The 43554-nt window shown below is 68.8% G+C and carries 16 protein-coding genes; 6 read left to right on the top strand and 10 right to left on the bottom strand.

What is annotated here, in order from left to right:
- From TY25_RS00450 to TY25_RS41340, 4 genes are all read right to left on the bottom strand, one after another.
- Positions 1-13833, bottom strand: a 13833-nt coding sequence (locus TY25_RS00450) for a non-ribosomal peptide synthetase (RefSeq protein WP_052382707.1), incomplete at its 3' end; no start/stop codon positions are given.
- A gap of 23 nt (positions 13834-13856) precedes the next feature.
- Positions 13857-15191, bottom strand: a complete 1335-nt coding sequence (locus tag TY25_RS00445; RefSeq protein ID WP_052382706.1) for a MupA/Atu3671 family FMN-dependent luciferase-like monooxygenase — start codon at positions 15189-15191, stop codon at positions 13857-13859.
- Positions 15188-15529 (bottom strand): hypothetical protein, encoded by a 342-nt coding sequence (locus TY25_RS41345; RefSeq protein WP_439650342.1) that lies wholly within the window; start codon positions 15527-15529, stop codon positions 15188-15190. Before TY25_RS41345 ends, TY25_RS00445 begins: the two co-directional genes overlap by 4 nt.
- On the bottom strand, positions 15414-16886 hold the full coding sequence (locus tag TY25_RS41340) for an AMP-binding protein (protein ID WP_081868591.1): 1473 nt from the start codon (positions 16884-16886) through the stop codon (positions 15414-15416). Before TY25_RS41340 ends, TY25_RS41345 begins: the two co-directional genes overlap by 116 nt.
- 703 nt (positions 16887-17589) lie before the next feature.
- Here TY25_RS41340 and TY25_RS43555 point away from each other — a divergent pair.
- The 3 genes from TY25_RS43555 (at position 17590) to TY25_RS00430 (ending at position 21856) form a co-directional block, all read left to right on the top strand.
- Complete coding sequence (locus TY25_RS43555) at positions 17590-18330, top strand: class I tRNA ligase family protein (protein WP_052382703.1); 741 nt, start codon at positions 17590-17592, stop codon at positions 18328-18330.
- Positions 18285-18974, top strand: coding sequence for a class I tRNA ligase family protein (locus TY25_RS43550; RefSeq protein ID WP_052382702.1), 690 nt, complete (start codon positions 18285-18287; stop codon positions 18972-18974). Before TY25_RS43555 ends, TY25_RS43550 begins: the two co-directional genes overlap by 46 nt.
- A 176-nt stretch (positions 18975-19150) precedes the next feature.
- Positions 19151-21856, top strand: coding sequence for an ATP-binding protein (locus tag TY25_RS00430; RefSeq protein ID WP_146153961.1), 2706 nt, complete (start codon positions 19151-19153; stop codon positions 21854-21856).
- A gap of 18 nt (positions 21857-21874) precedes the next feature.
- On the opposite strand, the gene TY25_RS00425 is transcribed toward TY25_RS00430, so the two are convergent.
- The gene (locus TY25_RS00425) at positions 21875-22831 is read right to left on the bottom strand and encodes a GlxA family transcriptional regulator (protein WP_042253263.1); all 957 of its coding nucleotides are present in this window, start codon (positions 22829-22831) and stop codon (positions 21875-21877) included.
- 93 nt (positions 22832-22924) lie between these two features.
- Between TY25_RS00425 and TY25_RS00420 the strand changes: the two genes are divergently transcribed.
- Entirely contained in the window at positions 22925-23536 is a 612-nt protein-coding gene (locus TY25_RS00420; protein ID WP_042253262.1) for an HD domain-containing protein, read from the top strand.
- Here TY25_RS00420 and TY25_RS00415 read toward each other — a convergent pair.
- Positions 23523-24236 carry a class I SAM-dependent methyltransferase gene (locus tag TY25_RS00415; protein WP_226887314.1) on the bottom strand — a complete coding sequence of 238 codons (714 nt, stop codon included), beginning with the start codon at positions 24234-24236 and terminating at the stop codon, positions 23523-23525. The genes TY25_RS00420 and TY25_RS00415 overlap by 14 nt on opposite strands.
- A gap of 238 nt (positions 24237-24474) precedes the next feature.
- Entirely contained in the window at positions 24475-25344 is an 870-nt protein-coding gene (locus TY25_RS00410; RefSeq protein ID WP_052382708.1) for an SGNH/GDSL hydrolase family protein, read from the bottom strand.
- Positions 25345-25477: 133 nt separating this feature from the next.
- On the opposite strand from TY25_RS00410, the gene TY25_RS00405 reads away from it, so the two are divergent.
- Positions 25478-26011, top strand: a complete 534-nt coding sequence (locus TY25_RS00405) for a QsdR family transcriptional regulator (RefSeq protein ID WP_042253260.1) — start codon at positions 25478-25480, stop codon at positions 26009-26011.
- Between the two features lie 14 nt (positions 26012-26025).
- On the opposite strand, the gene TY25_RS00400 is transcribed toward TY25_RS00405, so the two are convergent.
- The gene (locus TY25_RS00400; protein ID WP_042253259.1) at positions 26026-26619 is read right to left on the bottom strand and encodes a CGNR zinc finger domain-containing protein; all 594 of its coding nucleotides are present in this window, start codon (positions 26617-26619) and stop codon (positions 26026-26028) included.
- 110 nt (positions 26620-26729) lie between these two features.
- Between TY25_RS00400 and TY25_RS00395 the strand changes: the two genes are divergently transcribed.
- Positions 26730-27620, top strand: coding sequence for an alpha/beta fold hydrolase (locus TY25_RS00395; protein WP_042253258.1), 891 nt, complete (start codon positions 26730-26732; stop codon positions 27618-27620).
- 261 nt (positions 27621-27881) lie between these two features.
- Here the strand turns inward: TY25_RS00395 and TY25_RS00390 are convergent, their stop codons facing one another.
- Both TY25_RS00390 and TY25_RS00385 read right to left on the bottom strand, forming a co-directional pair.
- Positions 27882-35321, bottom strand: coding sequence for a non-ribosomal peptide synthetase (locus TY25_RS00390; RefSeq protein ID WP_042253257.1), 7440 nt, complete (start codon positions 35319-35321; stop codon positions 27882-27884).
- Positions 35318-43462, bottom strand: a complete 8145-nt coding sequence (locus tag TY25_RS00385) for a non-ribosomal peptide synthetase (protein ID WP_236639077.1) — start codon at positions 43460-43462, stop codon at positions 35318-35320. Before TY25_RS00385 ends, TY25_RS00390 begins: the two co-directional genes overlap by 4 nt.
- Positions 43463-43554 lie beyond the last annotated feature (92 nt).

The raw sequence follows: 43554 nt of genomic DNA, 5'->3' as shown, positions 1-43554 counted from the left end.
AGCGGTCGCGGGNGCCCGGTAAGTCGTGGTGGCCCACTGCGGTTCCGGCAATGCGCGCCGATCGACCTTTCCGCTCGTGGTCAGCGGCAGTTCGGCCAGCACGGTGACGACGTCGGGGACCATGGTAGGACGGGAGTTTGTGCGCCGCGGCCGCGCGCAAAGCGGCCGGATCAGGCCGATGCCCTGTCGCGGGGTGACGTAGGCGGCCAACCGCACGGTTCCACCGTGCTCACTCTGGGTGACCACGGCACGTTCGACTTCATCGAATCCAGCCAGCACGGTTTCGATTTCGCCGAGTTCCAGGCGCTGGCCGCGCAGCTTGATCTGATTATCGGCCCGACCGACGACGATCAAGGCCCCGTCGTCGGCGCCATTCGGCAACCACCGCACCAGATCTCCGGTGCGGTACATCCGCGATCCGGTCGGGCCGAACGGATCCGCCACGAACGCCGCAGACGTCGCGCCGGCCCGGTCGAGATATCCGCGGGCGACGCCGGGCCCGGCGACGTACAGCTCGCCGACCACGCCCGGCGGCACCAGGTTCAGCCAGGCGTCGAGAACCGCCACCCGGAAACCCGGAATCGGTCCGCCCACCGAAACCTGATCACCGGCAGTCAATTCCGTGCCGGAGACCCACACCGTGGCCTCACTGGGTCCGTACAGGTTGTGCACGCTGCGGATGCCCGCGGCATCGGTGCGCGACCAGCGTTGCACCAGCGCGGGTGGACAGGCTTCGGCCCCGGTCAACAGGACACGAAGATCGTCCAGCCCGGCCGCCTCGATCGAGAGCGCGACCATCGGCGACAGGAAGCAGTGGGTGATGCGTTGCGCGCGCAGCAATGCCGCCAGCGGTGGCCCCGCGACGACGTCGTCGGGAGCGATGACCAACGCAGCGCCGACCGGTACCGCGAGCAGCAGCTCGAAGATCGCCGCGTCGAAAGTGCGCGCGGCGACGGCCAATACCCGGGAGTCGGGCGTCATCCGATGATCTCGATGCGTCGCCGCCACGATCGCGGACAACCCCGCGTGGGTGACCGCAACGCCTTTCGGAGTGCCTGTCGAACCCGAGGTGTAGACGATGTAGGCGGTGTTGTCCAGCCGCACCACGGCGAGCCGATCCTCGTCACGAATCGGGGTGGCAGGTTGTGCCGACAGATCCAGCCGGTCGAGGTCGAGCACGGCGGTCCCGGGCACTTCCCACTCCCCGGTTGTCACCGTGGCACTTTCCCCACTCGTGAGCACCACCACCGCCGCACAGTCAGCAAGGATGCCGCGATTGCGCTCTCGCGGCTGTGCCGGGTCGAGCGAGACGAAGGCGGCACCCGTTCGCACCACCGCCCACACCGCCCGCATCCAGTCCGCGGATCGCGGGATGGCTATGGCCACAACGGTTTCCGGACCGGTGCCGTAGTCGATCAGCAACCGCGCGCACCGGTTCGACCACTCGTCGAGATCCCGGTACGTCCACTCTCGTACCGCGTCCACGACCGCGGGTCGCGTCGGATATTCGGCCGCGGCGCGCGCGAGCACACCGGGCAAGGTATTCGACGCAGCGCAGGTACCGCCATCGGCCCACTGGCGCAACAGCATTCGCTCTTCAGACGCGAGCAGATCCAGGTCGCGCAGGCGGGCCGTCGGATCAGCTGCCACCGCACGCATGGTGCGCTGGAAGCGACCCGCGAAAGCGGCGATGGTCGAGTGATCGAACAGGTCCAGCGCGTACCCGATGGTGATGGGCACACCGCCGTCCACGTCACCGGTTGTGCCGGAGGGGAAGTCGGCGACCGTGATGGTGAGATCGAACCGTTCGACTCCGATATCGAGACTCGGCAGGGGCTCGACATCGAGCCCGGGCAATTGCGCCGAAGCCGGGTCCAGGTCGAGGTTCTGGAAGGCCAGCATCACCTGGAACAACGGATGATGGGCCTGACTGCGGGGCGGGTCGAGGGCCTCGACGACGCGCTCGAACGGGATATCGGCGTGCGCGAACGCAGCCAAGTCGACCTGACGGCACTGGTCGAGCAGGTCGGTGAACGAGCCTGCCTGATCGACCCGGGTACGCAGGACGAGGGTGTTGACGAACATGCCGACCAATCCGTCCAACGCGGACGCGCCACGGCCCGCGATCGGCGTCCCCACCGCCACGTCGGTGCTGCCCGACAGGCGGGTCAGCAGCACCGCCAGCGCGGCGTGCACCACCATGAACACCGTCACCTGATGGGCTCGCGCCACCGCCGCCAATCCGGCTACCGTCGCGGCGTCCAGCGTGCACGAACAACTACCGCCGCGTTGCGAGGCCACCACCGGCCGGGGCCGGTCGGCGGGCAACTCCAATCGCTGCGGCAGGTCCGCCAAATGACCTGTCCAGTAAGCGAGTTGGCGCGCACTCACGCTGTCCGGGTCGGACTCCGCACCGAGCGACGCGCGTTGCCACAGCGTGTAGTCGGCGTACTGCACCGGCAATGGCGAGTATTCGGGTGCCCGCCCGGCGCGGCGCGCGGTGTACGCCAGCGACAGATCGCGCACCAGCGGCGCGATCGACCACCCGTCGGCGATGATGTGATGCAGCACCACGACCAGCATGTGATCGTCGGACGCGCTGCGCAGCAGTATCATTCGCCACGGCGGCCGTGCGGATACCTCGAAACCCCGACGCACGATGCTCGTGACGCGCTCGGCGAGTCCGAGCGGATCGACTGTCTCCGTGGGCAATCCCGCGACACCCTCGAACGGCAGAATCTGCTGGCACGGTATGCCCTGTTCGTCGGGAAACACCGTGCGCAGGCTCTCGTGCCGGGCCACCACGTCACCGACCGCGGCCGACAGCGCCGCGACGTCCAGCTGACCGCGCAGCCGCAACACCATCGCGACGTTGTACGCGGGTGAATCCGGTTCGAATCGGTTGATGAACCACATCCGCGACTGGGCGAACGACAACGGTATTCGGGCAGGCCGGTCCCGCGGCAGCAACACCGGGCCCGGCTGCGCCGCGCCCGCAGCGGAGCGAGCAGCCAAAACAGCTGCCAGCCGGGCAGCGGTCGGCGCGTCGAACACGTCGCGCACTTCGACCGTCAGGTCCGTCGCCGCCGCCACACGTGCCGCGACGCGCGTCGCCGAGAGCGAATGCCCGCCCAGCGCGAAGAAGTCGTCGTCGGCACCGACCCGGTCGGCGCCGAGCACTTCCGCGAAGACCGCGACGACGATCTCCTCGGTCGGCGTCGAGGGGGCACGATAGGCCGAGGTGGCCAGCTGCGGCGCGGGCAGCGCACGGCGGTCCACCTTGCCGTTCGGCGTCAACGGGAACTCGTCCAGCACCACGATGGCCGCGGGCACCATGAACTCCGGCAGGCGCGCCGCGCTGAATTCCCGGATCTCGGCCACCAGGTCGGTGACCCCCGGATCGTTGGCGTAGGTACTCAACGCGGCCAACGGCTCGGTGCTCGAATAGATCTCGTCGAGCGCCGCGGTTTCGTCGGTACCGTGCATCAGCACCGCGTCCATCCGGCCGGATACCGGGGACCACGTGACGGCCGCCGTGAAGCCCAGTTCCGTGGCGAGCGTGCGGATCTCGTGCGGCAGCACGCCGGTGGTGGTGCTGCCCAGATCGAGATCGGCGACCAGCTCGTGCTCGGCCGCGCTGTCGAGGACGCGCGTGATCGCGTCGTCCACCGCGGTACCGCCCTGCGGTATGCCGACGACCCGCACACTCGCGGGACGCTCGGCCACCAGATGCGCGCGCAGCGCCGCCAGATCACCGAATTCGGACCAGGCCCGCTGCGGCACCTCGGCGACCGACCGCACCTGTGCCGGGGATTTGCGCAGGACCACGTCGTAGCGATATCGCGTCAGCTCGTTGTCGACCGGTGCGTACTTCAATTCGATATCCACCGCGGCCACCGCGGGGATCCGGTCCCGCATTGCGAGGAAGAACTCGGGGGCCACCAGCAATTCCTGCTCGGCCAGCAGCGCGCGCCGAGCCCGCTCGCGTACGGCCGCCACGGTGTCCGCGGCGTCGCTACGGGCCAGCTGTGTGCCGGTCGCGAATTGCCGCAGCAGCGTCAGATTGCGGATATCACCGAGGAACAACGCACCACCGGGCACCAGCAAACCCATGGCCTTTTCGATCACGTCGATCAGGTACCCGGCGTTCGGAAAATACTGCGCTACCGAGTTCACCACCACCACGTCGAATCGGTCCACCGGCAGGTCCGCGACGTCGTCGGCGGACTGCACCCGCAAGCGCACCCGATCCGCCCAGTCGACCGCCGATTCGGCCAATCGCGCCCGAAGATTGCCGATGGTCGCCGCCGAGAAGTCGGTGCACCAGTATTCGGCGCACTGTGCCGCCAATCGCGACATCAGCAAACCCGACCCGACGCCGATTTCCAGCACGCGCACCGGACGCAAACCGAGAATCCGGGTCACGACCGCGTCCCGCCATTCCCGCATCTGTGCCACGGGAATCGGCTGCCCGGTGTAACTGCTGTTCCAGCCACCGAAATCCGCGTCCAACGCCAGCGGCTCGGCCACCGCGTTCTCGGTGTCGAGGTAGCTTTCCTTGCCTGCGTACAGGTTGTCGTAGACCTGTCGCCAATGGTCGATCAGCTCGGTGGCCCGGTCGTCGTTGTCGGAAACCGCCGTTTCACGGTCGAGCACGACGTAGGCGACCATTTGTTTGTCGACGGTGTCTTCGGTTGGGGCGGAGGCGATATCGCGCGCGATCACCACCGCGCGTGAGACCGCCGGGTGGGCCACCAATGCCGCCTCTACCTCGCCGGGTTCGATCCGGTATCCGCGCACCTTGACCTGGTCGTCGGCGCGACCCGCGAACTCGAGTACCCCGCGACGGGTCCACCGCACCACATCGCCGGTGCGGTACATCCGCTCGGCGACACCGAACGGGCAAGCCGCGAACCGCTGCGCGGTCAACCCGAGCCGGCCCGCATACCCGCGCGCCAATTGCGTTCCGGCGACGTACAATTCGCCCGCTACGCCGACCGGGACCGGACGCAGTCGCGAATCCAGAACGAACACCCGCACATTCGGCACCGGCGCACCGATCGGTACGCGCTCGTCGGCGCTCCACCGGTGCGCGGCACGGATCTCATGGGTCGACACGCACACCGTGTTCTCGGTCGGCCCGTACGCGTTGGCGATGTCGATGCCCGGCCAGCGCTCCCGGAATCGCGCTACCGCAGCCGGACTCAGCGCGTCGCCGCCCGTGACGACCTGACGCACCGGACCGGCATCGAGTTCGGCTCCCGCGGTCGCGAGCAACTCGAACAGGGCCGTGGTCACGAACATCGTCGTGACGCGATGGCGGCCGACCGTGCGCATCAGCGCGGGGAGATCGAGCCGGTCGGGTGGCGCGATGACGATCGTCGACCCGGCCAGCAACGCGGGCCACAACTCGTACGCCGACGCGTCGAACGCCATAGACGAGTGCAACAGCACCCGATCGCCCGGACCGCCGGGCCATCCGTACAGCGCCATGTTGACGACGGCCCGATGGTCGACCACCACGCCCTTCGGCCGGCCTGTCGAACCCGATGTGTAGATCACATACGCACCGTCACCGCCCGACAACGAGGGCAGCGCGGCCGTGGCCCCGAATGCCTCACCCACATCGTCCACGCACAACAACGCGCGCCCACGCAACGGCAGTGCGGCCGCCCCGGCAACGGTCGTCAGCACGAGCACCGGATCGGCGTCATCGAAGATGAACTCGAGCCGGTCACGCGGATACTCGGCATCGATGGGCAGATACGTGCCCCCGGCCACCACCACGGCCAGTACCGCGGTCACCAGATCCACCGACCGCGGCAAGGCCACGGCCACCACCGAACCACGCCGAACGCCGCGGGCAGCCAGCATCCGCGCCAAATCGTCGACCCGCACCGCCAATTCGCGATAGGTGAGGTCGCCGTCGATGTGTGCGACAGCGACCGCCAACGGCTCGGCCGCGACGTGTCGAGCGAACAGGTTCGGCAGCGACATCGCCTCGGGCAACGGCGCCGCGGTGTCGTTCCAGACCCGCAGCACCTGCTCGCGTTCCTCGGGCGCGAGGATATCCAGCTGTCCCAGGCGCATCCCGGGATCGGCGGTGACGATGTGCAACAACCGCAGGTAGCGCGCGGCGAGGTCGGCCACGGTGGTGCGATCGAACAGGTCGGTGGCGTACTCGATCCGGCCCGACAACGACGGAACAGCGGCGTTGTCAACGGAATTCATCCGTTCGACCACGTCGACATGCAGGTCGAACTTCGCGGTACCGGTGATCGCCGGCACGATCTCGACGGCCAGCTCGGGCAGCCGCAGCTCGGGCAAGAGGTTGTTCTGCAACGCGAAAGACACCTGGAACAGCGAGTGATACGCCGGCGAACGCGTCGGTTGCAGCAGCTCGACCAGCCGCTCGAAGGGCGCGTCCTGATTCTCGTAGGCGGTCAGGGCTTTTCGGCGGACCTGGTCGAGTACCTGCTCGAAGGCGGGGTCGCCGGACAGATCCACCCGCAGCACCCAGGTGTTGACGAAGAAACCGATCAGATCGTGCGTCGCCTCGTGCGTGCGCCCGGCCACCGGGCCGCCGATGCAGATGTCCTCGCCCGCCCCGACCTTTGCCAGCAACACGGCAAGCGTCGTCTGCAGCAGCATCGACACCGTCACCTGGCGATCGTGGGCGAACCGGTACAGCCGCTCGCACAGCGCGGTATCGAAGGCGAATTCGAGTACGTCGCCGCGATTGGTGGCGATCGGCGGACGCGGGCGATCGGCCGGCAGCGTGATCGGCTGCGGAACATCCGCCAGTTCGCGCTCCCAATAATGGAATTGGGTCGCCAGCACGCTGTCCGGATCCGACTCGACGCCCAGGGCCGCCCGCTGCCACAGCGTGAAGTCCGCGTACTGCACCGGCAACGGCGTCCACTCCGGCGCCCGCCCTTGCCCGCGAGCGGTGTACGCGGCAGTCAAATCCCGCACGAACGGTGCGATCGACCAACCGTCCGCGGCGATATGGTGCAGCACCAGCACCAGGACGTGGTCATCGAAACCGGTGCGCAACAACGATACTCGCAACGGGGTCGATGTCGAGACGTCGAAGCCGCGCCGTACGAGCCGCGTCACGGCCTGGTCGAGGCGGTCCGGCTCGACGGTGCTCGTCTCGATGCGCGCCACGGCCATACCGGCCGGCAGCACCTGCTGGAACGGCACCCCGTCCTCGTCCGGGAAGATCGTGCGCAGGCTCTCGTGCCGGGCCACCACGTCCGTCAATGCCGCAGCCAGCGCGTCCTGGTCCAACGGCCCGCGCAGACGCAGGACCATCGGGATGTTGTACGCCGGTGAGTCCGGTTCGAACCGGTTGATGAACCACAGCCGGGACTGGGCGTAGGACAACGGCATTCGCCGCGGCCGCGGCCGGGCTTCCAGTGCCGGTCGCGCCGGGCCGGTGTCGGCGCACCGTGCGGCGAGCACCTGCGCCAGGCATGCCGGGGCGGGAGCCTCGAACACGTCCCGGACACCCACCTCGATCCTCAGGACCGCAGTCAGGCGCGAGGCCACCCGCATCGCCGACAACGAATGCCCGCCCAGCGCGAAGAAGTCGTCGTCGACCCCGACCCGGTCCATGCCGAGCACCTCGGCGAAGGCGGCGACAATGTGCTCTTCGGTCGGCGTCGACGGCGAGCGGTGTGCTGCGGCGGTGAAGACCGGCGCGGGCAACGTTCGTCGATCCACCTTCCCGTTGGGCGTCAACGGCAGTCGGTCCAGGACGACGATCGCGGCCGGGACCAGATACTCCGGCAGCCGATCCGCGACGAAGCGCCGCAGCTCGTCGGCGCCGACGGCCTCGGAACGCGCTCCGGCAGTGCGATCGAGCACGACGTACCCGATGAGCCGCTTGTCCACGCCCGCCGAATCCGCACCCGCCGTGCCGATCTCGCGCGCGATCACCACCGACTGCGACACGGCGGGGTGCGCGGTCAGCGTGTTCTCCACCTCGCCCGGTTCGATCCGGTACCCGCGCACCTTGACCTGGTCGTCGGCGCGGGTGACGAATTCCAGCACGCCCGCACGCGTCCACCGCACCACGTCACCCGTCCGGTACATGCGCGCACCGGACCCGAACGGACAGGCGCAGAACCGCTCTGCGGTCAAGCCCGCCCGGTTCCGATAGCCGCGCGCCACTTGTACTCCGGCCACATACAATTCGCCCGCGACACCTGCCGGCACCGGCCGCAGCCGCGAATCCAATACGAACACGCGCATATTCCCGACGGGCACGCCGATCGGGACACTGGCCCCACCCGCCCACTCCGGCGAATCGGGGATCTCGTAGGTCGAGACGCACACGGTGTTCTCGGTCGGCCCGTAGGCATTGACGACGTCGACACCTGGCCACCGGTCCCGGAACCGAGCGACTGCGCTGGGCCGCAGCGCGTCGCCTGCCGTGACCACCCGGCCCACCCGACCGAGTTCCGTTTCCGGCCCCGCGCTCGCCAGCAGCTCGAACAGTGGCGTCGTCACGTACAGCGCGGTGACGTCATGGCGAGTCACGGTCCGGCTCAGTTCCGCGATATCCGAACGGCCGGGTGGGGCGATGACGAGCGCCGACCCCGCCAGCAAAGCGGGCCACAACTCGTAGGCCGACGCGTCGAACGCCATCGAGGAGTGCAACAAGACCCGGGTACCCGGACCACTGGGCCACCCGTACACCGCCATGTTCACCACTCCGCGGTGTTCGACCACCACACCCTTCGGCCGACCCGTGGAACCCGACGTGTAGATCACGTACGCACCGTCGTCCGGCGACAGATCCGGCAATGCGCGCGGCGCAACAGCTTCCACGTCGTCCACACACAGCAGTGGCCGCTCCCCCAACGGCAGACCCGCCGCCACGGCGCCCGTCGTGAGCACGAGCACCGGATCGGCATCATCGAAGATGAACTCGAGGCGGTCCGCCGGATACTCGGGATCGATCGGCAGGTACGCGCCACCGGCGCACACCACCGCCAACACCGACGTCACCAGTTCGATCGAGCGCGGCACCGCGACCGCCACCACCGAACCCCGGTGCACTCCCCGGCCGGCCAGCACGCGCGCCAAACCGTCGACCCGCGTGGACAATTCCGCATAGGTCAGCTCGGCGTCGCCGCAGCGCAGTGCGACCGCCGCCGGTGCCGCCGCGACGCGTGCCCGAAATGCCGCCACTATCGTGGTTTCCGTCGCCGGGCAGCCCTCGCGCGAGTTCCACTGCGTCAGCAACTGTTCGCGTTCGGCAGCCGCCAGCAGGTCGATATCGGCGATCGCCGTCATCGGATCCGCACTCACCGCCTGCAAGACCCGCAGGAAACGTTCGGCGATGCCGGTTACCGTGCCGCGGTCGAAAAGGTCGGTAGCGTATTCGATCCGACCCGCCAGCACCGCGGGAGCGCCCGCCGTCCCGGGCAGTTCGATCAGCTCGAAATGCAGATCGTTCTTCGCGCTGCCGGTACCGAAGGCCACGAATTCGGCGGCCAGGTCCGGCAGTTCGAGCGCGGGCAGGGCGTCGTTCTGCACCTCGAGCGAGACCTGGAACAGCGGGTGATAGGCCGTCGACCGCACGGGATTGAGCAGTTCCACCAGCCGCTCGAACGGCGCGTCCTGATTCTCGTAGGCGGACAGGGCCTTACGGCGCACCTGGTCGAGCACCTGCTCGAAACAAGGATCGCCGGACAGATCCACCCGCAACACCCAGGTATTGACGAAGAACCCGACCAGGTCCCGCAGCGCGGCATCGGTGCGCCCGGCGACCGGACTGCCGATCGAGACGTCCGCGCCCGCACCGAGCCGCGAGAGCAACACCGCCAGCGCCGCCTGCAACACCATCGACGCGCTGACCCGATGTTCCCGCGCGAGCCGGTACAGCGCCTCGCGCAAGGCGGCCTCGATGACGAATTCGACGACGTCACCGCGGTTGCTCAGCACGGGTGGGCGCGGCCGGTCGGTGGGCAGCGACAGTGGTTGCGGGGCTCCCGCCAATTCTGTTTCCCAGTAACGACATTGCGCCGTCAGCACACTGCCGGCCGTCGACTCCGCGCGCAGCAGCTCGTGCTGCCACAGGGCGTAATCCGGGTATTGCACCGGCAGCGGGGCCCACTCCGGTACGCGTCCCGCACGCAGTGCCGCGTATGCCGTGGACAAGTCGCGTACCAGCGGGGCCATCGACAAGCCGTCCGCGGCGATGTGATGCAGCACCAGCACCACGACGTGCTCGGACGGGCCGCATTGCAGCACCGTCGCCCGCAACGGCAACTCCGCGCGCAGGTCGAAGCCGCGGCGGACCCGCTCCGCCACCACCTCGCGCCACCGTGCCGGATCTACGGCGGCCACCTCGAGTTCCGGTGCCGCCGCCGCGCTCGACAGCACTTCCTGATACGGCACCCCGTCGAAGTCGGGGTAGCGCGTCCGCAACGCTTCGTGGCGCGCGATCACCGCACCGAGCGCCGCGCTCAACGCCGCAGTGTCCAGCGATCCGACCAGACGGAAGACCAGTGGCACGTTGTAAGTCGGCGACTGGGGTTCGAATCGGTTGATGAACCACATCCGCGACTGCGCGAACGACAACGGAATACGCGCGGGTCGCGGCCGGACGGCGAGCTTCGGCCGCACCGGCCCCGCGCCGGTCTCGCGTTCGCCGAGCAGTCGAGCCACGCCGACGGCGGTGGGTGCGTCGAAGATGTCGCGCACACCGATCGCCCGGCCGGTCACCTCGGCCAGCTGCGCAGCCACCCGCGTCGCCGAGATCGAATGCCCACCGAGGGCGAAGAAGTCGTCGTCGACACCGACCCGCTCCACGCCGAGCGCCTCAGCGAAGGCCACGGCGGCGATCTCTTCCAGGGGCGACGCGGGCGCACGGTAGGCCGTGATCGGTCGGCGCGGCGCGGGCAACGCGCGACGGTCCACCTTTCCGCTCGGGGTCATCGGCAACTGGTCGAGCACCGTGATGATTTCGGGGACCATATACGCGGGCAGCCGGCGCGCGATCGCCTGCCGGACCGTGTCCGGATCGACGGTGTGGCCCGGTGCGGCAGTGAGATAGGCCGCCACACTGACATTTTCGATCCCGATGGCATTTCCGCCGAAGGGGGTGACGATGGCCTGCTGCACCTCGTCCAGGCCGGTCAGCGCGGCTTCGATCTCCCCGAGTTCGAGGCGCTGGCCCCGAATCTTGATCTGGGTATCGGCACGGCCGACGAAAGTCAGTGTGGCAGCGCCCTCCCCACGCCGCTCCCAGCGCACCAGGTCACCGGTGCGGTACATTCGCGCGCCCGCCGGGCCCTGCGGATCGGCGACGAAGGCCGCAGCGGTCAGGCCGACCCGGCCGAGGTACCCACGGGCCACGCCGGGGCCGGAGACATACAACTCCCCTGCCACGCCGAAGGGCGTGGGCCGCAGCCACTTGTCCAGCACCGCCACCTGGATCCCGGGTATCGGCGAACCCAGGGACACCTCGTCACCCGGGCGCAAAGTTGCGCTGGTGACCCAGATCGTGGTCTCACTCGGCCCGTACAGGTTGTACAGGCTTCGCCGGCCGGCGGTATCGCTCGCCGACCACTGCCGCACCAGCGCGGGCGGGCAGGGCTCACCCGCGACCATGAGCACGCGCAAGCCGTCGAGCCGCCGCGCATCGAGCGTCGCGGCGACGGCTGGAGTCAAACAGGCATGGGTCACATCATCGGCACGCATCAACTCCGTCAGGGCCGCACCGGCGAAAGCGTCGGTCGGAGCGACGACCAGCGCCGCCCCGACCGACACCACCGCCAGCAGCTCGAACACGGCCGCGTCGAAAGTGCGTGCCGCGACCGCCAATACCCGCGATTCGGAGTCGAGTAGATACTGCGCGCCGAGTGTGTCCGAAACCCCGGACAACCCGGCGTGGGTGACGGCAACGCCTTTCGGCGTGCCCGTCGAGCCCGAGGTGTACACGATGTAGGCGGTGTTCTCGAGCCGCACCGGAGCGCGCCAGCCGGTCTCGGCGATCGGGGTCGCATCGAACTCCCCCCGTTCGAGCCGGTCGATATCGACCACCTGGATGCCGTGCTGGGCCAAACCACCTGTTTGCGAGTCGGTTTCACTGCTGACCAACAGGATCGTGGCGGCGCAGTCGGCCAGAATGAACCGGTTCCGCTCGTGGGGATGGGCCGGATCGAGCGCCACGAACGCGGCACCGGCCTTGGCGACCGCCCACACTGCCCGCACCCACGCCGCCGAGCGGGTAACCGCCACTGCCACCGTGGTTTCCGGACCGGCACCGCAGGCGATCAACGCCCGCGCACAACGATTCGACCACTCGTCCAGCTCGCGATACGTCCAAGTGCGCGCCGCGTCTCGGACGGCAGTCCGCGCCGGATGCGCGGCCGCCGCCCGAGACAGCATGTGGGGCAATGTGATCTGCTCTGCGCCCGCGCCACCGGCAGACGATTCCCGCACCAACCGGAGCTCCTCGGAGTCGAGCAAGCCCACCGAGCGCACCGCGATTTCGGGATCGGCGATCACGCTCGCCAAGAAGCGGTCGAGGAAGCTCAGGAAACGCCGGTGCTGGGTGGCGACCTGCTCGCTGCTGTACACGCTGGGGTTGGCGAAGAAGTCGACCCTGGTGCTTTCGCCGCCGACCGCCGGGTAGACGTTCACCGACAGGTCGGAGATCAAACCCGGGCTCAAAACTTGCAACCGGCCGGTGATCTCGCCCAGGACGATCTTCGTGTCCAGGATCATCAGGTCGACCATCGGTCCGGCTGCCTGCGGAAGATGCCGGGCGGCAACCGATTCCGAGTCCTGCAGCATGTCCTCGTGCCGATAGCGTTGCGCGCGCAGCACGTCCATCAGGGTGCGCTGCGTCTGCGCGAGAAGCGACCCCATGGTCAGGCCGGGAGTCACGGTGATCCGGAAGGGCACGACGTTCGCGGTCATCCCGCCGGACCGGCTCATGGACGCCGTGACCCGCGCGGACACCGGCAAACTCAGCACCACGTCGTCGGTGCCGGTCATGCGCGCCAGATACAGGCCGAACGCGGCGAGGACCAACACCGCCGGGCCGGCCGAGCGCTTCTCGACCGCGGTGCGCAGCGCATCGTCGGTACCGGTGGACAGCACGGCGCTCACCGCGATCGGGTGCGCCTCGGCGAGTGCCACCCGATCGCCGAGCGTGACCGGCTCGGGCAGCTCGGCCACATACTTCGACCAGAACACCCGATCGTCGTCGAAGCGTTGGGAGGCACGGTACTGCTCGTCTGCCGCGACGATTTCGCCCAGCCGCCGAATCGTCTGCGCCCCAGGCTCGGTGCCCTCGACCGCGGCGGTGTAGAGCCGCGCGCTGCGCGTGAGGATGTTCAGCGCGGCGATGCCGTCCAGCACGATGTGATGCGCACGCAGGTACCACAACCACCGCCGCTCGGCGACTCGCACCAGCGCCCCGAGCACCACCGGGCCGTCGCCGAGATCGATGGGTGTGCGGTAGTCGCTGTGCATCCAATCCAGCGCCGCGGCAACGGGATCCGTGGCCGAGGCGTAGTCCAGACACCGGACCGAGCTGTTGGCGACCTCGTCCACCACCTGCCTCGGCTCACCGTCCACCTCGACCAGCCGCATGCGGCTGACCTCGAACTCGTCGAGCGCCCGCTGGAACGACGCGATCAGCTGCGCGGCGTCGAGCTCGCCCGCGAGTTCCACGTACAGCGCGTTCGACAGCGGCGTGGCGCCGGCCAACTGCTGCAACAACCGGATGGCGCGCTGCGCCGCGGTCAGCGGATACGTGGTCAGCTGACGGGCATGGGCATGCCGGGGTGATTCGTGGTCGAGCATCCCGCCTCCTGAAGATCCGAAGCTCACAGAGAACGTGCGCGGTGCGCGAGGGTGGCCAGCGACTCGAGCCCCGTGCGCACGGTCGGCTCGGCGACACCGAAGTCGATGAGACACGCGATCTCGTCGGCGCCCGCGTGGTGCAGGCTCGTCACCATCGGCAGGGCCGAATCGGGCGTGCCGAACAGCCCGCTGGTGCGGTAGTACCGCTCGAAGGCGAAGTCCAGCACCTTGTCTCGCGTCCGATCGGCCAACTCGTCGAGGGCTTGCGCGCCGCGCCGCCACAGGTCGACCGAATCGGCGAGGTAGCTCTTGAACGGGCCCTGCACCGTCTGCCGCACGGCGGTGTCGTCGGCACCGACGAAGGTGTGCACCATGACGGTGACCCGGCCGCCGTCGGCGTCGTGGCCGTGCCGGGCGCGCGCCTTGCGATAGGCGGTGATCTTGTCCGCCAGTTCGTCCACATCCTGAAAGAGCAAGGCGGTCAGCACATTCGCGCCGAGTTCGCCCGCCATCTCGAAGCGCTGTACGCCCCCGCTACAGGTCACCCAGGTGGTCAGGTCCGGCTGGATCGGGGCGGGAAAGATACGCACCGAACGTGATTCACCCGCGCCGTTCGGCAGTGAGATCGGTTCGCCGCGCCACAGCTGCCGGACGGTCTGCATGCCCTCGCGCATCACCTCGACCCGGCTGCGGTAGCGGTCGGGCGCCAGCACGAAATCGTCGGGGTTCCAGCCGGTGGCGAACGCGACGTCGACCCGGCCGTCGGACAGGTTGTCGACCACCGACCAGTCCTCGGCGACCCGTACCGGATCGTGCAACGGCAGCACTACGCTGCCCGCCCTGATCCGCACCCGCTCGGTGACCGGCGCCAGCGCCGCCGCCAGTACGGCGGGGTTCGGGTAGAGGCCACCGAACTTGTGAAAGTGCCGTTCCGGCAACCAGATCGAGGAGAATCCGTGGGCGTCGGCGAAGCGCGCGCTGTCGAACAACAGCTGGTAGCGCTGCGAACTACGCTGCTGCGCGTCACTGGCGAAGAAGAACAGGCCGAACTCGACGGCCGCACCGGCCCGGCGATCCGGTGTGCACGAGGCCACGGTCCCGGCGACGGCACCGGCATCGCGATGGTTGACCACCTCGTCGACCAGATCGGCGACGCACATGTCGCCGTAGATGTCTTCGGCGGACACCTCGATGCCGAATCGGTCCTCGAGAATCGTCAACAGCTCGGCCGCCTTGACCGAGTCGAGGCCCAGCGCGGTGAGCGGTGTCCGCGGATCTATCTGCTCGAGGCCTAGGCGCTGCTGTGCCCAACCGAGGAAGAATGTCGTGGTGTCGGCGCGGCCCTGCGACTCGCTCATATGGCCCTCGATCCGATCTCGTTGGCGTACAGGTGACGTAGCTGCGATCGCCGGATCTTCCCGCTGGTCGTTTTCAGCACCTTGCCCTTGTCGACGAATATCACCCGGTACAGCGCCACGGCGTGATCCCGGCTCACCGCGGACCTGATCGATTGTTCGAGCGCGGCCATATTGTCGTCCGCGATTTCCTCGTCGAGCTCCTGCACGACGATCAAACGCTCTTCACCGTTCACCTCGGTCGACAAAGCGGCGCAGCCCCCGCGACGCAATCGCGGATGGGTGGACTCGATACTCCACTCGATGTCCTGCGGGAACAGATTCCGTCCGTTGATGATCATCACTTCTTTGAGGCGGCCGCAGACAAAGAGGTGCCCGTCGGCCAGGAAACCGAGATCGCCGGTGCGCAGATACGGAGTACCGGCTTCGCCCGCGATTTCCGCCGCAAAGGCCCGCTCGCTCTCCTCGGTTTTGTTCCAGTAGCCGGTGGTGACGCTTTCCCCGGCCAACCAGATTTCGCCGACCCGACCGGGATCCGATCGCCGCGACGTCACCGGATCGATCACCGCCGCCGTCGCGGCCCCGACCGGGCCCAGATCGACCAATTCGCGCCCGTTCGGCGTCGCGACGACGAAACCCTTTTCCAGTTCCGCATTCGCGAACGAACGCGTGCGCAGACCCGAACCGGCCGGCCCGCCGCTCACATACAAAGTCGCCTCGGCCAGTCCATAGCCCGGGAAGAAACTCTCCCGGCGAAAAACCGCTCACGGCGAATTTGTCGGCGAATCGGCGCAGAATGATCGGATTGACCGGCTCCGCGCCGACGAACGCGACATCCCACCGCGACAGATCCAGTTCTTCGGCCTCGGCCGCCGACACCCGCTCGGCACAGATGCCGAATGCCAGATTCGGCCCGCCCGCAGTGGTATTCGCCTGCTCGGCCACCGCGCGCAGCCAGGTCAGCGGCTTACGCAGGAAGGTCATCGGCGCCATGAGCGTCGCCGGGTATCCGGCGAAAAGCGGCGAGAGAATGCCCAGCACCAGGCCCATATCGTGCGACGGCGGCAGCCAGTGGACCGCCGAACTGTGCTCGGTGTGCCCGAAGGCGCGCCGCTGGCATTCCAGGTTGTGCAGCAGATTGCGATGGCGCACCACCACGCCCTTCGGGCTGCCGGTCGAGCCGGAGGTGTATTGCAGATGCGCCACGTCGTTTTCGGTGGGCAGCGGCGTGTCGAGCAGCTGCCGGGCGCCGCCGCCGTCGAGCACCGTGCTGTCGAGGATCCGCTCGTCGGGCCAGCCGAGCAGCTCACGCGCCACCGCGGCGGCCTGTTGCGGCGCGATGACGGCCACCGCGCCACTGTCGCGGGCGATCGCCGCCACGGTCTCGGCATGCCGTTGTCCGGTCGGCACGTACAGCGGTACGGCGACCCGGCGGATCAGCAGACAGGCGAAGTAGGCGTGCACCATGTCCAGACCGGACGGGCACAGCAACAGGACGCGGTCGCCCGGCGCACTGATTTCCCGCAACCGCGTCGCCAAGCCGAGCACACGATCCAAGAGCCGCCCGTAATCCTCGGTTTCGCGGTGCCCGTCTGCGTCGAGAAACGTGTAGCCGACTCGGTGGGGATCTTCGACACCACGACGCACCAAGATGTCCGCCAGAGTCGACGGACGTTCCGATATTTGTTCGTAACTCATCGACCTTCGACCTCCCGAGTCAGCTACAGCCACACTGGACGAACGATATTCAGGCCTGCCGAAGCCACCCCCCGGCAGCACGTATCGAACCGGGCCGATCGGCCTGGCGAATGCCGCCGATACCGACAGCGAAAGTTACTACACCACCGCTCGTTACACGCGCCTCGTGCACTCGACTCCGGTCAGGGGAAAGCTCCGGGAACATTTCGTCAGTGGGACGGTAGGACGTATCGAACTGACGCGTATCACTGTTCTCCTTCCAGGGCGAGGCGCAACGGCAGCGGTCGAGTGTTCCTCCTAGTTCGTTACGGCCCCTGTCGCGGATGGGTAGGAGGTTGCGGGCGATTAGGCCGGGCCACAGGAAGTCTCGATGCACACACCGATGCAAATATCCCGCCGCTCGGCACGTGTCGCGATTGTTGTTATCCGATCGTGTCGCCCGAAACGTCGGTGACGAGCCCGCACCGGCGCCGATATCGGCGTGGCGACCGGCGGGAAAAGCATTCGCACCGCCGCGGCGGTGCGCGTTACGATGCGCGCATGACGTTCCCGGGGACAGCGCTTACCGGGCCGTGCTGACCCGGTTCTGAGCGGGCACAGTCAGCACGGCGGACCTCCCGCGGGAGGCGGTGCCCGCGTTCGACCGGCGACGGCTCGCGGGTCGATCCGGACCTTCCGCTCCTACCCGTCGGGCGACCTGCACATGGGCCACGCCGAGGTGTACTCGATCGGTGACGCCATCGCCCGCTATCGACGCCTGCGGGGCGACAACGTGCTGCATCCGGTGGGCTGGGATTCATTCGGGCTGCCCGCGGAGAACGCCGCCGTGAAACGGGACCGGGATCCGCGCCGCTGGACCTACGACAATATCGACGTCCAAGCCGAATCCTTTGCCCAACTGGGTATCTCGTTCGACTGGCGGACCCGCCTGCACACCTCGGATGCGGACTACTACCGCTGGAACCAGTGGCTGTTCCTGCGCCTGTTCGAGCGCGGCCTGGCCTACCGGAAGGCCGCCCCGGTGAACTGGTGTCCGAACGACCGGACCGTACTGGCCAACGAGCAGGTGGTGCGCGGACGGTGTGAACGCTGCGGCACCGCGGTGACAGTGCGCCAGCTGACCCAGTGGTTCTTCCGCATCACCGCCTACGCCGAACGCCTGCTCGACGACATGGCCGAACTGCACGGTAAGTGGCCCGCCGAGGTACTGACCATGCAGCGCAACTGGATCGGGCGCTCGACGGGGACACAGACCGAAGACCGGTCGGTACCGGGGTCGACCGAGCAGGATGCCGGCGGGGCCGCCCTTCGTCGAGCCGTTCACCCGGCTGACGAATCAGGGCCAGGTGCTCATGGCGGGCAAGGCGATGAGCAAGACCTTGGGCAACCTGGTGGGGTTTGCAGGATCAGATCGCCGCACACGGACCGGATGCGGTGCGGGTGACCATGCTGTTCGCGGGGCCGCCCGAGGACGATATCGACTGGGCCGATGTCGCGCCCGCGGCGGCGGCGAAGTGGCTGGCCCGGGTCTGGCGCCTGAGCGGCGATATCGCTGAGCCGCGCGAAACATCCGATGCGGCAAGCGATCCTGCGCTGCGCCGACGAGTACACCGGCTGATCGACGCGACCACCACCGCGATGGACGGCCGACGATTCAACGTGGCCATCGCCAGGATGATGACTCTGACCGCCACACTGCGTAAGGCGATCGACGGCGGGCCCGGCGCGGCGGACCCGGTGGTCCGCGAAAGAGCCGAAGCCCTGGTCCGGATGTTGTCGTGCGTCGCGCCGTACACCGCGGAGGAGGCCTGGGAGCGGCTAAGACGACCGGCCTCGGTGGCGGAATACGGTTGGCCGCAATGCGATACCGCTTTGATCGCCGCGGACACGGTGACCTGCGTCGTGCAGGTGGCAGGTAAGGTACGCGACCGGCTCGAGGTGCCGGTCGACATAGACGCCACCGCGCTGCGCGCACTGGCGCTCGCTTCGGCGAAGGCCACCGTCGCCTTGCGCGGCGCGGACATCGCCGACGTGATCGTGCGCGCCCCGAATCTGGTCAACATCGTCCCCGCGAAGTTCTGTTCGTAATCGGACGTGCCAGAGTTCCCGGCACTATTATCGGAACGGTGGGGAGAAGGCTGGCGCTGATTATCGGCTCCGAATGCGCCGCGCTCCCCCACCTGGGATTCCCCGCACGTCTCGCCCCGGAAGTCGCTGCCGCACTTACCGATTACGGTCAGTGGCAATCGGCGATACCCAGCGATATGACAATTGTGAATCCGACCGTCCGGAATTTACACGCCGCATTACGAGCGGCATTCGAGTCCGCGGCGCAGCACCGGGCAACGTTGCTGCTGTGGCTTATCGGGCACGGGCTCAGCACCAATGGCGACTATTACTTTCTCGCCCACGACTCACTCGAATCCGACACCGACGGCAAGCCGATCCTGGACTCGCAGTACGCCGTGCACCTCGCGCAGACCCTCAAGGAACGGATCAGCGGCTCGTCCGGGCTGGACGGCCTGGTGGTCGTGGTGGACACCTGCGAGGCCGCCGCGGTGGCGGACGCGGGGGCACGTAGTTGGCCGAGCCTGATCCGGCAGGCGTCCGGCCGCGTGGACCTCCTGGTCGCCAGCGACGACGGCAACGCCTACAACGGATGTTTCACCGAGACCGTTCTCGCCACCTTTCGCACCGGCGTACCCACCAGTGGCGAGAACTTACTGTCCGCGGACCTCCTGACGCCCGTCGCACAGGCCTGCGCACACCAGCAGCCGCAGCACTTCTCGTTCGCCGCGGGATCGCCGGCGGCCGTCGCCGATCACGGATTGTGGTTGGTGCCCAACGTGACTCGGTCCCGTGACGCGGTGCGCGATCGCCCGGACGCCGGCACTGTCGACGAACTCGTCCGTGGCCTGCAGGTCACCAAGACACTGCGGGGTCAGGTGAACACCGTGGCCGAACACGGCCACGAGCGGTTGCGGCTGCTGCTCGGGCCGGGTGGCAGCGGCAAGTCCACCGCCGTCGCACTGCTGGTGCGCCCCGACCTGCTCGGCCTCGAAACCGCGATCAGCGCAGCGCATATCGGCGCCGCCGTCTTCCTGACCGGCACCAGCACACTGCGTACGACGACCGGCGAATTGGCCGCCCAGCTCGAGCGCCGGGTGGCGCTGCTCGCCGCCGCGGGCGAGCTCGAACCCGACGCCACCTGCGCGCCCGTCGCCGGTGAATATCCTAACGTGGCAGCGCGATTGGCGCGCGCACTGCGGACGCTGGGCGACACCGGGCGCACCACCACACTTCTCATCGACGGCCTTGATCTACCGACCGAGCACGGGCACCGCGACGAACTGTGGACCGCGATCGAAACGCTGACCAGCCATGCCGATTTCGCGCACGTCCGGGTGATCGGCACTACCCGCAGCGACACCGACGCCCCTGCATGGCCACCGGCCCTTCGCATGTGGCGTTTCGAACTCCCGATGCCGGGGGCGAGCGACATCGGCGCCTACCTCTTGCGGCACGCACGGGACGAGCAGGGTGCCCCGTGGCCGAGGTCCCGGGTCACCCGCGCGCTCACCGCCGTCGATCCCGGTATCGCGACCGACGCACCGTGGCCGGACCGCCCGTGGCGCGCGGTGGGCGGCTGGCTGCACGCCCGCTTGATCCTGCAGGTCGACCGGTATCTGGTGGACGCCGACTTCGCCGCGGGCCTCCCGATCGGCGTCCTCGTCCGGCACCGGCTCGGGCATCTGCAGTGGTCGCTGACCGGACCGCACGCCGAGGCGGTCGGGCTGCTGATCACCGTCGTGGTCGCCGCGGAAACCGGACCGGTGCTGCCGATCGAGGTAGTCCGGCGGGCATTGCACGATCTCGGCGCTCGCACCATCGAGGAATCGCAGGTACGCGACCTAGCGGTCGGCCTCGGCGCGTTGATCGCCCGGCGTCGCCCCGGCACCACCGGCGAGCACCTCGGTGTGGCGCACACAGCGTTGAAAGACCCACTGCGCAAGGCGAATCCGCGTAAGGATGTGTCGAGCGTCCGCGCGCACCGGGCGATCATCGCCGCGCTCGTGCAGAGCGGCACCGCCGAAGCAGCCGCGTATCGGGAAGTCGCCGCCGTCCGGCACTACCTCGGTGCGGGCGATCCGGTCGGCGCCTTCGGCGCGCTGTACGCGCTACCTTTCGCGTCGCGGGCGGAGCGGATCGAGTTGTGGGAGGCGTGGCTGCCCAACTTCACCGCGCGCCTCGGCGCCGACCATCCCGAGACCCGGCGGGTGCGCGACACCATCTCGAAGTGGCGGACCCCACCAGACCGGCCCGCGGGCCGTCCTCGTATCCCCCGGACCTTGATCGGCGCGGTGATCGTCGCCATCGTGCTCGGCCTCTGGGGCACCTGCACGCGAATTATGCCCCCGCCCACCGAGATCGCCGCCACCGACGAAGTAGTACCCACCACCACGACGCCGCAGGCCCCAGTAGCAGAGCCCGAACAACCTCCGGAGGCCGTACCGACCCGCACCGGAGGGCCGCGGTCGGCCGCCCCGAGCGCGCCGCCGCCCGCCACGACCCCCACCGCCGAACTCGCCGAATCGACCACCGTCACAACGAAAGTCGTCCCGATTCCGATTGTCCCGCCTACCACGACGCCGAAGCCGCCGTGCACCCCGTACAATACGACCGTCTTCTACGACATCACCCAGGTCGGGAAAGCGGTCAAGAAGTACATCCCCTTCGCGTACATGGAATGCGACAACCTGGCTGTGGTGCAGCTCGACGACGGGATGGACGGCGAAGCCTTCACCATCCTCGACGGCCAATGCCCGCCGCCGCAGGGGAAGACGGAGTGCTATCTGCGGGTCGTGTTCCACCCGCCTGATGTCGGACAGTTCGACGCCACGATAAAGATCAACCAGAAGAACGGGAGCCCGCGCCTGAAGATCACGCTGCACGGCACCGGGAAGGCGTGAAGCGACCGCACCGCGCGCCTATCGCGCTTCGGCGCGGGTGGTGGCGAAACGGCGTTTGAACTCGGTGGGGGTGATGCCCAGGTGGCGGGCGAAGGCGCGGCGCAGGGTTTCGTCGCTGCCGAGGCCGCTGCGGCGGGCGGCGGCGGTGATGGTGTGGCCTTCGAGGAGCAGTTGCTGGGCGCGGTCGAGGCGGGTCCGTTCGATCCAGCGGGCGGGGGTGGTGCCGAGTTCGGCATGGAACAGCCGGGTGAGCTGACGGGTGCTCAGTGCGGTTGCCGCGGCGAGGGTGTCGGTGGAGTGGGTCGCGGCGGGGTCGGCCAGGACACCGTCGAGCGCGGCTCGCAAGGTCGCGGTGCGGGGTCGCGGGGTGTCCAGGGCCGCGGAGAATTGGGATTGCCCGCCCGGCCGCTGCATGAACACGACCAGCTCACGCGCGATCGAACGCGCGACGTCGGGGCCGTGATCGTGTTCTACCAGTGCGAGCGCCATATCGATGCCCGCGCTGACGCCCGCCGAGGTGAGGTAGCGGCCGTCACGGATGTGCAGCGCATCGGGCACAACCTCGATGCGCGGATAGCGACGCGCGAGGATGGGCGCCTGCCGCCAGTGCGTGGTGGCCCGGCGGTCATCGAGAAAACCGAGTTCGGCCAGCACGAAGGCGCCGGTGCACACCGCGGCGACCCGGTTCGCCAGATCGGCGAGAAGGCTTGTGGTGCTCAGGATTTCATCATCGATGGGTTCGTAGGCGAGCGAGCCGCTGCCGGGCACGATGAGGGTATCGATCGCGTCCACGTCCGCGACCGCGGTGGTGGCCAGAGCGATGTTCGCGGCGCTGGTGATCAGTCCGCCGCGCGCGGAGATCAGCACCGATTCGTACAGGCGGTCTGCGCCCGCGGTGTGCAGGACCTCGACCGGCCCGGTGACGTCGAGGAGGGTGACCCGGTCGAAGACCAGGACGCCGACCCGATGCGTCATGTCCGAATCTGTGGTTCAGGTGTCCTGAATGACATGGCGGCAGTGTAGCGCGCCGCGGCATCGTGAGGTGACGACGATACGAGGAGGAAAGCAATGAGCGCGATCGAGTTGCCCGACGTCGACACGGTGACGGCGCGCGCCGCGCGCGAGGTGACACGGCAGTACTGCTCGCCGTCGTTGTTCCATCACTCCGCCCGAGCGTTCATCTGGGCGGCGTTGCTCGCGCAAGCAGAATCGATCACGGTCGACATAGAACTGCTCTATGTGGCGTCGATGTTCCACGACATCGGTCTGGTGGCCGAATTCGACAGCTACGCCGTCGATTTCGAGGACGCGGGCGGGCATGTCGCCGCCGTGTTCGCCGCCGGCGCGGGCTGGTCCGAGCGGCGCAGGCGACGGCTGCACGAGATCATCGTCCGGCACATGTGGGACCACGTCGAGGTCGACCAGGATCCCGAAGGGCACCTGCTCGCCCGCTCGACCGGAATCGATATCTCCGGGCGGGAAGCCGACCTGATCCCGATGCCGGTGCGCGAGCGGGTCCTGACGCTCTGGCCTCGACTGGCACTGGCCGACGAGTTCGCCGATTGCTTCGACCGTCAGGCCGCACGCAAACCCCGCAGCACCGCCGCCGCGGCCATGCGAAACGGGTTGGCACGCAGGCTGCGTGACAACCCGCTTCAGCTCGGGACTACACCCGCTTGACCTCGAGCAGCCAGACCGGCAGCAACATCCCGTCCTCGCCCTCGAACTCCGGGAAGAGTTCTTCGCCGAGCAGATCCCAGAAGGCTTGCGGCGGCTTGAGTGCGGAGATCTTGTCCCGCCGCAGTTCGAGGATTTCCCACGCCGGGGCGCAGAAGACCGCCCGATATTCTTCCTCGCCGAGCGTGTACGGAGCATAGGTATCGCTGCCCGGCGACTTGGCGAAGCAGAACTGGATCAACCGGCCGCCCGGGCGCAGCACGCGAGCCAGTGCGTCCCAGTGCGCTTTGCGCTGCTGTTCGTCGAGACAGTGCACGAGCGCGCTGCTCACGACCGTGTCGAACGATCCCTCGTAACCGCTGAGCACAGTCACGTCCGCGACGTCGAACGTGGCCGTCACGTTGCGCTCGGCCGCCAGGTCTCGGGCCTTGCCGATCACCGTCGGCGAGATGTCCACGCCCGTCACCCGATAGCCCAGTTCGGCCAGATAGACCGCGGTGTCGCCACGGCCGCACCCGACGTCGAGCACGTCACCCTGCACGTGCCCGGCACGCTCGAGCTCGACCAGAATCGGTTGCGGTTTGTCGATCTCCCACGGGAGCTTCTCCATGACGACGCCCGGGCCGAGAACCCCGGTGGAGTAAGCCTCCTCGAAATCGACCTTTGTCGGATCCATAGCCAGTTTTGCGTTACCTTCGGTCACGACGACCACCCCTTCACCTAGTTACGAATTCAACACTCGAACCATATCCAGAACGCGGCGGTGGTGAATGCAGCTGCGGCGGACTCTGTCACCTCTCGAGAATTCCGCACGCGAACTCGTCACTTATCGAAACCCTAAGCAGGCCAACGTATCTGCGTTGACCTGCAAATTCGCCCAGGGGGCTTGACAAAGCGCAATTCGGCTGCACCCGATTTCGTTGTCTATTTCGGATCCGGGGCTAACCGCGCAGCGTGGCGATCACCTGGCGCGCTTGGTTTTGCGCGCCGAGTGCGTTCGGGTGCACCGGGGCGGCCAGATCGGTGGGGACGGGACCTTCGAGCCATTTCGTGCCCGGCGCTTGGCACATGTCGTGGCCGATGCTGCCGGTGTAGGTGTCCACGTACGTCGCGCCGTGTTTCGCCGCCTGCTCGGCGAGCACCCGGTTGAGCAGCTTGGCGCCTTCCCGCAGGAACGGCACGTCGCCGTCGGAGATCGGCACGATCGGCCAGCAGCCGGGACCGGTTTCGGGCAACAGCGCCGGATAGCCGACCAGCAGCACCTTCGCCTTCGGCGACCGGGTACGGATACCGTCGAGGACCGCACCGAGTCCGGGACCGATAGCGCGGATCTGTTCGGCCATCCGGTTCGTGCCGTCCTGCGTGTAGTAGTCCTTGCAGGGCGAACCGTGCGGTACCGACGCACCGCGCACCGCGCAGTTGAACATGATTTCGAAGCCGGGTACATCGTTACCGCCGAGGCCGAGCGTCACCAGCGTCGTGTCCGGCCGCAACGCGGCGAACTGCGGTGGATTCCCGGCCGGGAGCTGCGTGCCGGTCATGTCGCCGGTGGCCGCGCCGGCGCAGCTGACATCGGTGAAGGACTTGGATTTCAGTGCTGCCGCAACAAGATTCGGGTAGTTCCGGCTGGACCGGACGCAACGCACGTCGGCCACGGGCAGGAACGATCCCGCGGTATAGGAATCACCGAGCGAAACGTAAGACGAGTAGGCGGGCGTAGCCGCGTCCGGGGCGGCTGAAACCGCCGGGGCGGCAACGGTACCCGCGACGAGGGCGAGCAAAAGGGATAGGAAAGCTGGTTGCTTGAACATCGAATTCTCCCGTGCAATCCAGGGTGAATCGACCATGGCGTGCGATCCACCAGGCTGGGACACATAACTAATGGTGTCCCATGCCACACTAGAACTGATGATGTCGCTACCGCTAGATTCCCCAGATCCCCAGTTGACCGAGTCGGATGCCGTCCTGCGTGCCGCAGTGGAAATGTTCCGGCGCGACGGCTGGATCGACGCCAGGGCACTGGCCACCGCGGCCGGTATCGGCCGCTCGACGCTGTATCGGCGCTACGGTGATCGCAACCGGATCATCGGTGAGGCCATCTGGGCGATCGCGACCGCCGGGTTCGAGGACATCCGGCGCGAATGCGGCGGCCGGGGCGCGGACGGAATCGCCGAAATGGTCCGGCGCAGCCTGCATTTCGCCGCCGGGCACCCCGCCATGCGCACGTTCGTCGCGCAGCACACCGACACCGCGCTGCGGGTGCTCACCTCACGTGACGGGGTGATCCAGCGACGGTTCGTCGCCACCTTCGCTCAACTCATCCGCGACGACGTCGGCGAATTCGACGATATCGACACGCATTCCCTCGCCTACGCCGTCATCCGGATCGGCGAATCCTTCTACTTCCGCGAGCTGATCACCGGTGAACCGGACGATATCGACGCCGCGGCCGCCGTGATCCGCCGCATGCTGCGATAGGCGCGCGGCCGTATTCAGCGGACCTGCTCCCGATGGCGCGAAACCTTCTCCCGGTTCCCGCAGATCTGCATGCTGCACCAGCGGCGTTTTCCGCCGCGCGACGAGTCGAGGAAGAGCCAGGCGCAGCGGGGACAGGACCGCAGGCGGTCGCGCGGGAGGGTGTAGAAGGCTTCGACGGCGAGCAGGGCGAGGAAGGCGGTGACAGCGTTGGGATCCCGCCATCGGGCCAGGGTGAGGCGTGGCCCGGTGTCGTCCAATCTCATTGTGCTGGCGGATAATCCACTCCCCGCGGTCGTTAAGAGAACGCCGAGCGACTGTGCGTCGGGGGTCCTGCCCGCGGCGATCGCCCCGAAGAGCTGAGCTGCGGCTTCCCGCACCGCGTGCACCCGCCCGACGAACGGCTCCGCTTCGATCCTGGCGACCGCCGTCGCCGCGCGACCGCTGACAAGCCCCGCCGCCACCAGCCAGTTCCCGATATCGCGGGGGGACCCGAGCAGCTCGTTGCCGGGCCCGGGTACCCGGCGATCGAACACCGCGTTCGCGAGGTCGAGGGCGGGATGCCCGCCGATGAAATGCTCCGGCACCCATTGCGTCACCGCATACTCCACGGGTCGTAACCTTATCTTAGGTGTTTACCAGTTACTCGGATCGGTAACCACTATAAGCATGGTATCCGGTAGAGGGGTTCTCCTCGGGCCGGAGAAGGGAGTGCTGCGAAATGCAGAACCACCGGCACAAGACCCGGCACGAGACGATCGAGGTCCAAGGTCTGGACATCTTCTACCGGCATGCGGGCGACCCGGCAGATCCGGCGATCCTGCTGCTGCACGGCTACCCGAATTCGTCGCACGCGTATCGCGACATCATCGAACCGCTGGCGAACACCGCATATGTCGTCGCGCCGGACCTGCCCGGTTCCGGGTTCTCCGCCGCGCCGGCGCCCGAGGCCTACGACTACACCTTCGAGCACCTCGCCGACACGGTCGAGGCGTTCCTCGCCGCGCTGCAAGTGGACCAGTTCTACTTGTACGTCACCGATTTCGGCACACCGGTGGGCTACCACCTGGCCACCCGCCACCCGAATCGGATACTCGGCCTGATCGTGCAGAACGGCAACGCCCACGACGAGGGGCTCGGGCCGGACTGGGACGCTCCGAAGGCCTACTTCGCCGACCCCACCGCCGCGAACAAAGCCGCACTGCCCGAATGGATGAATCTCGAGACCACCCGATACCAGTACATCGGCGCGCAACCCGAGCGCCTGGCGCGGCTCTATCCGCCCGAAAGCTGGCAATTCGACTGGGATCGCCTGTCGCGGCCCGGCATCATGGACATCCAGTTCGAGATCTTCGCCGACTACGGCGCACACATCGCCCGCTTCCCGGCCCTGCGCGCCTACCACCGCGAGCACCAGCCGCCGTGCCTGCTGCTGTGGGGCAGACATGATCCGTTCTTCGAGATCGACGAGATCATGGCCTATCACCGCGATCTGCGATCGCTGGAGATCCATGTCTTCGACAGCGGGCACCAGCTCCTGGAAACCCATCACGACGAATGCGCGACGCTGGTGGCCCGCTTCACGAGCGAAGTGGCGGCTGGGCGAGTCTAGTTCGCGGCGAAGAGGTTTGGCGGCATGCGGTTCACGGCCCGTCGCGCGTCAGCCGGACCCACAGCGCGGGGCCGTCCGATTCGGTCGCGACGCGGCCGGTTCCGAACAGGATCGCCGCGAGATCGTTGAGCACCCACACCCGCATCTGTTCCCGACGGCAATTATCGCGCCCAGCGTGTCGAGTTCGTCTGCCAGCAAAGGCAATTCGGGTAACAGCGGGCACCGGTGTGCCCGCATCTCTTCGGAAACGCCCCTACCAGGTCAACTTCCGGCCTCGGCGACCACCGGTTTCGCCGTCGCGCTCAGCTCCGCCAGCACGGTGGTCATCGTTGCGACCAGCGATTCGATCGTCGCATGGTCGAACAGCTCTGCGGCGTAGATCATCTCGCCTCGGATGCCCGCGGCCTCCCGATTCGGCCCGTACTCCTCCCGGAGGTTCAGCAGGAGGTCGAAGACCGTGCGCCGCGGCGCGACCGGGCGATGCCGGACCACCAAACCGTCCTGCTCGCCATCGCTGTCGACGCCGCGCAAATAGGTCACCATCACCTGGAACAGCGGATGGTGGGTGCGCGATCGCGGTGGATTGAGCAGTTCCACCAGGCGGTCGAAAGGAAACTCTTTGTGCTCGTAAGCCCCGAGCACACGTTCGCGTACCTGCGCTATGAGATCCCGGTGACCGGGTTCGTCCGACAGGTCGACCCGGACCACGGCCGTGTCGATCACACACCCGACCACGTCCCGCAGTTCCTGAGCGTCCCTGCCGCTCAACGCGACTCCGATCGGCAGATCGACGCCTGCGCCGTGCCGGTACAGCGCGAGGGCCAGTGCGGTGTGCACCAGCATGTAGCTGCTGGCTCCGTGATCCCGGGCCGTGCGGGCCAACGCGCGATGGGTGGCCGCGTCGAGGACGACCGGTACCGTGCCCGCGATGTTCTCGCGGCGCGCGGCACGCGGACGGTCGGCGGGCAGCACCGGCTGCTCGGGTAGTCCGACGAGCGCGGCGCGCCAATACCGGGCCTGCCGCTCGAGCACGCTGTCGGGCAGCAGCCGCCGCCATACCGCATAGTCGGCGAACTGTGTTGCCGCACTGGGCCATCGAGGCTCCAGACCGGCGGTGCGCGCACGGTAGGCCAGCAGCAGATCGTGCTGGAGGATGCCCAGCGATTCACCGTCTCCGGCGATGTGGTGCAGTACGCCGAGCAGCAGGTGATGTCTCGGGTTCAGCCGATACAGCCGGATCCGCAGCGGTGACCGCACGGTCGGATCGAAACCCTGCGACAGCTCGGAATCCATTGCCTGTTCGAGGCTTTCGCCGTCATCGAGTGCGACCCGGCGGAAGTCCGGTGGCATCGACTCGATCGGCAGGATTCGCTGCACCGGGCCGTCCGCCGTGTACGGCAGTACGGTGCGCAGGATTTCGTGCCGCACGACGACATCGGTGACCGCCGCCTCGAGCGCCGTCTCGTTCACCGGTCCGAGCAGTTCGAGGCCGGTGGCGATCAAGTAGTCGGGGCGGTGGCCCGAGAGGTAGTCCACGGTCCACAGGCGTTGCTGCGCGGGCGAGAGCGGAATCCGTTCCGGGCGCGGCACACTCGCGATGGCCGGGCCGAGGTCCCCGGGCCCGCGGCTCGCCAGCGCCCGCTCCAGAGCGGCGACCGTGGGGGCCTCGAACAGATCGCGCAGCGACACCGCGACACCCAGCGCGGACCGCAGGACTGCCACCACCCGCAGCGCGGACAGCGAATTCCCGCCGAGCGTGAAGAAGTCGTCGGTGACGCCGACCTCGGCCACGCCGAGCGCCTCCGCGAACGACGCCGCGATGACCTGCTGCCGAGGTGTGGACGCGGGCAGCGGGTCCGCCGCGCGGGGCAGCGGCAGCGCACCGACATCGACTTTGCCCGTGGGGGTCAGCGGCAGGGCACGCATCGGCACGATCGCCGACGGCACCAGATAGGACGGCAGTGTCGCGCCCAATCGGGTGCGAAGCCCGGCGATGTCGACCACGTCCGGAGCGACGACGTGTGCGATCAGCGACTGGCCCAGTCCGGCCCGTCGCGCCGTGACCACCGCCGCGGTGACGCCGGGTTCGCGCCGCAGCACCGCCTCCACCTCCCCCGGCTCGACGCGAAAGCCGTTGACCTTCACCTGGCGGTCGGCCCGGCCGAGGAAATGCAGCAGACCATCGGCGCCCCAGCGACCGAGATCGCCGGTGCGGTACATGCGCTCACCGGGTCGGCCGTAGGGATCGGCGACGAACCGTGCCGCGGTCTGGGCAGGCGCTCGGTGGTAGCCGTTGGCCAAACCCGCGCCGGACAGGTAGATCTCGCCGGTAACCCCGGTGGGCACCGGCCGCAGGGCCGAATCGAGCAGCGCCACCCGCGTGTTGTCGGCCGGACGACCGATCGGGACCGGCCGCTGCGGCGACGCGTCCGCCGCGATCGGGTAGCGCAGCGCGAAACAGGTCGCCTCGACCGGCCCGTACAGGTTCGTCACTACGGGCGGACGCGCACCACGCCGCACCGCCGCGACGGCCTGCGGGGACAGTACGTCGCCCGCGACCGCGAGCTGCGGCAGCCGGGCGAGTTCTGCCGGAATCCGTTCGGCCAGGAGATGGAACAGCCCGGTGGACAACAACATTGAGGTCACCCGGCCAGCGCGGAGTACCTCGCCGTAATCGTGCACATCGAGCATGCCGGGTTTCGCGATCACCACGGTACGACCGGTCAGCAGGGGCAGCCACAGCTCGTACACCACCATGTCCCAGGTGTAGGGCAGGTGCAGCAGCACACGCGCCTGCCCCGCGTCGTCACCGACCCGATCCCGCGCCCGCGTCACGATATTCCGGTGCGTCACTTCCACGCCCTTGGACGCCCCGGTCGAGCCGGACGTGAACATGAGCGAAGCGATCGCGTCCGGGGCGACGGCGATATCGAGATCACTGTCGTCGCCGCTGTACCCGTCATCGAGTTCGCGCAGCACCAATTCGGTTCCGGTGAAACGCAACAGCCGCGCCACATGGTCGGGTGGATAGCGCTCGCTGAGCGGCACGCAGACCGCGCCCAGCTTGGCCAGCGCGAGAAAGGCCACCACCAGATCGATCGAGCGCGGCAGGGCGATGCCGACCGGAACGCCGGGTCCCACGCCCCGCTCGCGCAGCGATCGCGCGACCTGATTGGCGCGAGCGTTCATCTGGGTGTAGCTGAACTCGTGCCCGTCCCACCAGACCGCGACGGCCTGCGGCGTCGCCCGCACGTGGGACTCGAAACACGCTGCGATACCGGCGTCGACGAGCGCGGTCGCGCGGCCCCGACCGGCGGCGAGCAGCTCGGCCTGCCGGGCGGGCGGGAGCACACCGACCCGCCCCCACGGTGATTGCGGGACCGCCGTCAGCGCACGCGCGGCGGCGAGGATCCAGGACCACAGCTCGTCGAGATCGGTGAGACCGTCGATTCGCTCGGGCTGCGCGGCGATCCGGAAGGTCAGTTGCTCGGCACCGGGGACGACGACCACGGTGAGCGGAAAGTGCGTGCCGCCACGGACTTCGACGTCATCGACCGCGAAATCCGCATCCGGCTGGTCGAACAGGGCGGTGTCGAGGGGGAAATTCTCGAAGACCAGTGAGCTGTCGAACAGGTCGGTGGCACCGGCCGCCGCGAGCACCTCGGGCAGGCCTAGATGGTCGTGCGCCAACAGCGCTACCCGCTCACGGTGCATCCGCACGGCCAGGTCCAATGGCGTCTCACCGGGTTTCACGCGCGCCCGCAGCGGCACGGTGTTCATCAAGAGACCGATGGCCTGGCCAAGGTCACCGCCGTCGCGGCCGGACACGGTGATGCCGAAGACGATATCGTCGCTGCCGGTGAGCGTGGCCAGCGTCAGCGCCCACAGAGTCTGCGTCAGAGAGTTGAGCGTGAGGCCGTACTCGGCAGCCCGTGCGCGCAGCGCGGCGACCATGGTGGCGGACATCTCGAAGCTGCGCTCGACCGGCCGGTGCCAGCGCTCCCGGCCGGGCCGCGCCACCTTGCTCGGTTCCACGCCGTCCAGCGCGACCGCCCAGGCCCGCCGGGCACTGTCCTGATCCTGCGCCGCCGACCAGTCCAGAAAGCGGCGAAAGCTCACGGCGGGTGGCAATTCCACGCCGTCGTAGCCGGACAACAGCTCCCGCAGCAGAATTCCCAGCGACCAACCGTCCAGCAGCGCGTGGTGGTGGGTCACCAGCAAGATCGAGCGGTTCGGTGCGATGCGCACCAGGCTCACCGCGAACAGCGGCGCGGCGAGCGGATCGATGCGGGCGTCCTCTGCCCGGACCTCGGCGAGGTCCTGCGCCACATGCACCGCGTCGAGGAGATCGACCACCCGCCAGCGTGGTTCGAGATCGTCGCGGATCTCGTACCGCGGTCGTGTGCTCTCGTCGAGCACGAAATGTCCCAGGAGATGCGGATGCCGCACACACAGTTGGCGCACGGAGGCGTACAGCCGCTCCGCGTCGAGGGTGCCACGCAGGCTCAGCTCCACCTGGACGAGGTAGGGGTCGTCGCCGTCACCACCTTCGTACAGGGAGTGGAACAGCATGCCGGATTGCAAGGGCGTCACCGGGAGCCGTCCGCCGACCGCGGGGCTTGTCGCGGCCGGGACGACAGGTCCGTTCGCTTCGATCACCTCGGCCAGCGCACGGATTGTCTGATGCTCGAAGACATCTCGTGACGAGACGGACAGGCCCGCGGCCCGCGCCCGGTCCGCCAGGCGAATGGCGAGGATGCTGTCACCGCCGGATGCGAAGAATCCGTCGTCGACGCCGATATCCTCGTGCCCGAGAACCGCCACGAACAGTGCGTGCAGTTGGACCTCGACGTCGGTACGCGGCGGCGTACCCGCTCCGTTGCCGCGCGCGGACAGAGCCCGCAGTCTCGGCTCGTCGACTTTGCCGTTCACCGTGGTCGGTATCGCGTCCACGATGACGATCGCAGACGGAACCGCGTGTGCGGGCAGCTGTTTCGCGATCCCGTCGCGCAGAGCGGCGGCATCGAGGTGCGCGCCCGCGACGAAGGCGACGAGCCGCCGGTCCGGCATGGCGGGCACCGCCGCGGCGCGCACCCCCGGCTGGGCGCACAGGGCGGCCTCGATTTCACCCGGCTCCAGCCGGAACCCGCGGACCTTCAGCTGCCGATCCGCCCGGCCGAGGTAGTCCAGCGTCCCGGTCGCATTCCAGCGAACAACGTCGCCGCTGCGATACATCAGTCCGCCGGAATCCCCGAAAGGGTCGGCGACGTAGCGCGTCGCGGTGCGTCCCGGACTGCGCAGGTATCCCGCCGCGACGCCCGCGCCGGCCACATACAGCTCGCCGGGCACTCCCGGCGCACAGGGCCGCAAGGCCGCGTCGAGGACATACGCCGCGGTGCCCGGAAGCGGAGTGCCGATGTCGCGGGCAGAGACCGGCTCGGTCAAGGGGGCGCCGGTACTGAAGACCGTCGTCTCGGTGATGCCGTACATGTTGACCAGGCGCGGCTGCCGCACGGCCGGCCGCGACCACCAGTCCGTCACCCGCCACGGCTCCACCGGTTCACCACCGAAGATCACGTAGCGCAGCGCGAGCCGCTCGCCGAGCGCGGGACGGGCGGCGGTAGCGTCGACCAGCGTGCCGAACGCGGTCGGCGTCTGGTTCAGCACCGTAACGCGCTGTGCCACCAGCAGCTCGAGGAACGCGTCCGGGTCGCGCGCCACGTCGGCGTCGACGACCACGAGGGTGCCCCCATGGCACAGCGCTCCCCACATCTCCCATACCGAGAAGTCGAAAACGGTGGCGTGGAACAGGGTCCAGACGTCGTCCGGGTCGAACTCGAACCAGGACTCGGTCGCCGCGAGCAGCGCGACGACATTCTCGTGCGTCACGACCACGCCCTTCGGCGGGCCCGTGGTACCGGAGGTGTAGATGACATAGGCGGGCTGCCGCGCGGTGGGCCGGATCGCGGTCGCGACGGGCGCCTCGGCCGCGTCGGCCAGGCGCAGCACCGGCACGGTGGTGCGGCTTTCCGGCAGCACGACACCGTCTCCGGTGACGACCACCGCGGGAGCCACGTCGTCGACGATTTCCCGCAGGCGCTGCCTCGGATAGCCGGGGTCCAGTGGAACGTAGGCCGCGCCCGAATACAGCACCGCGACTACCGCGACGACGAAATCGACCGAGCGCGGTAGCGCGAGAGCAACGAACTCTCCTGGGCCCGAACCATATCCGGCCAAGACGCGGGCCAGCCGCCGTGCCCGTGCGTCGAGTTCGGCATAGCTGAGCGACTCGTCGCCGTGCACGACGGCGGGTGTGCCGGGGTGGGCGGCAACGGCCCTTTCGAACCGGTCGAGAAGCGTTTCGGGCACCGCGCCGGCGACCGCCGCGCCCACGGGGTCCGGCGCGAACCGCAGTCGCCCCAGCGGGAGTTCGTCCGATGCCGCGGTCAGCGCCTCGATCGCCACGGCGAGACGGCGATGGTGGGCGGCGAGATCCGCCTCGGTGTAGCGCGACGTGCTCGATTCCAGCGCCAGACCCGGCTCCGGGCCGCCGTTGTCGTGTATCCCGATGACCAGCTCCTCCGAGCCGCCACCCGAGATATGGTGCAGCGTGGCAGTTTCGGCGCCGAACCGGATGTCTTTCTGGAACGGCAGCACGTTGACGGCGGGACCGAGGACGCCGGGATCCGCACCGGCCGCGGCGAGGTCGGCGCGCATGTCTGCGTACTGGAAATGCTGATGGCGCAGCACGATGAGCATTTCGGCACGCAGTGCACGGATCAGCTCGCCGACGGTCGCCGACGGGTCCACCGGGACCCGCAGTGGCAGAAGATTCGAGGTCACGCCGAGCGCGGTACGAGAACGCTTCGCGGGCACGGCGAGACGAAGGGTGACCGTGCGTGCTCCGGAATCGGCGTGCAACAGAATCGCGATCGCCGCGAGCACCCAGGCGGGCCAGGCGATTCCCGACGCGTCGGCGCGCGCCCGCAGCGCCTGCCACGCCGCGGCGCCCAGCACGCCGGACTGCCGGATGTACCGGACGGATGCGGTGGACGACGGTGCCCCGGCGAACAGTGGTGCGTCGTCCGGCCCGGCCTGCGCCAGTCGCCCCGCCCAGAACTGCCGGTCCGCGGCGAACCTCGGCGAACCGCGGTACCGTTCGTCTGCTTCGACCAGTTCCGCTACCCGGTCGAAGACGGTTTCCGCGACGGGTTTTCCGTCGATCAGCGCGGTATAGACGTCGGCCACCCGCCGGATCATGGCGACCGCGGCGGCACCGTCGATCACCAGGTGATGGCCGCGGAGGAACCAGACGGTGCCTTCGGCGCCGAGATCGATCAGGTGATGGTCGAACAGCGGTGCCCGGGAGAGATCGAAAGGCCGTTCCAGCGCGGCCTCCATGTATTCGCGTGCCGCGGCGTGCGGATCCGGCGCGTCGCGAAAACTGCTGCGGTGCAACGGCCAATCCTCGAGTTCCGCGAGCACCTGGGTGACCGCGCCGCCGGGCTGCTCGTCGAAGTACACCCTGGTCGACTCCGCTCCGGCGACCACGAGGCGCAGCGCTCGCTCGAACACCGTCTCGTCGAGAGTGCCGCGGAGGCGCACATAGCCGCCGACGACGAAACGGAGTCCGGACTCGTCGAGTCGCTGTGCGACCCAGACGTGCTGCTGTGCCCGGGTGAGCGGCAGCCGGGCGGTCACCGTAGCTCCTCGGCGCGCACGTGCGGATCCCTGGCGATGGCGGCGAGCAGCCTACGCGTCTGCGCGGCGATCTCGGCCACCTGCGCTTCCTCGAAAACCGCGCGCTGGTAACCGAACACGATCGTCAGCTCCGCTTTCGGATCGACCGTCAGCGTCAGGGGGTAGTGCGCGGCATCGCGCAGTTCGACGTCGGCCTCGAACAGTCCGTCACCCGCGGCCGCGAGCTGATCGGTGTCGATCGGGTAGGACTCGTAGGCGAGCACGGTGTCGAACAAGGTGTCCCGCGCGCCTGCCGCGGCATGGATTTCGGCCAGGCCCAGGTGATGGTGTTCGATCAGCGCGGCCTGCCCGGCCTGTACCGCGCGCAACAGCTCCGCGACCGACCGGTCGGCGGCGAGTCGCACCCGTACCGGCACGGTGTTGATGCACAGTCCGACAACCGATTCGACGCCGGGCAACGCGGCCGGGCGGCCCGACACGGTCGCGCCGAACACCACGTCGTCGCGACCGAGTCTGCGACCCAACTGGATTGCCCAGGCCACCTGCAAGACGGTGTTGAGGGTCGTCCCGACGCCGGTCGCGACGCCGCCCAGTGCCGCTGTCGTGTCGGCATCGATCGTCAACCGGTGCGTGCCCGGTACCACCGCGATCTCGTGGGTGCGCGCGCTGGCGGCAATCAGCGTCGGTGTGCTTATTCCGTCGAGTTCCCGCCGCCATACTCGCGCGGACACGGCCTTGTCCCGGCCGTGGTGCCAGGCGAGGTAATCGCGGAAGGACCCGCCGGGCGCGGGCAGCGGTGCGCCGGTGGCGTACGCCGCCAGCAGGTCACGCAGCACCAGCGGCAGCGACCAGCCGTCGAGCAGGATGTGGTGATAGGTCGCGAGCAACGCGTACCCGGATTGCGCGACCCGCGCCAGGGTAAATCGCAGCAGCGGCGGGCGGGCCGGGTCGAAACGCGCCGCGCGGTCCAGATCCGCCAGCTCGGTCAACTCGGCTTCGGACACGAGATCGACTTCGCGCCACGGTACTTCGATCGCTGCCGGAATCACCTGACGTGCTGTGGCGGTGGTGTCGGTGACGAACGCCGCACGCAGGTTCGGATGGCGCCGGATGAGGTGACCGACCGCGTCGCGCAGCCGCGCGCGATCGACCGGCCCGCGCAGCCGCAGCAGCGTCTGCACGTTGTAGACGTCGACGGCGGCCGAATCGGCACGTCCGGCGAGCAACGCGTGGAAATACAGGCCCGGCTGCAGCGGTGCGAGCGGCCACACGTCGGTGAGCTGCCCGTAATCGCGTTCCCACCGCGCGATGTCCGCCCCGCTGACCCGGACGAGCGGGAAGTCCGAGGGGGTGTGCCCGCCCGGGGGGCCGGAACGCGCGTAGGCGGCGATCGCGCCGAGCGCCGCCACCCACAGCTCGGCCAACTCCGTCACGGCGCCCGCGTCGAGAAGGGTCCTGGGATAGGCGAATCCGGCATGCAGCTGCGCTCCGGCGACGATCGCGTTCACCTCGATGGCGGCCGCCGCGGCCAGGTCGGGATCGGGGTCGGTGGCCGGTGCCGCGAACAGGCCGGCGTTCCGATCGTCGACGCGACCCAAATAGTTGAACGCGATCTGCCCCGGCATCGCTTCCGGCAACAGCTGTGCGGTATCGGGATTCAGGTAGCGCAGCAGTCCGTAGCCGATACCGTGATCGGGCACGGCGCGCAGTTGCTCCTTGACCGACTTGATCATTGCGCCGGTCTCGTCCGTACCGGCCAGCGCCGCTTCGACATCGATGTCGCCGAGGTCGAGGCGCACCGGGTAGAGGGAGGTGAACCACCCGACCGTGCGGGACAGATCCGCACCCGCGGCGAGCTGCTCTTCCCGGCCATGGCCCTCCACGCGCAGCAACGAAACCGGTGCGTCCTGGCCGCGACGGAACCGCCATCGCGCGAGCGCCGCAGCGAACGCGGCGAGCAAGATCTCGTCCACGCCCGCGTGGAACAGGCCGGGCACAATTCGCACCAGCGCGTCGGTGACAGTTTCGTCCACCGTGACCTGCACAGTCTCGACCTGAGTGGCCAGATCAATGGCGGGATCGAACGATCGGGCACCGAGCATCGGATCCGGGGTGGCGCAGATGCGCTGCCACAGGCCGACTTCGGCGATTCGGTCGGGTGCGTAGGCGGCGTCGACCAGCGCGTGCGCCCACCGGCGCATGGAGGTGGCCGGCGGATCCAGCTGCGGCGCTTGCCCGTTCGACACCGCAGCGAGGGCGGTGAGCAGATCCGGAAGCAGGATGCGCCAGGACACGCCGTCGACGACCAGGTGGTGGGCGCAGATCAGCAACCGTCCGGGCAGGCCCGGATCGGTGCGATCCAACCATACGAACTGGACCATAACCCCCGCGGCCGGATCGAGACGGCCCAGGGCGGCATCGAGCTGGGCCGACACCGCGGCGTCGTCGGGTTCTTCGTCGAAATGACTGCGGCGCAGAACTTCCGCCGCCTCGACCGTGCCCGGTGCCGTGGTCTCGAACCGCCACTCCCCTGTGTCGTCGCGGAACAGGCGGCTGCGCAGCATGTCGTGCCGGTCGAGCACGGCCGCGACCGCGCCGGCCAGCGCTTCGAGGGTGGTGTTCGCGGGCAAGTCGACCGTGAGGGTCTGATGCACTCGACGGAAACCGCCGCGTTCGGTCAGCCAGCGCGCCACCGGCGGGAGCGGCAATTCGCCGACACCGCCGCCTGGGAGTTCGGACAGCCGTGGCACGACGGTGTCGGAGCCGATCGGCGTTGCCGCCGTAGCGATTCCGGCCACGGTACGCTGGTCGAAGACGTCCCGCGGCGTGAAATGCCAGCCTTTGGCCCTGGCCCGCGACGCGAGCTGGATCGAGATGATGCTGTCTCCGCCGAGCGCGAAGAAGGAGTCGTCGACGCCGGGCCGGTCGACGCCGAGTACCTCGGTGAAGATCTCGGCCACGACTCGTTCGGCCTCGGTCCGTGGCGCCTGAGCGGATCGGGGCACGACCACGGGGTCCGGCAGCGCGGCGCGGTCCAGCTTGCCGTGTGCGGTCAGCGGAAGCGTCACCATCCGCACGATGGCGGCGGGTCGCATATAGAACGGAACACGTTCAGCGACATGCCGTTCCAGCGATTCGATATCGGGATCTGTGCCGTGCACGGGCACCACGTAGGCGACCAGCCGCGGCGAGCCGCCGACTCCTGTCCGGACCACGACGACCGCCCGCGCCACCGCCTCGTGTTCGAGCAGGGCGACCTCGACTTCGGCGGGTTCGATGCGGTAGCCGCGAATCTTCACCTGATCGTCGGCGCGGCCCAGGTATTCGAGCCGGCCGTCGGAATTCCAGCGGGCACGGTCACCGGTGCGGTACATGCGCGTGCCGGGCGCGCCGAACGGGTCCGCCACATAGCGGGCCGCGGTCGCCGCGGGACGGGCCTGGTAGCCGCGAGCGAGCTGAGGTCCGGCGAGATAGATCTCCCCCGCCGCACCGACCGGCGCGGGCCGCAGGCGCGAATCCAGCACGCGCACAGCCATTCCCGCCAAGCCCCGGCCGATTCCGCTGGTCCCGCTCGAACCGGCGTGGGTCAGCGTCAGCTGGGTGGCATGCACCGTCGCCTCGGTGATGCCGTACAGATTCGAGACACGGGTCCGGGCCGCCGGATCCGCGTCGAACCACGGACGCAATCGGCGCGGGTCCAGCGCCTCGCCGCCGAGCACGAGGTGCCGCAGCGCGGGGAGGGTGATCGCGCCGGATTCCAGCAGCGAGTACAACGCCGACGGGGTCTGGCTCAGCACCGTGATACGTTCCCGCGCCAGTAATTCGACGAATTCGCGCGGCGACCGCGTCACCTCGGCGGCTACGACGACCAAGGTACCGCCGCCCGCCAGTGCGCCCCACATCTCCCATACCGAGAAGTCGAAGGCGGGCGAGTGGAACATGGTCCATACATCGGTGTGGCCGGCGTCGATCACCGCCGCGGTGGCGCGCAACATCGCGACGACATTGCGATGCGTCACGCAGACGCCCTTGGGCCGGCCGGTGGAACCGGAGGTGTACAGCACGTAGGCGAGGTCGTCCGGACGCGGGGGTCGGTGCCACGTGCCCGCCTCGGCCGTATCCGTCTCGCCGAGCAGGAGATACGGGACATCGGTCGCGGGCAGATCGGCACGGTCGGCGTCCGTGGTGACCACGCAGGCCGGATTCGTCTCGGCGAGCACGAAAGCGAGGCGGCGCGCCGGGTTGCCGAGATCCAGTGGGACGTAGCCCGCTCCCGACTTCAGCACGCCGAGCAGTGCGACGATCAGCTCGACCGAACGCGAAACACCGACGGCCACCAGGGATTCGGTACCGATGCCGCGGGCGGACAATGTCCGCGCGAGTGCATCGGCGGCGTGGTCCAGCTCGCGATAGGTCAGTGCCCGGGAGCTGTCGCGGACCGCGACCGCATCAGGACGCGCGGTCACCTGTGCCCGGAACAGATCCACCAGGATGACCTCCGGTGCCGGCACGGCCGGACGCTGCCACTGGGTGAGCACCTGCGCGCGTTCCGCGGCACCGATCGGATCGATATCCGCAACCGCGGCAGCGGGATTCGTCGCGATCGCAGTCAGCACCCGGACCAGCCGATCACCCAGCCGCGCGACGCTCGCCTGGTCGAGTAGATCGGGTCGCCATCCGGCGGTCAGATGCAGCCGGTCGGTCTGCCGGACCGTCAGGGTCAAGGGATAGTGCGTCGCTTCCCGCGAGCGCAGGCCCGTGATCGTCAGGCCCGCGTGGGTGGCGGTCTGCGCGCGCAGTGCCGCTTCGTCGACAGGATAGGTTTCCACGACCAAGAGCGTGTCGAACAAGCGGTGCTCGCCGGTATCGGCCTGGGCGGCGATATCCGGCAGGCCGAGGTGATGGTGGGCGCTCAGCGCGAACTGCTCGAGCTGCACGCGGCGCAGCAAGTCCGCCGCGGTCTGCGCCGGCCGCAACTGGATCCGGACCGGAACGGTATTGATGAACAGACCGACCATCGATTCCACACCCACCAGATCGGCGGGCCGGCCCGATACCGTGGTGCCGAAGACGATATCGGCGCGATCGGTCATCCGCGCCAGCAGGATCGCCCACCCGGCTTGCAGCACGGTGTTGACCGTCACCTCCAGCTCGGTCGCCAACCGGACGAGTGCTCGGGACTGTGGCTCGTCCAGCGCGAACTCGTGCTCGAGCGGCAGCGCCGAAGGCGCGGACAAGTCGGTGTCACCGGCCAGCAGCGTCGGCTCGGTCACCCCGGCGAGTGCTTGCGCCCAGGCCTGCTTCGAGTTCGAAACATTCTGCTCGGCAAGCCATTCCACGTAGTTGCGGTAGGCCCGCGGTGGATCGAGGGCGAATCCCGCGTACTCGGCGACGATCTCGCGGACCAGCAGCGGAATGGACCAACCGTCGAGCAGCAGATGATGGTAGGTGACGACCCACTGCGCCCGGTCGGCGCCGCGACGCAGGAGCATCGAGCGCAACAGCGGCGGTCGCGCCGGATCGAACGGTGTCGCGCGTTCGGCGTCCAGCACCCGCTCGGCCTCGTCGTCCGGCGCGTCGGCCAAGTGCACCTCCCGCCACGGCAACGCCACCTCCGCTACGACCAGTTGCACCGGCGAACCCGCCGCGTCGAACCCGAAGGCGGTGCGCAGGTTCGCGTGTCGCGCGAGGACGGCCGCCGCGGCCGCGCGCAACCGCGGCCCGTCAACCGTGCCGCGCACGCTGAGCACCAACTGCACCGTGTACACGTCGACCGCGCCGGGATCGAACATGGCGTGGAAGAGCATTCCGGCCTGTAGTGGCGAGACCGGCCACACGTCGATCAGCGCGGGATACTGCCGCTCCCATACTTCGATATCGCTTTGCGCGGGCCGCACCAGCGGGAAATCGGACGGCGTGTGCCCGCCCTGCGTGCGCATGTCGCGCGCGTGCCGGGCGAGGGCGGCGAGCGCCGCGCGCCACAGCGCGACCAGTTCTTCGCCCGCGTCCTCGGCGAACAACGTGCGGGCGTAACCGAAGCTGGTCACCAGCCGCTCGCCGAACACGATGGAATCCACTTCGACAGCGCCCAGCGCGCCACGGCGGGCATCGGGCCGGATCACCAACCGGCCGTATTCGGGCGCGGGCAACCAGCCGATGCCTGCCAGCTCCGGCGGGACGTCCACGCCGGTGATGTGGCCGAAATAGTTGAACGAGATCTCGCCCGGTTCCCGGTGCGGCAGTTGGGCGGCGGTGTCCGCGTTGAGGAAACGGAGCAGACCGTAACCGAAACCGTTGTGCGGGGTCGCCCGTAGCTGTTCCTTCACGGCCTTCAGCGCGACGCCGAGGGCCGGACCGCCCGCGAACGCGTCATCGAGGTCCACCCCGGACAGGTCGAGCCGGGCCGGCACGATCGAGGTGAACCAGCCTACGGTGCGGGACAATTCGGCGCCGGGCACCGCATCCTGCTCGCGACCGTGACCTTCCAGCCGCAGCAGCACCGACCGTTCCGGTTCTCCGCGCCGGGACCGCCAGCGAGTCACCGCGAGCGCGAGCGCGGTCAGCAGCGCGTCCGCCACCCGGGCGCGATACCGGTCGGGAATAACGGTGATGAGCGCCGCGGTGTCCCGCTCGTCGAGTTCGACGGTGGTGTGCGCCACCTGATTCGCGAAATCGCGGTGCGGGTCGAACGGGCGGTCGCCGAACGCGGGATCGGGGCCCTCGACGACCTCGCGCCAGATCGGCAGCTCGTCGACCGTCGCGGCGGCGTGCGCTTTCGCTACAAGGGCGTGCGACCATGCCCGCATCGACGTGCCGACATCGGGCAGCCGCGGTGTGCCGCCCGCCGCGACGGCGGCCCACGCGGCGACGAAATCGGGCAACAGCACGCGCCAGGACACGCCGTCGACGGCGATGTGGTGTGCGGCCACAACGAGCAGGCCCGGCCTGGCCGGTGACTGCGGGCTGAGCCAGACGAACCGCACCACGTCGCCGGTGGCGGGGTCGATCCGATCGACGGCGGCGTTCAGTTCGGCGGTCGCCAGCGCCAGCAGGTCCACGTGCGCCAGATCCTCGTGCACGACCTGGTGCACCAGCGAGTCGACGTAGACGCTGCCGGGCGGCGCGACTGTCAGCTGCCATTCGCCTGCATCGTCCCGAGACAACCGCGAGCGCAACATGTCGTGCTGGTCGACCACCGCCGTCACCGTGGCAACCAGTGCAGCCCTGTCGATTCCGACGGGCAGCTCCAGCGTCATCGCCTGGCAGAAGCGGTCGAAATTGCCACCGCGTTCGATCAGGAATCGGATCACCGGCGTGAGCGGTAACGTGCCGACACCACCGCCGGGCAGCTCCGGAAGCGGCCGCAGGTCCGCGCCCGCCGCGGTCTCGGCGACGGCGGCGAGGCCGGCCACCGTGCGATGTTCGTACACCTGTTGTGCGGTCACCGCGATGCCGCGCGCCCGCGCCCTGGAGACGAGCAGGATCGACATGATGCTGTCGCCGCCGAGCGCGAAGAAGGATTCGTCGACGCCGATGCCGTCGCGGCCGAGCACCTCGGCGAACACTGCCGCGAGCGCGTGTTCGGTATCGGTGCCCGGGGCACGGAAGACCACCGGCTCGAAGGCCGGAGCGGGCAGGGCCTTTCGGTCCAGCTTGCCGGATCGGTTCCGCGGCAGCTCGGTGAGCACCACGATCGCGGCGGGCACCAGGTACTGGGGCAAGGTCTCGCGCAGCCGCCGGTCCACTGCGTCGCGATCGATCTGATGTCCGGCGGCCGGGGTCACATAAGCGACCAATCGGCCACTGCCCGAGGCTGTCTCGTCGTGGACCACGGCAACGGCCTGCGCCACCGAATCCTGCGCGGCGAGCACCGCCTCCACTTCGCCGGGCTCGATCCGGATGCCGCGCATCTTCACCTGGAAGTCGCTGCGGCCGAGGAACTCCAGCTCGCCGGCGTCGGTCGAGCGCACGATATCGCCGGTGCGATAGAGCCGCTGTCCCGCGCCCCCGAACGGGTCCGCGACGAAACGCGCCGCGGTCTGGCCGGGCCGGCGCACGTAGCCGCGGGCCAGCGCCGCGCCGCCGAGATAAAGCTCGCCCGGTATGCCCGGCGGCACCGGCCGCAAACAGGTGTCCAGCACGTAGGCAAGGGAATCCCACGAGGGAGTGCCTACCGGGATCGGGCCGACGGGGTTCGCGCCGATGGCGTGGCGGGTGACCGCGACGGTCGCCT

Source organism: Nocardia brasiliensis NBRC 14402 (assembly GCF_000308475.2).
Taxonomy (GTDB): Bacteria; Actinomycetota; Actinomycetes; order Mycobacteriales; family Mycobacteriaceae; genus Nocardia; species Nocardia brasiliensis.
This window is presented reverse-complemented; position numbering and strand designations above follow the sequence as displayed.

What these genes read in the sequence shown, in the direction of transcription:
- TY25_RS00420 (WP_042253262.1), top strand. Translation starts at nt 22,925, where the DNA reads ATGAGCGCGATCGAGTTGCCCGACGTCGACACGGTGACGGCGCGCGCC.
- TY25_RS43555 (WP_052382703.1), top strand. Translation starts at nt 17,590, where the DNA reads ATGGGCCACGCCGAGGTGTACTCGATCGGTGACGCCATCGCCCGCTAT.
- TY25_RS00395 (WP_042253258.1), top strand. Translation starts at nt 26,730, where the DNA reads ATGCAGAACCACCGGCACAAGACCCGGCACGAGACGATCGAGGTCCAA.
- TY25_RS00425 (WP_042253263.1), bottom strand. Translation starts at nt 22,831, where the DNA reads ATGACGCATCGGGTCGGCGTCCTGGTCTTCGACCGGGTCACCCTCCTC.
- TY25_RS41340 (WP_081868591.1), bottom strand. Translation starts at nt 16,886, where the DNA reads ATGAGTTACGAACAAATATCGGAACGTCCGTCGACTCTGGCGGACATC.
- TY25_RS00410 (WP_052382708.1), bottom strand. Translation starts at nt 25,344, where the DNA reads ATGTTCAAGCAACCAGCTTTCCTATCCCTTTTGCTCGCCCTCGTCGCG.
- TY25_RS41345 (WP_439650342.1), bottom strand. Translation starts at nt 15,529, where the DNA reads ATGATCATCAACGGACGGAATCTGTTCCCGCAGGACATCGAGTGGAGT.
- TY25_RS00430 (WP_146153961.1), top strand. Translation starts at nt 19,151, where the DNA reads ATGACAATTGTGAATCCGACCGTCCGGAATTTACACGCCGCATTACGA.
- TY25_RS00445 (WP_052382706.1), bottom strand. Translation starts at nt 15,191, where the DNA reads ATGAGCGAGTCGCAGGGCCGCGCCGACACCACGACATTCTTCCTCGGT.